Origin of the sequence: Pseudoalteromonas sp. MMG005, assembly GCF_018101015.1 — a bacterium.
Lineage (GTDB): Bacteria > Pseudomonadota > Gammaproteobacteria > Enterobacterales > Alteromonadaceae > Pseudoalteromonas > Pseudoalteromonas aurantia.
Window position 1 is genome coordinate 1 of sequence record NZ_JAGJEK010000007.1, and the last position, 57671, is coordinate 57671.

A 57671-nucleotide genomic window follows, 5' to 3' on the forward strand; every position below is an offset into this window, starting at 1 on the left:
CCAGTTGTATCAGTTGAAGGCTGTTGCATCCGTTAAAAATTTACACTCCTCTATACTCTTTTTAGAACTCAGTACCTTCACCTTTCTGAATGCATTCAAGGCTTAACGTCTTCGTCTATCTGAATTCAGGGCTAACATCTTTGCCTCCCTGACTTCATTTCAGAGCTTAAGATTTCGTCTCCCTGAATTTATTTCAGGGTCCATGTTTGAATACACGAAACGTAAATGGATCCTGACCTGCGTCAGGAAGACTGATTTGGTGGAAGACTGATTTGGTGGAAGACTGAATAGGAAGACGGCGCATAAGTTAACGGCAGGTGCATCAGTAGAAGGCTGTTGCATCCGTTAAAAACTTACACTTCTCTATACTCTTTTTAGAGCTCAGTACCTTCACCTTTCTGAATGCATTCAAGGCTTAACGTCTTCGTCTATCTGAATTCAGGGCTAACACCTTTGTCTCCCTGACTTCATTTTAGGGCTAACATCTTCGCTTCATTTTAGAGCGTAAGATTTCGTCTCCCTGAATTTATTTCAGGGTCCATGTTTGAATACACGAAACGTAAATGGATCCTGACCTGCGTCAGGAAGACTGATTTGGTGGAACACTGATTAGGAAGAAGGCGTGTAAGTTAACTGCTCATATTTTCTACCGTTCCCCTTGCACCTCAAATTCATCGTATATTAAAACTGCTTTTCCGTTTTTTTGAACTTGCCAATGCTCTTTATGTACAACTCCATACGCTTTGTTCATTTGCCAGTGTGAAGTCAGTAAATAACCATCGGTACCTTCCGGTTGCCAAATGACATCGCTATATTCAACACTATGAAAACCTTGATCAATAATTTGCTGCCATAAAGCTTGTATTTGCTCAGTGCCTTTAAACGTCCCAAATGGTTTTGCAACCATCGTACATTCAGGGTGGTACTGGGCAGCACACCCAGCCGCATCTTGGTTATTAAATGCGGTTTGCCATTGTAAAATACCTGTTTTACAAGCTTCAAATACGGTTTGTGGTGCCATGTTCTATTATCTCTATTGTTTACTTGCGACCAAGTTTAGCGCTATGCTTTGTAAAGAAAAACAAGACTAATAGAAAATACTGTTTAATCTGGTGAAACAATATGAATAAACTACGCCATATGAATTTATTTATGCGCATTGTGGAGGCTGGGTCGATAACTAAAGCTGCTGAGAAGCTAGGGCTCTCTAAATCGGTATTGAGTCAACACTTAAAACAATTAGAAGGTGAGTTAGCAACTACACTGTTAAAGCGCACTACACGTCGGCAATCGTTAACGCCTAGCGGTGAACGATTTTATGCCCACTGTGTGAAAATGCATCAAATTTCAGAACAAGCTTGGGATGAAGTGATGGCGCAACAAATCGAGCCAGCTGGCAAACTCACGATTACCGCCCCACATGCGTTAATGGACTCCCTGGTAGTACCTGCATTAACCAAGACATTTTTAGCGCATCCAAAAGTACGTTTGTCATTGATTTGCCAAGATGAACAGTTGGATCTGATGCATCATGATATTGATTTAGCGATTCGTGTGGGTAGGAGTCAAGACAGTCGCTATAAGCAACGGCTTATTGGCCAATTTTATGATGTGTTATGCAAAGCTAAACATCATACTCCTGATTTAAGTGCTGAGACTTATATTGCGAATCATTGGCAAGGTACTCAGATAAATCATACATTTTATAAAGCTGGTGGGTCATCACAGAAGCTGCAGTTTATGGCAACACATATTACAGACAACATATACCAAACAATATCGCTTATTAGCGCTGGATTTGGCATCGGGATTGTGCCGAATATACTACTACCTCAATATACCCAGTTAGCACCGGTCTACACTGACCAGCACTTAATGGCAACAGATGTGTATACGGTGCATCCATACACAAGTGCCGTGCCTACCACAGTCAAACTTGCTCAAACAGCCATTAAAACTGCTTTTGATGACTTAATGTTCAATATAACGTAATAGTTTGAGATGAAAAATGTGCGAAACATCATAGTTAGAATATACGTATTTGATGTGAGCATTGACAAATAGATACGCGTATTTACGTTTCAAATATAGATACTCTGCTATAATGAACGCAGTTTTTAAAGGAATGATAGAGTTTTATGGTTGTGAGTAAGTGTCATGGATTGTTGCTTTTTTTTATATTAATGTTGTTGAGTGAGAATTGTGAAGCCATTGATACGGTGAGATACAACGTGTCTCATAAATTTGTTGATCCAAAGCAAAGCTATTATGTTGACTTATTACGGTTGGCACTCGAAAAAAGTACGCCTGAATATGGACCATATCAATTAATTGAAAACCCCCTTGAAGATACCCCACAGGCGAGAACATTAGATCTGCTTGCTAAAGCTGATTTAATTGATGTGCATTGGAGCATGACCTCGATTAAACGAGAGCAAAAATTAGGTACCGTTTATATCCCATTGCTAAAGGGCATGATGGGGGCGCGTATTTTTATTATTCATAAAGACTTACAATCAAGGCTAAAGAAACATCAATATGCAACTGCATTGTTGGATTATCGATTCGGCAGTGGTAATGATTGGCCTGACTCAAAGATTTATGCATTTAATAGTTTGACTGTTGAAACCGCTGGGGCGCAGAATTTATTGAAAATGTTAGAACAAAAGCGCTTTGATTTGTTTCCCAGAGCTCTGCATGAGCCTTGGTCTGAAGTGGTTGGCCACCCTAAGCTACAGATCGATAGCCGCTTTGGTTTGTGTTACCCCTCTGCGATGTATTTTTTTGTGAATAAAAATAATCATAGGCTACGCAAGCGCTTAACTGATGGGCTGCACAGGGCAATAAATGACGGCAGTTTCGATCAGCTATTTAGTCATCACCCAATCACAAAAGATGCCCTCAAAAACGGTTATTTCGAAAAACGAAAAGTGTTAAAGCTACGCAACCCAAATATGAGTATTAGAACGCGCGACACTTTACACTCGGGGCGTTATACGTGGCAACCATTAGCCGAATGTGTCAAGCCCTCATTATAAGCATAACGTACATCCCTCTTGTCTTTGTGCTGCTATGACATCAGATAACAGTGTCTTTGTTAAGTAAAGTTCATATTATTACTCTTTGTTTTTAATGGGATCTATTGTTTAATGGTTGATTGTTGTACACCATTAATTATTAAGGGCTTATTATGGAAGATATTAAGTTATATGGACATCCGCTATCTGGGCATACTCATAAAGTGTCATTGTTTTTATCAATACTTCAGCTGGAATATGAATTTGAAATCGTTGACTTAAAGGCTAAGCAGCATCAATCAGACGCATTTTTGAAGTTAAACGCATTTGGCCAAGTACCGGTTTTGAAACATGCAGAACGCGTTATTTGTGATTCTAGCGCTATCTTAGTTTATTTGGCTAAAGTATTTGATAACTCTGGAATTTGGTACCCATCTTCTCCTGTGAAACAAGCGATGATACACAGGTTATTAGCGGTTTCATCTGGTCCGTTAGTGATGGGACCCGCTATGCTAAGGGGCATTAAACAACTGAATAAACCCGGCGATTATGAGCAAGCGGTTGTAGTAACAACGCAGTTATATCAGGGCTTAGAGCGTTTACTTCACTCTCATGATTGGCTGGCTTGCAGTACGCCCACTATTGCAGATATTGCATTGTATAGTTATATTAAATTGGCTGAAGGCGCCTCTGATATTAATGGAAAATTCCCAAGCATACTTAATTGGCAGTCGAAAGTTGAATCTCTCCCTGGCTTTATGGCAGTCCCTTAACTCCTTATTTTAGTTCATCGTTTGCATCAATGAATCATATACCAATCAAAAGCCAACGCTGCGCACGTTAGTTGGCTTTGTTTCGGTAAACAGGTTGGCTGGTGTTTGTTTAAAGCCTGATACAAACTGCACAACTGCATATTATTGTCGCCGTGTTACGTTAACTGACGTTGCCTTTGAAATTCGCAAATTTTGGGATCTTTGCTATACATTGAGTATTACCAATCTGTACGATAAATCATATGAATTTAACTGTTACGTGGCGAATATTTGGTGGCTTCGCGATCGTATTGCTTTTGTCTGTTATTTTGTTTTCTGTATCTATAATGGGCATATCCAATATTGGTAAGGGAATACAAAAAGTATCGACTAAAAGTGTCCCAACTTTAATATCTGGTGCTGCACTGTCAGAAAGTGTTTTGGCAACCGAGCTGAGCTTAATACAGCTATTTGCGACAGAGCGTCGTAGTGTAGCAAATACCATTAAAGCTGATTTCGACAAACGATACGATGAAAACCAAACCAATTTACAAGCACTTGCATTACAGTTAGATAGCCTACCTGAGTTTGCAGAAATACTCTCTAAATTAGAGAAAACCAATGCAGCGCTTTACACCACGTCAATCACCAGCATCACTGACTATTTGGCCATTTTGACCCAAATTGAAAAAACCAATGGGTTGGCACAAGAATTCGGTGATATGGGCGATGAAAGCTTAAGTTTTGCATACGATTTAGAAGGAATGGCAGAGCAAGAGGCGACCATTGACCTCTTAGCGACCTTTGTATCACTTATTGAAAGCACGGTAGATAGTGCCAACTCAGTGCTACGCTCACAGATTGTGTTTGAGGTGCTTGGTGTACAGTCTGAATTACAAGGCAGTGTTAGCGAAATTGATGAGTTATTTAATAAAATACAAATGGCAAGTGAGCTGCAAGGAAGTGATGAACTGGCATCAATGCATCAAAACCTAACGAGCTTTAAAAATGCATTAGTGGGCAGCGATAGCGCTATTAGCTCAAAAGTAAGTGTATTGAAACAACTTGGCAAAGTTAAAAAAGATTTCGATGTTATTAAACAACATGCTAAGGAAACCAGAGAATTAATCGCTGAGCTCAAGAAACAAATAATGACTTATACTGGCTCGATTCAATCACAGGCTGAAAGTACAGTGTCTGATAATCAATTTGTGATCACAATGTTGGCTGGGTTGATCATTGTGTTGTCTATTGCAGTGTCATTTGTAGTGACTCGCTCAATCAAAGTACCGTTAGCTATGTCAATACAACAAATTAAAACCGCAGCAACGGGCGACATGACTGTTCAGTTTGTAAAAGAGCAAGAAGATGAGTTGGGGGAGATGGCGCAAAGCATGCAGCAACTCGTAAATAGTTTGCGTGATACGTTAAATGAAATATCGGATAACTCGCAGTTGTTGGCCAGTACAGCAGAACAAACCAGTGTGATAGCTGATCAAAGCTTTAATAGTGCCAATGAACAAAGTTCACAAATGCACGCAATGAGTACGTCGATCAACGAAATGACAGAAACAGTCGCCTCTGTTGCTGCAAGTGTGCACAGCACGTTAGAAGAAGTTGAAAAAGCCAGTACTGAAGCTGAACAAGGGGAAACCGTGTTACTGAAGAACGTAGAGAGTATTTCAGCGTTGGGTAAAACCATAGAAGGCTCGGCAAACGTGATTCAGCAGCTAAATAACGATACGGTCAGTATTAGTTCGGTATTGGCTGAAATAAAAGGCATTGCAGAACAGACCAATTTATTGGCACTCAATGCTGCAATAGAAGCGGCTAGAGCCGGAGAGCAAGGACGTGGGTTTGCAGTGGTGGCTGATGAGGTGAGGTCATTGGCCAGCCGTACTCAAGAGTCAACACAAGAGATTCAGTCAGCCATTGAAAACTTGATCAGTGGTGCACAGCAGGCCGTTGAGAGTATGACCAGTTCTCAGCAAGCCTCAAGAGAATGCGTCGACGGGATCAATAGCGTGAAGAATATGTTGCAGTCTATTGTGCAAAGTATTCAAACTATCCGTGACATGAGCCAACAAATTGCAGCGGCTTCAGAGCAGCAAACAGTCGCCGCAAACACCCAGTTAGAGAGTGTAAATAGTATACGAGATATTACCAATACAACCACTGAGCAAGCCAAAGATAACCAACAAGCAAGTCTACAGTTAGCCCAAATGGCTGAAACCCAGCGTACTTTATTGACCAGATTTAAAACCTAGTAGCTGAGCAATTAGTTACTTTAATTCGGCTTATTTATTGAGAGGACCGTTATATGAAATTTAAAATTGCGAGTTTATTTATTGCGTTTTTTGCTTATTTTTTTATGGAAGTTGCGATCGCTGGGACGTGTGAAATTCAGTACACAAGAACGTCATGCCCTGGAAAGGAAAAAATAAGTTATAAAAAGTGTAAAGGTAAGCAAAGTTGCTCTAAGTTTAAAGAAGCGGCGAGTGCTGCAGAGTGTGGTGCTATGGCTGTAAAATCATGTAAAAACAAAAGACTAACGATCACTAAAAGTAAAGTGATCAATGCTATTTTTGACGGTGTAAAAATTACAGCAACGAATGGTAACGATGACTTTTGTACCGTGTATGCCAAAGCCAGTGAAGAGTTCAATAAATGTGGTGGCTAAGGTGAACTAATTTTTACGAATTCATAAATGGCCATTGATGTTGCGCTCAATGGCCATTTTTTATGAATGATATAAAGCGGAAGCCGAATTGTGCGGTTTAAAATTGCGGTAAAAAGCGTATTTTGATTCAGGTAATATGGTTTTTTAGGAAAGCGCAACCTTGGTCAAGTATCACTTCTGTTGTTTTGCGATACTTCCCACAGTTTAGGATCAGTTATTGAGTGTACAAAGTGAAGAATAGGGTAGCACCGCACCGAAGTATTCAGCGTGTTTGTGATTATATTGCACAAAACTTAGATATACCTATGAGTATTGAGCACTTAAGTGATGTAGCCGCGTTGTCGAAATATCATTTTCATCGTTTGTTTGTTGCCAACATGCATATTACAGTGAGTAAATATATTCTGTTGGCGAGATTAAAACGTGCCTCGTTTGAGTTGGCATTCGAAACAGATAAGAAAATCCTCGATATCGCGATTAAAGCAGGTTTTGATAGTGCTGAAGCGTTTACAAGGGCCTTTAAACGCACATTCAATCAAACCCCTTCGGGGTTTAGGTGTACACCGCAATGGCCACATTGGCATGGCGTATTTGAGTGTAATATTACGAGTATGCCTGTGGAACAGCTTGATGTTACCGTTGACGTTTTTCCGAAAACGATGATTGCTTTTATTGAGCATAAAGGTGCTGCTGAACGGGTATATGAAACGGCTGGGCAATTTGTGAATTGGAGAAAAACGACTGGGTTATCGCCTATTCGCAGCAGCAAAACATTTGGGATCCCAAATGGAGACCCAAGCACGATGGCGTCTGAAGCATTTCGATTTAAAATATGTGGCACGGTGCTTGAGCCGGTGCCAAATAATGCGTTTGCAGTAAAAAACGCGGAGATCCCCAAAATGCGCTGTGCTAGAGTGCGCCATATTGGCAGCCATGAGACATTAGACAATACAATTAATGCCTTTTATCAGCAGTGGTTTATTGATAGAGATGAGCAGCCAGCTGAACACCCATGCTTTTTTCAATATATCAACTTGATCCATGAAGTGGATGAATGCGATTTGTTGACCGATATTTTTTTACCACTGCGCTAAATGCATAATGGGTGCAGTGGTAAAATGGGACGACTGAAGTTAGGCGTTACAATTTTATTAGTTAACCTTAGGTTTGGGTAAGGGTTTTGGAATAGAAAATATTGTTGTAAACAAACTTACGTACAACCCAATGATGATATTTTGTTCAATATCAGGCGCTTTTATGCAGTAATAGCGGGTTATTACAAATGAAAGCAACGCCGAGAGTGAGAAAAATAGCGTTATTGGACCAATTCGCTTATCCAGAGCTGGGGTTAGGGGCTGTTGATCTTTCAGGTTCGTTTTTGCAGCAGTTTGATTGGCTTTTATACAAGGCAGAGGCTGCGTAGCATGGTTATTCCATGTGAGTCAGCTGATAACACCGTAGAAAAGCCAATCAAGCGCTGCCTACCGGTTCTTTTGAGCACCCCTTTCTCTTTGTTGCTTAATATTCGCTTAGATTACTAGGCCACATATTAAGCGCCGCGATAAAAGCATGCTCAAAGAGAACAAAAATAGAACAGCAAAGATCAACAGCCCCTAGTTACCATCGACTAAAAGGTATGTAAAACCCCTTTACAAAATGGCATAGCATGAATGTGCTTGTAGTATGCGATGACGTTAGGGAACTCAGCCAGTAAGTTTAAATGTGCAGGTAAATGCATATGGTAATCTAACATAGGCAGCGCTATCGCATCCGCTAGTGAGAACTGATTGGCAACTAAATAATGATTATTAGCCAATTGTTTATTGATATTGTGCAAAGTTTGCAAAGCGGCAGGTTGTGCAGCGGTTAATTTAGTCATATCAATTTGGTTATTTGTACCACTGGGGTATTTTATTTCAATAATGTAGTCACTAATAAGTGCACGGAAAGCGTAAATAGATAACATACTGGACCACGCATCTATTTGCCCATAAACCTGAGGGTTACTATGAAAGATACTGGGCCCGCCAAAATGCTCAAGGTAACGTGCAATTGCGTTAGATTCAGGCAAGATATAATCCTCATCGATTAAGATTGGCACTTTTTTATAAGGGTGTAGCTTTGTTAGGGAATCGCTACTGACTTCTAATGCTTTTCCTTCATGCTCAAGACTAAGTTGGTAATCTAATCCTTTGTATTTGCAAATTAACTCAATGCTTTTAACAAAAGTCGAAAACTCCGGGCCAATAATAGTGAGTGTATTCATGGTATTTCCTTTAATGGACTTGATGGTTGACCTCATAATAAAAAGCATGGCAATATGTTCAAGAACATATTCTTAAACTTTTGAGAAAAACATGCCTTGGGATATAAATCATAAACAGAAATCTCGTCAGCGTATTTTAGAAGCTGCCGCCAAATTATTTGTCGAGCAGGGGTTTGATGGTGTTGGCATTGATGAAGTGATGGAAAAAGCCAATATGACCCGAGGTGCTTTTTATAGCCATTTTAAATCTAAATCGCAGTTGTATCATGAAGCGATTCCTGTTGCAGGTTTAGTGGCAAAACAACAGTTAGAAGTTGGTTGCCAAAATTCATTTAAGGCGCTCAAACATAATTATTTATACCAAAGTAATGATGCGCAAAAAACGCAACTGTGCCCCATTGCTTTACTCATTTCTGATATTCGTCATAGAGACCCCGAGATTCGCAAAACATATGAAAAGGTATTTTCTGGTTTTGTCGATTATATAGACAGCCATATGGATGACCGAAAAGGAGCGCTTGTTCAAGCGGCGACTATGATTGGTGCAGTGGCTTTAGCGCAAACATTAACAGATGAAAACTTAAAAGAAGAGCTGTTATCGGCATGTGAATCAGCGGCTCACAATGATATGTAACATGCTCCTTATTGTTTTTCTGAGCTCGCTTCAAGATCGAGCGAAGGCGAATAGTGAGGGTGAATAGTAACAGCTGACAGGGGTTAATTTTATTGTCTTCCTGAACTTGATTCAGGATCTAGTGAGAATGAATAGCAACAGCTGACAGGGATTAATTTTATTGTCTTCCTGAACTTGATTCAGGATCTAGTGAGAATGAATAGCAACAGCTGACAGGAATTAATTTTATTGTTTTCCTGAACTTGATTCAGGATCTAGTGAGGGTGAATAATAACAGCTGACAGGAATTAATTTTATTGTCTTCCTGAACTTGATTCGGGATCTAGTGAGGGTGAATAGTAACAGCTGACAGGAATTAATTTTATTGTCTTCCTGAACTTGATTCAGGATCTACAATATCGAATATGTTTCAACATGGGCCCTGAAACCAGTTCAGGGCGACGAAGGTGGGTGGTTCAGTATATTTACTATCGCACGGCAGCACAGGCAGCTTAGGTGATAAGGGGGCGAAACGCTTTCGTTTCATAGAAGATGCAGCACTTCGATGTGAGGTCATACACCCCGTCTTCCTGACGTAGGTCAGGATCCACAATATCGTATATGTTTCAATATGGACCCTGAAACCAGTTCAGGGCGACGAAGGTGGGTTATGTTTGTGCACTGTAGCAAAGGTAGTTTGATGTGTTTGGGTAAGTTGCAGTTCGTTAGAGGGATAAATACCCTTTAAAAACCCTTTATTTTTCGCTCTTTAAAAAGTAACTATAAAACAGTAAGTTACAATTAGTCGTTTTTTATATGGTTAAAATGGTATTTTGGCCGTAACGACTTGTTGTAACTTATTTTTATGATGATATTCTATTGTTCACTGCCGCACAGGCAGCTTAGAAATTTATACAAAGGTATCCATTGGTATAATTCCGGTTCACTGCCGCACAGGCAGCTTAGAAAGATGGCCGCCGATGGGCTTGGGGATATTGTGGGTTCACTGCCGCACAGGCAGCTTAGAAAAGTACGAGTGCTATATATGTACGGGGGATCTAGTTCACTGCCGCACAGGCAGCTTAGAAATACATCAGCCATGCAACTAATTCACCATATCGGTTCACTGCCGCACAGGCAGCTTAGAAAAATAAGGGTGTGTTTTAGCACGAGCCAATAAGGTTCACTGCCGCACAGGCAGCTTAGAAACCTTAGAGGCCTTTAACTATGTGCGCCAGCAAGTTCACTGCCGCACAGGCAGCTTAGAAAAACGGGCGTGGCACATTAACCATGCCTGGTTCGTTCACTGCCGCACAGGCAGCTTAGAAATTACGACGGTTTTTCATCGTCTGAAGACTTACGTTCACTGCCGCACAGGCAGCTTAGAAAGTAAACCGCAGACGGCTGGATTTCACTTTGTCGTTCACTGCCGCACAGGCAGCTTAGAAAATTTTGTCAATATACATCTCCACAATTAACTAGTTCACTGCCGCACAGGCAGCTTAGAAAATTGTCGAGTGATCTTAAAGCGCTTTACCAGCGTTCACTGCCGCACAGGCAGCTTAGAAAATTGGTGCTGGGTGAAGACTTTGAAGTTAACTGTTCACTGCCGTACAGGCAGCTTAGAAAAGTGGGGCCGACATATGACCGCATACACTTTAGTTCACTGCCGCACAGGCAGCTTAGAAAGATCGGCGCTTGCAACAAAGCAAGCGCTACAGGTTCACTGCCGCACAGGCAGCTTAGAAATAACGAGAAACCAATAGCGGGTGAACATTGCCGTTCACTGCCGCACAGGCAGCTTAGAAAAGCATTGAGGATTGGTAAAGCAAAAGGTGTGTGTTCACTGCCGCACAGGCAGCTTAGAAATGAATTTAACGACCCGTCAGGTGCATTAGTAAGTTCACTGCCGCACAGGCAGCTTAGAAATGACAGGTCCGTCAACGTGATTATAATTTGGTGTTCACTGCCGCACAGGCAGCTTAGGTGATGAGGGGGCGAAACGCTTTCGCAGCACGAAGAAGTGAGGTCATGGATGACCGATGTGACCCAGCTCCATGGATGGATTGTTTACCTTAAGTGGCAACTTTATGGACCCTGAAACCAGTTCAGGGCGACGAAGGTGGGTATTTACTATCGCACTGCCGCATAGGTGATAAGGGGCCGAAACGCTTTCGTTTCATAGAAGGTGCAGCACTTTGATGTAAGATCATACACACCCCGTCTTCCTGACGCAGGTCAGGATCCACAATATCGAATATGTTTCAACATGGACCCTGAAACCAGTTCAGGGCGACGAAGGTGGGTATTTACTATCGCACTGCCGCATAGGCAATAAGGGGACGAAACGCTTTCGTTTCATAGGTGACGCAGCACTTCGATGTGAGGTGATACACATCCTGTCTTCCTGACGCAGGTCAGGATCTACAATATCGAATATGTTTCAACATGGGCCCTGAAACCAGTTCAGGGCGACGAAGTTGGGGGATTCGGTATATTTACTATCGCACTGCCGCACAGACAGCTTAGGTGATAAGGGGGCGAAACGCTTTCGTTTCATAGGTGGCACAGCACTTTGATGTAAGATCATACACACCCCGTCTTCCTGACGCAGGTCAGGATCTACAATATCGAATATGTTTCAACATGGGCCCTGAAACCAGTTCAGGGCGACGAAGGTGGGGGAAGGGCGACAGGGTTGTGGAATGTTGCACCGGCAACTTTGTCTAAGCTCGTTGCTGATAAAAAATGACGGCAGCTCGATAAACCGCAATTGCACAATTACAAGATGACCAAGGCACTTTGTGGCAAAGCAAGCTAGATACACGACAGCAAAAACATAAAGCCAATTTAAAGGCAAAGTTTGAAAAACTTAAGAACGCGGTTTACTTCGTGGAAGACACAAAACCTCAAGAAGTGAAGTTAGCTGAGGCTGAGCTGAAAATCGTATTGCAAACACTAAAGTTGTTTAGCGACAGAGTGCAATTCAATTTAGCGTTGTTACACAATGCAGATGTCGATTTGCAAGACGATAAAGCGCTATTAAAAATATATGCTCATCTACATGATGCGATCCCTGAATCACTGTAGTGCAGTTGCTTTTAACTTGCTTTAAATTTGAGTACTTCCTTGAGTTAGCGAGGAAGTACTCGGACTGTATGTTACTGAAAAAATCTTATTATGTGTCGCTGATTTTCAACTTATGCTTTAACGGTCGCAGGTTTAAGAAAATAATGTATTTTGTCGTAAATCAATGTCCCTCTACTTTTATTCTGATACATTAACTTAACAATAATTTCACCAAAGTGATTTATGCAGGCTAAGGAAGAGCAGTATTTTAGGTATATTGAGGCGGTTTTGTTTTGGCACGGGGAAATTCAAACCGGTGTATTTCAAGATAAATTTAAACTTTCAAGACCGAGTGCTAGAAGGTATTTAAATGACTTCATTGAACGCCACGATATTGCTGCGCGTTATGATGAATCAGAAAAAGCCTATGTATTGGCAACCCCCTTTACACCGAATTATATTTCTCAAGACTTTTCTGAATATGTGCATTTGATTGGTGAGCAGTATGTGCACCAACTCAGTGCCTCACCGATCAGCGCTCTGGCTTTACCTCATCGCAAACTTAACCCCACCATTATACGGCCCATTTTAAATGCTTGCCGTCGGCAAAGTGTGCTCGATATCCGCTATCAATCTATAAAAGAGGGCGGAGAAACTGAGCGGATTATACGCCCACACACACTGGTAAATTCGGGCCTGCGTTATCACTTAAGAGCCTATTGTGAAGACGCAAAAGGGTTTAGAGATTTTTCACTGTCTCGCATCTTAGCTGCGTGCCCTGAATTTAAATGCAAGGCACAAAAATACAAACAGGACGATGATGCTTGGCAACGCGAAGTTATATTGACCATTATGCCAGACCCTCGGCTCAGTGATTACGCACAACAGGTGGTAGCGCACGACTTTGATATGCAAAATCATAAAAAACGCCTTACGAGCAACGCGGCACTTATTAATTATTTGATCAGTATTTTACGTTTAGATGTTCAACACCCAAACCCTGAAGCACAGCAAATTGTGATGGAGCCCACCTGTTATAGCGAGTTAAGAGCACTAGGATTGTTATGGAATTAACGAACCTATAAAAAAATTAACTGGTCAAAAGAGCAGCATTGTGGGTGCAGCGTTGTGCCTGTAAATTAGTGAAAAGCCCAAAGGAGAGGGAAAGTAATGGACGATTTTAGCCCGTCAGATTTAAAAACTATTTTGCATTCGAAGCGCGCCAACATGTATTACCTCGAATATTGCCGAGTAATGCAAAAAGACGGCCGAGTGCTGTATTTAACGGAATCACTTTCAAGTAAAGGGAATGAAAATCAGTATTTTAATATTCCCATTGCTAACACCACAGTAGTGCTGCTAGGTAATGGCACATCCATCACCCAAGCGGCAATGCGCATGCTTGCTCAAGCAGGGGTATTAGTCGGGTTTAGTGGCGGTGGTGGTACACCCTTACATATGGCCTGTGAAGTTGAGTGGTTTACGCCACAAAGTGAATATCGGCCCACAGAATACTTACATGGTTGGATGCAGTTTTGGTTTGATGATGATAAGCGCTTAGCGACTGCAAAGCAGTTTCAACAAGCGCGCATTACGTATTTACAAACCGTATGGCAAAAAGATCGAGATTTAAAAGGCGAGGGGTTCGATTTTAACAGCGCACAAATACAAACCGCCCTCGACACGTTTCATACCAGAACCGATGCCGCTAAAAAGCAATCTGATTTATTGCTTACAGAAGCCCAGTTAACCAAAGTGCTTTATAAATACGCGGCGAATAATACCCATGCACAGGGGTTTACCCGTCAACATCAACCTGGCAATAACAGCACCAGTAAAGCCAATGACTTTCTAAATCATGGTAATTACTTGGCTTATGGCCTAGCGGCAAGTTGCTTGTGGGTGCTCGGTATACCGCATGGCTTTGCGGTTATGCATGGAAAAACCCGCAGGGGAGCTTTGGTATTCGATGTAGCTGACTTAATTAAAGATGCTGTCGTTTTACCTTGGGCTTTTGTATGTGCTAAAGAAAACGCCACAGAGCAAGAATTTCGCCAGCAAGTATTGCAAGCATTTACCGATCATAAATCGTTAGATTTTATGTTTGATACCGTTAAGCAAGTTGCACTACAAACATACACCACAGAACACATTGAGGCCAACCAATTATGATGGTGACGTTTGTATCACAGTGTGAAAAAAACGCGTTAAAAAAGACCCGACGCGTGCTCGACGCATTCGCTAACCGAATTGGTGACAACACATGGCAAACCTTGATCACAGAAGACGGTCTCTTAACGGTTAAAAAAATGCTGCGCAAAACAGCCAGCCGCAGCACTGCGGTGAGCTGTCATTGGCTAAGGTCTCGTTCGAGAAGCCAGTTGCTGTGGGTGGTGGGGAACAGGTCTAAATTTAATTTAGAAGGTGTGGTGCCGGTTAATTATACTCATGCTGATACCTCTGATTATTATGATTCTCATTATTGGAAAACATTTACTGAGATTAAACACGCAGCAGCAATAGCAGGTTTATTTCATGATTTTGGTAAAGCCAATGTGCTGTTTCAAAACAAACTAAAAGGAAAGTCGAAGCTTTCTCATGAGCCATTTCGCCACGAGTGGGTTTCACTAAGAATGTTTCAAGCGTTTGTCGGCGAGAAAAAAGATATTCAGTGGATAAATGCCTTAGTTCAACCAAATAAAAGGGATTTTGAAAGTTTTATTAGAGACGGCATTGATAAAGACAAAGAGCATAGTAACCCTTTAATGGAGTTATCTGGTTTTGCTCGATTAGTTGGCTGGTTGATCCTTTCTCACCATAAGTTACCTATCTCTATAAAAAACGCTCCATTTTCGGAAACCGATTACTGGCAAGAAAAGAACTTTTCCGCTTTATGGAACTCGCCTAAGTCAGCCAATGATGATGAGCAAGAAAGGTGGCAAGATAATTGGGCTTTAACAGAACATGGTAGCCCTGTTAATAGTTTCCATTGGTGTTCTAAAGCCTGTTTCGTAGCATCAGCAGCTAAAGCGCAATTAAATTTCAATCAAGATAAAAATTGGCTAAATGATGATGCTTTTACTACCCACCTAGCTCGGCTTTGTTTAATGCTGGCTGATCATACTTATTCTGCCAAACCTGTTGATGATATACGTCTGGATTGGCGTAGTGAAAATTATCCTGTTATTGCCAATACGGAAAAAAACAAGCAGGGAGAAAAAGTAACTAAGCAACAACTTGATGAGCATTTGATTGGCGTTGCCCATTATGCTGCAAAAATCGCAGATGGCTTATTAAAACTAAACAGTGATTTACCACAATTAGAGCAGAGTAACGCATTAACGTCGAAAGTTGATGAAGAGTATAAAGAGAACTTTGGTTGGCAAGATGATGCCAGAAAACTGGCTAAATCTTTAGGAAAAGAGACTAAAAAACATGGTTTTTTCGGCATTAATATGGCATCAACAGGCAAAGGTAAAACGTTAGCCAATGCCAAAATAATGTTTGCCGTAGGTCAAGGAAGTGGCCGAACGCGCTTTAATGTTGCTTTAGGTTTAAGATCGTTAACATTACAAACGGGTAAAGAGTATCGAAAAGAGCTAGAACTAACGGATGAAGAATTAGCAATCTTGGTTGGTGGTTCGGCGGTAAGTCAACTGTTCGAAATGAACGAAAAGGACGAAAGTAAGGTCACCATCAAGGAGCAACCAGATCTTGAAGGTAAAGGTAGTGAGTCAGAACAAGATTTATTAGATAAAGACTTACATATCGATTATAAATATGCGGGCCAACATCATAGCTTATCACGGTGGACAAAGCATAATGATAAGATAGAAAAGCTACTTAATGCGCCGCTGCTTGTCTGCACTATAGATCATCTAATGCCGGCATGTGAGGGTATTAGAGGTGGCCAACAAATCCCAGCCAGCTTAAGGTTATTAACCTCTGATTTAATACTTGATGAACCTGATGATTTTGGCCTAAAAGACTTACCTGCATTAACTCGGCTTGTATATTGGAGTGGTATGTTAGGTAGTCGTGTACTGCTTTCTACAGCGACTATGCCACAAGCATTAGCTAATGCATTGTTTCGAGCCTATAAAAAAGGTTGGCAGCAATTTGCTAACGCTAATATTGATAACTTTAATGGTGAAATAAGTTGTGCTTGGTTTGATGAGTTTAAAGTTAAAAGTGAGCTAATAGCTGATGATAGTAACTTTAGGCAAGCGCATAGCAAGTTTGTATCAAAGCGCATTCAATTATTAGCTAAGGAAATACAGCCTAATCGTCTTGGCTATATTTTGGATGTCATCAAGCAAGAGAACCAAGACTGTATTTATCAACGCTACGCAAAAACAATTCATCAAGGTGTTTTAAAGTTACATGATGAACATGCTAATGATTATCATGGAATAAGCTTTTCTATTGGTTTAGTGCGCATGGCTAATATTAACCCTCAGATAGCGGTTGCCAAAGCATTATTAGAACTTACTAGCCCTAGCAATATCTGTATCCATTATTGTGTTTATCATTCTGCTTATCCTCTTGCTATTCGTTCTCACTTAGAGCTACAGCTTGATGTTTGCCTTAAACGCAATGCTAAAGACAGGTCATGGCCACCAAAGGAGCTAACTGATAAGTTAAAGCAATACCCAAACAAACATCATATTTTTGTGGTGCTTGCATCTCCGGTAGCAGAAGTAGGGCGAGATCATGACTATGACTGGGCAATAGTTGAACCAAGCTCGATGCGCTCGATTGTACAATTAGCTGGTCGCATTTTGAGGCATCGAAGCCTGCTACCATCTAAGCCTAATATTTTTCTCTTAAGTCATAATATCAAAGCATTAAAACAAGAGAAAATTTGCTTTGAAAAGCCAGGTTATGAATCTGAAAAAATTAGTCTTATTAGTCATGACCTTAATAGCGTACTGAGTGGAGACCAGTATGAAAAAGTCGATGCAACTCACAGTATTTCACTAAAAACGCCTTATAAAAGAGACAGAAGTGGCAAATTTTTCAATTTAGTTGAATTGGAATATGCAGCGCTGCAATACCAGTTGTTTGAATTGAAGGATAAGCAAGATAAAAACCAAAAAGCCGCATCGGCTTGGTGGGACTATTCACCTCATTGGTGTGGCGAGATACAAAAACAACAACGATTTAGGCAATCACAAAAAGATGAGGCTTATTACTTATTTGTTGATGAAGCTGGTGAACACCGCTGGCAATGGAAAAATGAAGACGCTTACCCAAATGAGTTTACGCCAGAGCTAAACGCTATAGACATAGATAAGATTGAAAATCTGACAATCACCAATGGCAATCAATTTTGGTTTGATTTAAAGCCATATCCAATTTATCAACAGTTAGCTGACTATTTTCAAATAGATTTAGAGCAAGCCACTAAGCGTTTTGCTGAGCTTAGAGTGGTTCTGTATCAATTTAATCCAGCGAAGACCTACCAATATCATTATCACGAAAATTTAGGCTTACACCAATTACCGAATAAAAAAACAAGAGACCGTTAATATGAATGAAAACGAACAAAGCAGGCCATGGTCTGCATTGATAAAAGAGTATATAGATAGCACGGGAGAACAAAATAAGCTGGCGGAGTACCGGCAATTACTGCTTGCTGATTTTTATAAATCACAATTACTCACCGCCAAAGCGCCAGTGGAGCAAGATTTAAAAGCGTTTAACAAGGCTTATAAGGCGGTTGAGAAAATCAAAATTACAGCCAAAGAGTGTGATAAATTATCGTTAAGTTATACCGATTTTATTAGTAAGACTTGGATAAAAGGAAGTGCAGAGCAATTAGCGAAATTACAAGAAAAATCTTGCTTTTATAATATTTGGATTTGTAAAGTATTAATGCAAGGTGATGGTGTATTTCCTGCCACTCATATTGCCAAATTAACTCATTCAAGCAGTTGCGCATCATCAATATTTGATCGTATTTCTGTACGAGATGATAGCTATCTTACCACCTCGTCATTGCAGTCGCCTGTTATTGATGGCGCTTACCCTAATGGTGCACTTTCAAAAAATGTGAAGTTTTTAATGCTCGACAATAGTGGCTTACTAAGTGAAGAAATTTACCAAGGTAATAGTGAGCCATTATCGTCTTTTGCCGATGATGAGCAAGAGTTAGCGTCGTGGATGGCTGGTTTTAATGCCATTTTCAATGTTCCCCTTAAAAGTGATAGTTTAGCCAAACAAGTTTATTTTCCTGTTGATGACGGTTATCACTTACTGACTCTGCTCACATCGTCAGCCACTTGCCAAGCTATTTATGACAGGTGTTTTTCGAAAGATGTAAAAAAGCAGCAGGAAAAAGACGGCAAAGCAGTCAAGGCGCAAACTTATAGTGACCATACTTATGTACGAACATCGAATACGGCGAAAATTGCTACGGTAGCTAGTCAGCCTCAAAATGTATCGGTACTAAATGGCAAACGAGCAGGAAAAGTTCATTTATTTTCTTCACAGCCCCCTGTGTGGCAGTCACAGTTAAAAGCACCATTAACTAAAACCTCGTATTTTGATGATTTATACCCCTCTAGAGCAAGTCAGGTAAATATTGAATTTATCAGAGACTTTATAATTAGATTTAATGACTTATCACTGAGTATTAAAGATCCAAAACGTAAACAATGGTTAGAAAAGTGGGTGCAAAGTGTTTTTGACGAAATACTTGATCGCGTTTCTTATCTTCATGCTTTACCTGCTGGTTGGTCGGCAAAAAGTGAGTTAACCGATGAATACCAGTGTTTTTTAGATCCTTATAGACAAGATCAAGCCTTTCAAGCAAAGCGAAAAACCATCGATTGGCAAACTGTAGTGCGCAGAGATTTCGCTAGGTGGTTAAACCGCTGGTTAGTAGGCAAAGACAAAACCTTTACTGCCACAACTGCTCATAGAAAACTTTGGCAATCTTTTGTTGAACAAAAATTAAGAAAGTTTGAATCACAGGTTCAAGTTACTCAAGCGCAGATAGCTCAAAACATGGCGGAGGAGGCATTACGATGACGCAATATATATTACTCAATCATATTCAAGTGCAAAACGCCAATGCCGTTGCTGGTTTTACATGGGGGTTTCCTGCGATCACTCACTTTTTGGGCTTTACCCATAACTTATCGAGAAAGCTTGCTAACAACACTGGTTTTGATGATATCTCATTAGGTGGCTGCGCGATAATCGCTCATCAACACCAAGTGCATACTTATCAAGCTTCAAGAGACATCGAGTTTTTGCAAAGTAAAAACCCACCTTATATGCATGGCACCGCTGCGGCAAAACTAGGTGATGCGCCGCCTATTATTGAAGAAGGTAAAATGAACCTGACCGTTTCTTTACTGATAGCCTATGATGGCAATGTCGGAAACAGAGAAACTAGCTTTACCAATTGGCTAAAAGCGATTTGTTGCCGGCAGCGCCTTGCTGGTGGTTCGATCGTAAGTATAAAAGATATTTCATTAAAGACTGTTGAAAGTGAGCAAGATGTTATAAGGCTTAATCACCTATTACTACCGGGTTTTATATTATTCGATAAAAGTGAGTATTTAGCTGAGTACCATAGCGAGTTATTAACTCAAAATACTGACTCAGAACTGCTTGATGCTTGGTTAGATTTTTCTCGATTAAAGCAGCGCGCACGGCCTAAATCGAACTTGATTGGTAAACACCTGTTGGATTTATTGCATCAAGACTCAAGTAACGAAATTGTCAATCAGCTGTTTGAAGTTTGGCAAGAGCATCTTAAACAAGACGTTTTTAGCTCAGAGCATATTCCACAGCAATTAATCGAATACTTTGCAGGTTTACCTGTGGGTAAACATAACAAAAAGTTGTTACAGCAATGGCAACACTATTGTGAGCCAAGTAATAAAACCCCCGCAGATTGGAACTACGTAAAACGTAAACATACTGGGTACTTAGTACCAATTATGACTGGCTACAAGGCTATTTCAGCCAAGCAAGAAAATAATCAAGTCGCTAACACGCGCGACAGTGAAACTGATGTTTGTTTTGTCGAAGCTACACATGGCATAGGGCTGTGGTGCGGTATACATAAAGTCAATTCGCCAGAAGTGTTAGAAAAGAGCTTATGGCAATACAGCTATGACGAGGGTAACCCTCACTGGTACTTGTGCAAACAAGGGTTAGAGACAGACACGCCTATCGAATTCGAAGATTTTTAAATTATCACTATTATTTTTAGGAACCATTATGTCAATAGAAACCAAAATAGAACTACCAAGCCTACTTTCATTTGAACGTAAATTAGAAGTATCGGATGCATTAATGTTTTCAGGCACTTGGCAAGGAAACTTTAATGAGGTCTCAGCTGAGTGGCCGAAAATTGCAATATCACAAAGGCAAAACCGTTCAACCCAAAGTGCGCATGGCATTAGTGATGATGATAAAACTAAGCCAAATCCTGCTTCATCAGATAGTGATGATGCTAATTTACCTTTAAATGCGGATACATTAAAAGTCAGCTTTTCACTTCGAGTGGTGGGTGATTTAGGTAAGCCGTTTGCTTGTAATGCGCCTGAATTTGAATCATCCATTTTTAATAAAGTTGATGAGTTTAAATCCAGCGATGGTTTGAATGCACTGGCTTTTCGTTATGCCTACAATATTGCCAATGGTCGCTTTTTATGGCGAAACCGTGTAGGAGCCGAAGCAATATCAATTCATGTGGAAATCGCAGAGTTTGATCAAGCACTTATATTTGATGCTTATGATTTTTCATTAAAAAACTTTGAAAAAGAAGCTAATAATCAAGCATTAGCGACATTAACCGAAGCGATAGCAAAAGGGTTAGCAGGCGATGATGAAAGCTTTGCTCTGATTAAAGTAAATGCCTACGTCAAATTAGGTAATGGTCAGCATGTTTTTCCATCACAAGAAATGAATATGAACGAAAAACGTAAAGTATTGTTTAAGCTAGATGATTGCGCAGCCATTCATAATGTAAAAGTTGGTAATGCACTACGTACTATTGATAACTGGTATGGCAAAAGCAATCAGCCAATAGCTATTGAGCCTTTTGGCTCAGTTACCCAACGCGGTGAAGCATACAGGAAAAGTAAAATTGATTTGTACACATTAATGGTTAAATGGGTACGTGATGAAAACTTAACCTTAGATGAGCAAGCTTACGTTACAGCTAATTTAATTCGTGGTGGTGTATTTAGCCGCTCAAGTAAATAGGTGGGCTATGAAATATTACCTCGATATTACTTTATTGCCAGATGCTGAAACTAACCTTGGTTTTTTGTGGCACAAGGTTTATCAACAAATACATATCATGTTGGTTGAACATAAAATCAGTGATAAAGATTCTGAGATTGCTTTGTCATTTCCAAAATACCGCCATTTAGGCTCATCAGATAAAGGTAGTAAAGTATTTCCATTAGGAAATAAGCTGAGAATGTTCGCACAAACATATGAGAAATTAGATGGCCTAAAGATAGCACAGTGGTTAAATCGTTTAGATGATTATGTCCATATCAAGGCTATAAAAGAAGTACCTAATGATGTAATAGAGTATGCCTACTTTAAGCGTAAGAACTTTAAGTCACCGGCAAAACTAATGAAAGAAATAGATTCGCGAGCAGCAAAAATTGCCGCCAAGAATGGTTTTGATTTGGTAAAAGTTAAAGAACGTTTAATGGTATCTATAGCAAAGCTTGAAGAGCGTTCAACTTTACCTTATATCAACTTACGTAGTCTTTCATCTGATAAATTACTCAGTGCAGAAGATCGAAAAAAGTTTTTGTTGTTTATTGAATGCGAAATTGTCACACAACCACTTAATCAAATAGGTTTATTTACATGTCATGGCTTAAGCCGCCGTTCTGAAGAGGAGCAATCGGCAGTGCCTTGGTTTGAAGGGTAATAATACCCTTTAAAAACCCTTTATTTTTCGCCCTTTAAAAAGTAATTATAAAACAGTAAGTTACAGTTGAGCGTTTTTTATATGGTTAAAATGGTATTTTGGCCGTAACGACTTGTTGTAACTTATTTTTATGATGATATTCTATTGTTCACTGCCGCACAGGCAGCTTAGAAATATCTGTTAAGTAATGACAAAATCCTACATTTGTTCACTGCCGCACAGGCAGCTTAGAAATTTGCCATGACTCGCCACTTTTACGCGCGTGAGTTCACTGCCGCACAGGCAGCTTAGAAACCTAAGATACAGCCAATAACAAAAGCTAAAGGGTTCACTGCCGCACAGGCAGCTTAGAAATAATGTTGACGCTTCTGGGTTGATCGCACTCAGTTCACTGCCGCACAGGCAGCTTAGAAAACGTATAACGAAGATGACTTAACCATACTTGCGTTCACTGCCGCACAGGCAGCTTAGAAATCATTTGGATAGTTGCCTACCAGCACTTGAGTGTTCACTGCCGCACAGGCAGCTTAGAAAATATCATATTCGATAGCAGCATCGATAAGTATGTTCACTGCCGCACAGGCAGCTTAGAAATTGATTCAGCTCTGTATTCATCACAACAGAGCGTTCACTGCCGCACAGGCAGCTTAGAAAATGGCAAGGCAGCGGGCACACAGGCGTTTCGAGTTCACTGCCGCACAGGCAGCTTAGAAAAATGACTGAGGTGGATGCTACTTGTATTGGGCGTTCACTGCCGCACAGGCAGCTTAGAAACAAACAAATTAAGCGCCGACTCAGCTGCAAGAGTTCACTGCCGCACAGGCAGCTTAGAAACTTCTGAATTAGGAATGACTGTCGGTGAAATAGTTCACTGCCGCACAGGCAGCTTAGAAATTCCGAAAGTTGAAAGTTCTCGGGGCATTGCAGTTCACTGCCGCACAGGCAGCTTAGAAAGTCTCAGAAACGGATTAGAAGGTCGTATGGAAGTTCACTGCCGCACAGGCAGCTTAGAAATATTGAGAATAAACATTCATTGACCGTTGATATGTTCACTGCCGCACAGGCAGCTTAGAAAATCGCTACTCACATACTGCAACCCATCTTTAAGTTCACTGCCGCACAGGCAGCTTAGAAACAAACCAATGAGCTGCCGCTTAGCAAAGTATCGTTCACTGCCGCACAGGCAGCTTAGGTGATGAGTGACCGAAACGCTTTCGTTTTCATAGGTGGCGCAGCACTTCGATGTGAGGTCATGGCAGATTTTTTGTTCCAGACAAAACCTAAGTACCTGCATCCATGCAGGCAACGACCGATGTGACCCAGCTCCATGGATGGATTGTTTACACTTAAGTGTCAATTTCATGGACCCTGAAACAAGTTCAGGGCGACGAAGGTGGGTGAGTTTATCCGTTCACTGTCGCAGCGCTTCGATGTGAGGTCATGGAAGACCGATGTAGCCCAGCTCCATGGACGGATTATTCACGCTTAAGTGTCAATTTCATGGACCCTGAAACAAGTTCAGGGCGACGAAGGTGGGTGAGTTTATCCGTTCACAGCCGCACAGGTAGCTGAGGTGATGAGTAACCGAAGCACTTTCGTTTCATAGGTGGCGCAACACTTCGATGTGAGGTCATACACCCCCCGTCTTCCTGACGCAGGTCAGGATCCACAATATCGAATATGTTTTTCAGCATGGACCCTGAAACCAGTTCAGGGCGACGAAGGTGGGGGAGGGGCGATGAAGTTGGGTGGTTCGGTATATTTACTATCGCACAGCCGCACAGGTAGCTGAGGTGATGAGTAACCGAAGCACTTTCTTTTCATAGGTGGCGCAACACTTCGATGTGAGGTCATACACACCCCCGTCTTCCTGACGCAGGTCAGGATCCACAATATCGAATATGTTTCAACATGGGCCCTGAAGCAAGTTCAGGGCGACGAAGGTGGGGCAAGGGCGACGAAGATGGGGGATCGGTCACAGGCAGTTTAGAAATTGCGCGTATGTCTCAATCACCCCGTTCTTGTGTTCACTGCCACGCAGGCAGCTTAGGTGATGAGTGACCGAAACGTAGTTTCGCAGCACGAAGAAGTGAGGTCATGGATGACCGATGTGACCCAGCTCCATGGATGGATTGTTTACACTTAAGTGGCAACTTTATGGACCCTGAAACCAGTTCAGGGCGACGAAGGTGGGGGAAAGGCGATGAAGCGGTTGAGTCGACGTATTTATTACGCATTTAAAGAGGTCGACTCACTGCTATGCACATCACCTCGGTTAAGCGCCTGGAGAGAAAGTCAGTGAAGATAACTTCATATAGTGAAGTAGGCATGTGTTTTGCTTACAAGTTATACAACTTGTTAACAATGGATGTGTAAAATGAAAATAGCTAACCAAGCTTATGAATATACTCAAAATCAAGTTTCAAAAGTTAATAATAATCAAGCTGAAAAAGTCGGCAAAAACTCGCCGCCTACCGACAATCTGAGCAGCACCACTGAACAGCAAAAATTTGATTTTTCTAATATGACTTTGCAAGATTTATCCACGGCCTCTAAAGCTCTATATGACGAGGGAACACTTTCTCTAGGTCAGCATGCTGCACTTTCATTAAACTATGGTGCGACTAAAAATGGTTTGAATCAAGCCAGTGGCGAGGTGTCGTTATCAGCTTTACAGGCGGCTGAAAATAATAAAATTGATGTGATAGCGATGCAAAAAGAGCGATTAAAAGAGGCTGTACAAAATGGTGCTACACCCTCTCAAGTTCAGTTTTCTAAATCATTGATAAATACATTAGAAAGTTATCAATATGGTGGCGGTGGCCGTTTTCATACAAGTGCTTGATCAGCGTATGTATAAACGGTCATCTTCTAAGTTATTCGGAAAATTGATTGAGCGAGCACTTGCGGTCGCGCTGCCTGAAGTAAAGTTAGTATGGGGGTATTTCCAAATAACCAAATAACCCACAACTAAATTTCCTGATGTTACAGGTTGTGTATCAATGATTGATAAATTAGAACCGTTAATTTTTGCAAGGCGAGATGCTGGATTTGCGTATCCTACTTCCCTAGTGACGATGTATAACTCATTGCCGCCGTGATTTTGACTGGTTGAAAAAGCCGATTCTGTAACAAACTCCCACTGAGGGTATTGTGTTGAAATTGCACCTCTAATTTCGAATGAACTTAACGGGGCAGCCGGTGCCATAGTATGTACTTGGCCTGACTCTTTAATATATGTTTGATAACTATTATGAGTATCAATGATCTCTTGTTTTAGCTGCGCTTGATACTGTTGAAATTCCCAACTTTGCATTGCATTATTTAATAACTCCGTGCTATTTGCGGTAGCACATGTGCTGGCAACAACCGCTGCCATGAGTAATTTTTTTAGCGTATTCATTTCAATATCCTTCTTGGTTGGTTTGCGTTTGCGTATCTCGATTGTAAATTATAGGTTAATTTATGTGTGTCGAGTTGTTTGTTTTTTGTTCTCTTAATAGATGTGTGTATTAGCGTTATTGTTAGAAGAAAACACATTTATTGTCAGACAATGTACAACGTTAACGGTTGTTTTCGCTGGTAGAGTAGGTGGGTACTCACATACCCCAAATGAATTGAACCTGATATCATTCGATGAAAGCGTATTTCTTTTAAAAGTAACCGTACCTATAAGGTGATATTTGAGTACCGATTTAGGCGAGGTTTTAGTTATAACTTAAGGTAATAGCGCCTTGAATCTTGAAATAAATTCATGAAGATGAATAGATATGAGCTGTGATTAGTTACTCTAAAACCCTTTATTTTTCGCTCTTTAAAAAGTAACTATAAAACAGTAAGTTACAATTGGTCGTATTTTATATGGTTAAAATGGTATTTTAGCGGTAACGACTTGTTGTAACTTATTTTTATGATGATAGTCTATTGTTCACTGCCGCACAGGCAGCTTAGAAACAGATCGCAAGATGTAAAAAACCATGAATCAAGTTCACTGCCGCACAGGCAGCTTAGAAAGCTCGAGTATAGTTGAATTCATCTATGCAAGGGTTCACTGCCGCACAGGCAGCTTAGAAACACAAAGACAGCCCCCGTTTTTTCTGCTCTATGTTCACTGCCGCACAGGCAGCTTAGAAACGATGGATATAGGGCTACCAGAAAACGAGATAGTTCACTGCCGCACAGGCAGCTTAGAAAAGATACGTGTCCAGTTGATAAGCTGGACTATTGTTCACTGCCGCACAGGCAGCTTAGAAATGTAATGAGTCATTAAACGCCCTACCCACAATGTTCACTGCCGCACAGGCAGCTTAGAAATTAGCTCGAACCATAGCGATAAAACACAGGGCGTTCACTGCCGCACAGGCAGCTTAGAAAGTTCTCCCTGAAATTCCATAAATCATATTAAGGTTCACTGCCGCACAGGCAGCTTAGAAATTGGGTTGTCTGTTTGCAATATCAAATGACCCGTTCACTGCCGCACAGGCAGCTTAGAAATTACGGCAAAGGTGCTCCGGTATACGTAAACAGTTCACTGCCGCACAGGCAGCTTAGAAAATGCTCGCTCTAGCTGCATTTCTTTGCCTTTTGTTCACTGCCGCACAGGCAGCTTAGAAAAAATATGAAAGCCCGCATCGACTTTACCCCGCGTTCACTGCCGCACAGGCAGCTTAGAAACATAGATGTGCTGCCAGTAGCGAGTCGTTAATGTTCACTGCCGCACAGGCAGCTTAGAAATCGATAGATACGCAGCAAGATCGCTTTGATTAGTTCACTGCCGCACAGGCAGCTTAGAAAGCACCAAGGGATGTACTGGATGACATAGGCGCGTTCACTGCCGCACAGGCAGCTTAGAAATCTTGCAGTAATGCTTGAGCTTACGCTTGCAAGTTCACTGCCGCACAGGCAGCTTAGAAAAGTTGAATGTGATGTGCACATTACATGGCACAGTTCACTGCCGCACAGGCAGCTTAGAAATCTATGTTTTCACCAAGATAAGCATCATCATAGTTCACTGCCGCACAGGCAGCTTAGAAATTCGCGAGCTGCTAACCAAGTGTTTAGTTCAGGTTCACTGCCGCACAGGCAGCTTAGAAAAATTGTTACGCAGCAAAAACGAAAAGTCGTGAGTTCACTGCCGCACAGGCAGCTTAGAAAAGAGAGACTGCATACCTACCTCTGGCTCTAGCGTTCACTGCTGCACAGGCAGCTTAGAAACATATCACTTCGCGGGCCGAGTGTTTGAACTGGTTCACTGCCGCACAGGCAGCTTAGAAAGCGCAGTACAACAAAGATTAGATAACTTATTTGTTTACTGCCGCACAGGCAGCTTAGGTGATGAGTGACCGAAACGCAGTTTCGCAGCACTTCGATGTGAGGTCATGGATGACCGATGTGACCCAGCTCCATGGATGGATTGTTTACGCTTAAGTGGCAACTTTATGGACCCTGAAACCAGTTCAGGGCGACGAAGGTGGAGGAAGGACGACGAAGGTGGAGGAAGGGCGACGAAGGTGGGGGAGGGGCGATGAAGTTGGGTGGTTCGGTATATTTACTATCGCACAGCCGCACAGGTAGCTGAGGTGATGAGTAACCGAAACACTTTCGTTTCATAGGTGGCGCAGCACTTCGATGTGAGGTCATACACACCCCCGTCTTCCTGACGCAGGTCAGGATCCACAATATCGAATATGTTTTTCAACATGGACCCTGAAACCAGTTCAGGGCGACGAAGGTAGGGAAGGTAGGGCAAGGGCGATAAAAAGGTGAGGGTCAGTATATTCAATGTTGCACAGGCGGCACAGGCAGCTTAGGCGATGAGTGACCGAAACGTAGTTTCGCAGCACGAAGAAGTGAGGTCATACACACCCCCGTCTTCCTGACGCAGGTCAGGATCCACAATATCGAATATGTTTTTTAGCATGGACCCTGAAACCAGTTCAGGGCGACGAAGGTGGCGCAGCAATTCGATGTGAGATTATACACCTCGTCTTCCTGACGCAGGTCAGGATCCACAATACCGTATATGTTTCAACATGGACCCTGAAGCAAGTTCAGGGCGACGAAGGTGGCGCAACACTTCGATGTGAGGTCATACACATCCCGTCTTCCTGACGCAGGTCAGGATCCACAATATCGAATATGTTTTTCAACATGGACCCTGAAACCAGTTCAGAGCGACGAAGGTGGGGCAAGGGCGATGAAGTTGGGTGGTTCGGTATATTTACTATCGCACAGCCGCACAGCCGCACAGGTAGCTGAGGTGATGAGTAACCGAAGCACTTTCGTTTCATAGGTGGCGCAACACTTCGATGTGAGTTCATACACACCTCGTCTTCCTGACGCAGGTCAGGATCCACAATATCGAATATGTTTTTCAACATGGACCCTGAAGTAAGTTCAGGGCGACGAAGTTGGGTGCTGCACTTCGATGTGAGGTCGTACACACTCGGTCTTCCTGACGCAGGTCAGGATCCACAATATCGTATATGTTTCAACATGGACCCTGAAGCAAGTTCAGGGCGACGAAGGTGGCGCAGCACTTCGGTGTAGGTCATACACACTCCGTCTTCCTGACGCAGGTCAGGATCCACAATACCGAATATGTTTCAATATGGACCCTGAAGCAAGTTCAGGGCGACGAAGGTGGGGGAAAGGCGACGAAGGTGGTGCACACTTCGATGGGGGAAAGGCGACGAAGGTAGGGCAAGGGCAGAAGGTTTAGTTTAAGATGAAGGATAGGGGCACAGAGCGTTTTTTATGGCTTAGTGTTGAAGTAACAGTAGCAACTAAAAATATCGTTGTAAGTTGGGCTTATTATGCTGACTCAGGCGCTTTAGATATCGCTTTCTCAGGTTTATCCTTGTTATTTTGAATTTGGGCTGCGTGTTGCTGTGAATACATAAAAAACCATATGTGCCTTCTTCGCTGTGTCATTTTTTTCATAGTGCAAACCCTTTGCATGACTTATTTCACTTTCCCCGAAGGGGGTTCTATTTGGTACTTCACAGTGTACCATGCGCCTATTTAATAGCACATATGCAATAAGGTGTCACAGTTTTGCTTATGAAATATTTTCTGGTGTTATGCCTATTTATTGACTAGGTTTCAGGTTTGTTTAAAAGCGTGTTAGCGGGCAATGCGACTTCGACCAATGTACCTTGGTTTAGTTCACTGAAGCATTTTATGGTGCCGTTGAAATGTTGATGAATAATGTTGTACGCAATGCTTAAACCTAATCCAACTGCGCCATCTTGTATGGACGTGGTATAAAAAGGGTCGAAAATTTTGTCAATGAGCTCAGGGGCGATGCCTTGCCCATTATCTTGACAGCGAATAATGAGGCGTTGCTCAATAAGATGGTAACTCAAGCGAACTTCTTTAGAGGCTTGTTCGGTAAATGCATGCTGTAACGCGTTATGTATTAATATTAGTAACACTTGGTTAAGTGAATTTGAACTGGCGAAAATATGGAGGGAGTCTTGAGAGTCTAAGTACAAACTGATGTTTTTGGTTTGGGCTTGTGTTGCGGCTACTGCGATAACTTGTTTGCATAGTGTATGTAAGTCAATTTTACCGATTTGTGTATCACTGCTATTGGCTGCTACTTGTTTAAATTGTTGAATTAATTCGGCGGTTCTGTGCAGGTTTGGGGTCATTAAGTCATGGGCTTGTTGGTAGCGCTCAATAAATACTTCTAAAGTTTGGCGTTTAAGTTGGTTGCTGGTGAAGTCGAGCTCTAGTTTTTTGAAGTCTTCATCTAATGTTGAAAGCGCTGTCATGGCAATGCCTAATGGGGTATTTACTTGATGAGCAACTCCCGCGACCAGATGTCCAAGACTGGCCATTTTCTCTTGCATAACCAGCTTTTCTTGGGTGGTTTTTAACTGCTCTACACTGAATTTTAGTTGATCATGTACCTCAATTAAATTTTGATGTGACTTGGCATTAGCAAGTGCAATCGCGGCATATGATGCGAGTGTTTCGAGTATGGTAATATCATTTTTAGAGTAGCTGTTTTCTCTAAAACTTTGCATACCAATTACACCAATGACTTGTTTTTGAATGCTCATTGGGACATAAATCATAGAGACCGCTTGTGCGCCGGTTTTGCCATTGCTGAGCGTGTGAATAGTTGAGTCTGGGTTTGGGTGATACAACTCAAATTGCTGGTCATAATTATTGATTAAAATACTTTGGTTATTAATGGCGCAATGCACCGCAAGCTGGCCAAGGTTATTCAAAGAGCGCTTGTATGTTTCAAACCGTATACCTTGCTCTGTTGCAAACTCAAAGACCAAATGTTCTCTGTCTTGATCAATTAAGCCAATACCAAAGGTGTCAGCACACGCTATTCCGGCCATGTGCTCATAAATATCATGAAACACTTCATCTAACGTTAAATGACTGGTGAATTGCCGACCTATTTTGTTAATTGCAGCGAGCTCTTGGGTACGCTGATCAACTAATACTTCCAAATATTTTGCCCGAGCTTTAACAATATCAATGCGCCATTTAAACAACCCACTGATAATTAAGGTAACACTCATGGCAATCAGTAACTTAAACCACTGGGTTTGCCAAAATGCCGGCATAACATTGATAGGCAGCTTTAGGGGTTTAACTTGTCCAGCAACGTTATTGTATTGTGCACGTACTTCTAATTGGTAATGTCCAGGGGTTAAATTTGTGTAACTGATCCATCGACTATTTTCATCTAAAGGCAGCCAGTGCTCGTCTAAACCAATAAGCCGATATTCGTAGGTAATGTGTTTCGCGTACACTAGATCAATAGCAGCGATTTGGGCACTGAATGTGCGCCCATTAGGGTCTAACGTCGGCACTGTATTGGTGGGTACGGCATAAGTCTTTCCTCCTTGTCGCCATTTACGTATCACAATCTCGCTGTTATGGGTTGGGGCATTGTAGCCGTCAGGTTCAACGATGAGCACGCCTCGGGTTCCGCCAAACAACATGGCACTGCTGGTCTTTTGCGTATAAGAACCGAGCCAAGTTGTACCAATACTGGCCCCTTCGTCTGCGCCGTATTGATGTAACTGACTTTTATCAAACTCTAAAATTGTGGCGCCGCTCCATAAGCGACCATTACTGTCTATTAATGCATTGCCACCAGGCTTATAAGAGCCTAGCCCCATCGCGTTTTGTTTATCAAAAAATTGGGGCGTATCTGCATTAGCATTGGGAATTTCATCAAACCCGGTTGATGTGACCACGTATAACCCATCTGCTTTATTGGTGATCAGCCCCAGTACGTAATTGTTACTAATATCACTGTTATGGGCGCTATATTGTTCAAATAACGTGGCATTAGGTCTTAATCTAAACAATCCTAAATGGCACGCAACCCAGAGGTTTCCAAACTTATCTTCGTATAGGTTGGTAATACTATCGAGTAAAGGTTGGTTATCAGGTTTATTAATAAAATCGCAGCGGGAGAATGCATCATTTATGATACATGCCCCTCTGTTCGTGCCAACTGCAACTCGACCATCGCTCAACCCCAATAATCGAAAAATGGAGACAGACTGTAACCCTGCTATTTTTTGTGCAACGGCCTTTTGGTTGGGAATATCAAGTCGCATAATACCCTGTGCATGTGTGCCAGCCCACACTGTGCCTGAGTCGTCTTGCGTTAAAGCGATAACGCTGGTGAGTTGTTCGCCGCTCACAGTTTTAGAAATATGGGCAATTTTACCTTTATAAGGGTTAAATATGTCGACCCCCCCATTTTTACTGCCAAACACCCAATGGCCGTTATTGAGTATGGTTACGGCGCGGATATTTCCATTGCTTAATCCGGTGTTGGTCATTAATGAGTGGCGAATGTGTGCGAAATGTCCGGTGCTGTTTAGGTCTAAGCGTTGCAGCCCCCCGCCCCAACTGCCGATCCACAATGAATTATCAGGACCTTTAATTATTTTGCCTAAATCGTTAAAGGTGAGGCTAGATATGTTTGATGGGTCGTGCACGAACTGGCGTAAGAAAGTCTGTGATTGAACGTCAAACAACCAAATACCTTCACCGTAATTTGACGCCCAAATATACCCATCATCTGATAATACGGCATTTCTAAAATAAGACTTCTGCGCCGTGCTAGGCATGTTCTTTGGCGCTGATACATGGTTTTTACCATCCCAAATCCACAGTCCTCTGTGGGTGCTAATCCAGTAGCTACCGTGTTGGTCGGCAATAATGTCTCTTACATTTAAATGTGATACGGCAGCAATAGTTTGTACTGAATCATTTTTTATTTCTACCACACCATAGGTGCCTGCGATCCAAATAACATTGGGACTGGGCTCAAAAATACGATAGGTAATGCCGGTTATATTATGAGGTAAGGCATATAATTGACTCACTTTACCTGTTTTATCTAGTTTATTAACACCTTTGTCGTGCCCTACCCATATAGACTGCTGTGAGTCAACGAATACACTGCGTAAAGAGTTACTGGCCAATTTTGCAGGAACAGTTGTGGTGTTATAGCGGGTTACTTTGGCATTTTTAGGGTTTAGACTGGCCAGTCCGTTACTGCGAGTGGCAAGCCAAATAAGGCCTGACGCTTGCTCTGCGATGCTAAAAATATAGGAGCCCGGTAAGCTGTTGATATCGTCTTTTTTATGCTTATATCGATTGAAGTGATAGCCATCATATTCGACTAGGCCGCTTTGAGTCGTCAACCACAATACGCCATTATTGCTGACCAACCCTGAGGTAACAACCCCATTAATGATTTGCTCTTCATCATCAATGTTTTGAAAAGCGGGCTGGCTAAATGGGAAGTTAACGAGTGGGCTGGCATTGGCGTAGCCAAATGCCCCAATGAGCAGAGTAAACTTGACCATTGCTGATAAAATACTATTTCCATAGCGGTTTTTCATCCATGCAACAGAGCAAATACGCACTGGTTTTCTTTTCATAGTTGTTACCCTGTTCGGGATGATCAAAGTATACGCTATCAGTATTAAATGCCAATTATTGCAGCATTAAAAACGATATGAGACAAATGAGGGAGAATTATGAATACCCACTTCTATTTCGTTTTTTAATGATGATGGGTGGTATTGCGTGTGTACATTATACCCATTTTTCGAATTACCTTATTAAAAGTAGGTACAACCGAGCACATATCAATAACGAATAAAGTGTAAGCCCCCACCATGTTACAACAATATCTAATAGGGTATAAGTATGGCACTTACAGCGTGACCTGCGCAGGTTTATATACATTAAATCTATGGAAAATCAGTGTGGCGTACAACAAGTAACAATAATAAGCACAGTGCTGGTGACAAAAAACACCAACACTGTGCTTATATTTAGAAGGTTTGGTTGCATTCACATGTCATGATTATAAATTGAGCGTGTGGTCAATGTTTACATGAGCAATAAAAGCAGGGTCATGACTGACGAGTAATATGGCACCTTGATAGTGTCTGAGTGCGCTGGCGAGTTGGTGTTTTGCGTCAGCATCTAAGTGATTATCCGGCTCGTCGAGTAATAATATAGGTTGATTGGGTTGATGACTCACAATGAGCATAGCTAATTTCATTTTTTGCCCTCCACTTATATGCATTGTAATGCTGTAAACATGGTCTTTTTTGAAGCCAATACCTGCCAGTAAGGTACGCGCTTCACTTATACTAAGAGTTGGGCAAAGCGAAGTTAAATTGTCTAATACGCTGTGATTGAGCTTGAGCAACTGATAGTTTTGATCTAAACAAACGGTCGTTGAGTTGAGCTGCAATGTGCCCGACGTAGCTGGTATTTTTTGTTGTAACACATTCAATAAGGTTGATTTTCCTGCGCCATTGTTGGCACTAATATGCCATTTCTCACCCTCACGTACGACAAGATCAACGGTGGATTGTGTGCCATAGGGGAGTTGTAGTTGTAGCGCTCTTATTAAGGTTTTTCTTTTGCGGGTTACGTGCGACTGTAATGCAAAATGGGTAAGTACAGTGTTGGTCTGTTTAGCAAAGAGTAGATTGGCTTTGTGTGTTAGTTTAGCATGTTGTTGCATGGCCGTGATTTTTTGGCGCTTTGTATTGGCTGAGGCGTGGTCTTTTTTGGCATCCAATAATACTTTTGCTTGGCTACCTTGCTTACGTAAGGCATTACCTTGTGCTGCGCGTTGTTGGGCTTTTTCATGACTTGTTTGCGTAGCCAATTGTAACTTACGTTGTTCGCGTTTTATGTGATCAATTTGCTGATTTAAAGCCTGCTCAAGGCGTCCTTTGTGACCTAAAAAATCGTGATAATTACCTGAAAATGCCGTTAAACCATGGGGAGTAAGTTCATAAATTTCCGTCATTTCCTGCAGGAGTAGTGGGTCATGACTAACAATTAATATTGCGCCATTAAATGATAGCAATTGCTCAATCAACCATCGTTTCCCCTGGAGATCTAAATGGTTGGAAGGTTCATCGAGGATGAGGGCCTGATGGTTGGCGTTAAACAACTGCCATAATTTTAATCGTGCAAGTTGACCACCACTTAGGCTACGGCAGTGCTGCCAGTAATCAGTACTAATATTAAGCGCATTAAGTTGTGTTTTGAGCTGCTCAGCCAATAACCAGTTATCACCAACAGTGGCAAAGTCTTTAGGGTCGCAACTCCCCATGGAGATAGCATCTAAGGCATGTAAACTCGCTGAAAGCCCTAAAAATTCGGCAATGGTCAATGTTGACGTGGGCGATTTTTCTTCGTGATGCTGGGTAAAATAGCCAATATTTGTATGACAAACCACGTCACCTTGAGTTGGGGGGATCTCACCTCGAATTACTTTAATTAATAAGGATTTACCTATGCCATTACGACCAACAAGTGCTGCACGCGATGCCGTTAAGTTCCAAGATAAATTGTGAAAAAGGGCGTCTCCACCTGAGAGCTGCAAACTGAGATTATGAATTTTAAAAATGGGCACAATGAGCCTCCTGATAAAAACAGGCGCAGTGAGGTAGTCAATATGCGAGATGTTGCGACACTGTCGCGAACTTATTTAATAGGTATAGAGCTACGCCCACTAACCCTGTAGATCCAAAAAAAGAATGAGAATTCGGATAACAGGACTTAGTTGTTCATGACGGCGTACACTCCACAATAGAAAGAGGCACCCAGTGTAATGGATTTATCAATAAAAATTCAAGCGCTTACTGATGTTTAATAGCTGGCTCTATAGGCTTTTGGTCAGCTCAGCAAAGAGTCAAGAGCGTTTTTTGTAATAGAGCATCAAAATTACGAACGTTCAGTTATTATCGTAAAAGGTGACGTTTTCGTTATTCATGATGGTGATAAGCAATTGCAATGGTGAGGCCGTTGGCTATGGTAGCCAGAGTACTCTGGCTACGCTTAGCGCTAAGGTCATATTAAGCTAGCAACCCGAGGTGTAATCCCAGCATTTCCATGCACCAGTACATAACCGTGTATCGTCGCATTGCCGCATTGTATCGCAAAACGCTGAATTTGGGCCACCTCCAGCTATTTTTGGTGTTTGCGCATGACCTAAGCCTTTACCTTCTTGGTATAAACATTTTAAGTGAGTCTTAGTCAGTTTTAGTTTCATAAGTATTTCCTTCTATTCTGATGTTAAATTACTACCTAACATAAATTGCATACAATATATTGTCAATGTGTTTTCAATTCATTTACAGTGCACCGCTGTCGGCTTGCGTCATATTATTATGCGTTTCATTACTGTGATGTGAAGAAGCTTGGTCAAGCTCTTACGCGTTATGTAAAAGTGGCGCTCGATGATTGACTGTTAAGGTTTTTAACTAACCTCAGGTTTGGCTAAGGGTTTTGGCATAGAAAATGTTTTGCAAACAAACTTACGTACAATCCCATGATGATATTTTTTTCAATATCAAGGCGCTTTTATGCAGTCATAGCGGGCTATTACAAATGAAAGCAACGCCGAGAGTGAGAAAAATAGCTTTATTTGGCAAATTCGCTTATCCAGAGCTGAGGTTAACTAACGAGTTGCATGTTTACACAACACGGTGGATAAGCAATAAGCGTTGGGATTACATCGCTTCGCAATTTATTTATGACACTGAATACACGCTAGTGGTGATAGGTACAAATAGGGAGGTATCGTAGATATAACAAAATGTGATTTCTCGTGTTAAGTTATTAATACGTGAACGGCAAAGGTATTACACTGTGTGGCAACAGCAGCTTGCATTACTCTATAAATCTCAATATCGTAAAATTATTGCGGTGCTCGTCAAGCTCTTTGGTATTCATAATATTCAGCTTGCTGAAGATGTAGCTCAAGATGCTTTTAATAAGGCATTATTGAAATGGCCAAATGAAATGCCTGATAACCCTGTGCTTGGTTGCTCACTGTAGCTAAGAATCAAGCCTATGATGTACTACGAAAACAACAAACCCACGACCAATATAGCATGCAAACCATAGCTTGGCAGGCCAGTAACACTCCCCTAGCACGTTCATTGGATGATGCCTTTGCTGAATCACAAATTCAAGATGATCAACTCCGTCTCATTTTTTGTGTATGTCAGTGTGATATCAATATTGAGAATCGCATTGGGTTTGCTCTAAATGTGTTATGTGGACTATCAAGCGCAGCGATCGCAAGAGCATTGTTACTTAAAGAAGAAACAGTAAAAAAAAGACTTTACCGCACAAAAAAACGCTTAGCACAAAGTCAGTTTGAACTGCCAGAAAACCATAAACTTAATGCGTCATTAGAGGCCGTTCACACCATTTTATATCTATTGTTTAATGAAGGGTATTTAAGCTCGAGTGAACGAGAGCCATTTAATGAAATGCTCTGTGCTGATGCCATTGGCATGACTAAACTATTGTTACTTAATGATGATACCTTTAATGGCGAGACCTTAGCGCTATTGGCATTGATGCAGTTTCACTTTGCACGTTTTAACGCTAGAAAAGATAGCCAAGGAAAAGTTGTCTCACTTGATTTACAGCAACGTTCGTTGTGGTGCAAAAATCTTATCGGTGAAGGGCAAGAGTTATTAGTTTTGTCTTTAGCATATCAACCAAAAATGCTTGGGCGGTTTTTAATTGAAGCACAAATAGCGCAATTACATTGTATGACAGCTGATTTTAAACACACCCCATGGAGTATGATAATTCGTTTGTATTCTATGCTGTATCAAGTAACGGGATCTGCACATGCATTGCTGAATAAAGCGATAGCACTTGGTTATGCAGGGCAATGTGGTGAAGCGATTGGGTCATTGGAAAACCTGACTAACAACAGTGAGTTTCAACAAAGCCATGCGCTTGATGCTACTTTAGCACACTTATATGCGCTAAAAGGCGATAGAAATATGGCGTTAATTCATGCTGAGTTGGCAAAAAAAAGAGGTGGGACTATATTGGAGCATCAAATTATCCGGCAACAGTTGCAACGCTTGTTGGATGATTTACATTAATTTAAATATATATGTGCAGTTTAATTAATTTTTATTAGTAAATTAGCAATAAATTGGTTGTGGTTTTTTTTTAGAATTTAATTTGTTTTTTATTTTATTTACATAATGTGAATTATGATGTTCTTATTTTTTATTTGTACCACTAAAGTCTAGCTATTAAGTATTAATTTATTTATATACTTTGTAATTGAGTCAGGAAGGCTCAAATTGATATTATTAAATTATAAGGTAATAAAATGAAAAATACACTGGTAGCAATTGCAGCATTAATGTCTTTCAATACACTTTCTGCGGATTTAACCTTTCAAAACACAAATGAAATGAGCTATGCAGAAATTAACGATGTAAGAAATAAACTTTCTGATTCTGAATTATTAAAATTTGATAATGCTGTCAACATGCAAATGAGAATGGCTGTAGTATATAATGATATGAACTACAGATCTCAGTATCGAGTTATTGTTGAAGATACGCCAGATTTCCGAGTTATTGGTTTTAATGACAATACCACGGCAATTAAAGTTTATAATGCGATTGGCGTGACTGTTTATCAAAAAGCGAATTATGGTGGTCAATATAGAACGATCATAGGTGATTTAGCCGACTTTAGATTAATTGGTTTTAATGATGATACGAGTTCTATGAAGTTCTTTTAACGGGCATAGCCAATAATGAAGTCGACCTTGTTTGAGGCACTTCATTATTGGGTGAGGTTTGCTTATTGGTTTAAATCACCAGAAATACGGCCTTTGATATTATCGATACTCACGCTACCAGATCCTGCATCTGAAATATGTAAACTGCCAGCGTGGTTTACTTCTATGTCTCCCGAGCCGTCTTCAATCGTGACTTTACCCGCAATTTTTGCCACTGAAATACTGCCACTGTCATCTTCTATTTCAACATTCTTTTGTGCTCGGTACACATTTAAATCACCACTGCCATCATTGATGGAAATATTACCTTGCGCGTTTTTGATATTGAGGCTGCCTGAGCCATCTTTAATGTATATTTCACCCACTGTGTCGTGAACTTTCATATCACCTGAGCCATCCACGATATGAATATCGCCTTGTGCGTGACTAATATCGAGGCTCCCAGAGCCATCCTTAATATCGATTGCATAGCCACCATTGATATTAATATCACCTGATCCGTCATCAATATTAATATTGTGACCGCCGTTGATACTGATTCCACCGGAATTATCTTCAATGTTGATATGGCTTGTTATTCCCTGAATATGGATGTCGCCAGAGCCATCATCAATATCCAACGCCATAGTCTCTGGTACATAGACGACTAAATCAATACGGGGGCTTTGGTTACCGACGACCCAGACATTACCACTGCGAGAACTGGTTTCCGCAATTAACTTGGCTGTGCTGCCAGAGGTGTCTAATGTAAAAGTGTACCCTGACCCGTCGTAAGTATAAATATCGGCATCAACTTTGATTTCAGACAGGTTTGGCGCGCCTATTACTTTTAAAGAGCCAGCACCAAGGTTGGCATCAAGAGATGTCAGTCCTGCAGTGCTTACTGCCAATTGTTGTGTTTCATGCTTGTCTGCTTTTGCCGCGGCACCGCCAACGTGAACAATACAGCCACTTAAGACTAAAGCTGCACATATTGGAGTAAGAATCTTGATCATCATTTTGTTCCTTTGAAGGAGTTTGCTTTTATGTTGAAGAAGCAATCATAATGCCAACAGTTAACTTATTGATAATTAATGTATTGTGGTTTTTTTATAACGTCCGATACGGACATCGGACGTCCGTTTAACCAAAAAATCGCCTTTTTGACGAATTAATATTTAGCTGTTGTCGGTACACATGATTTGTCGAATTTCGACTTCAACACCAGGATAATCAAATATTGGGCACGATTTAGCCAATGTGGTTGCATCATTTATATTGTTTGCTCGAATAATTGAGTACCCTGAAACCAATTCTTTGAATTCAGCTGCAGCAATATCAGTTTCAACTTTATCATTTGAAAGTCGCTTACCTGAATAATCAAGTGGTGAACCGCCACTGACGAGTTGTTGAGTCGCTTCTAATTGCGCCATCCATTGCCCCCATTTTTCCATACTTTTGGCCATGTCTTGTTCTGTTGTATTTGCCATCCAATCTGGATCGCCGCCTTTATAAATCAACATAAATTCATTCATGATATATCCTCGTTTTATTAAATAAAGTGTAAGTGTTCTATAAGTAGACGTTGTGAGTGTGTTATCGAGGACAATGCACAGACATAAATTTATTTTTTTATAGGCACTCAGTATTATGTTTTGACAGTAAAGCGTCCCAGTGGTGTTTGACCACAGTGGTAGGCCTGTTTTTACGCTTTATAGTTTGTGTTTCGGTTTTTTATTGAGTTGAACTATCACAACCTTCATATACTCGTTGATTGCCTTTATGCTATTTGGCTAATTTTTTATTAGCTTTAATAAGAGCCTGGCTAATTTTCCGGCTCTGTAAATGGGGACGACTGATGGACGGTAAGTCTTGTTTTAAATGAGTATTGAGGTGAATTGTTATCAAGGTACTGTTTCTCTTGAGTTTCATAGTGCTGGCGCTTCATACTTGATTCATATTGTTTTGATATATTTATAACTAAGCTACATATAAGGGGTTTTCGTGATTAAGTCGATATTTTTAAGCGCTATTTTTGGTGCTTGCATGATCAGTGGGCCGCTTGCAGCGAATGAGTTGTATGATGTAAAAAAAGCCATTCCCTCAGTGTATTTTGATATTCGGTACTTCGGCAGCAATAACTTTGTTGGTACTCAGATTGATGGATATTCCGCCCCTAATTGTTTGTTATCTATTCCTGCTATCGCAGCGTTAAAAGTAGCGCAAACATCGGCTAAACAATTTGGCTTGAGCTTAAAAGTGTTTGATTGTTACCGACCCCAGCGTGCAGTAGATCATTTCGTAAAGTGGGCAAAAGATTTAACTGATAATAAAAATAAAGCGATTTTTTACCCTCAAGTAGAGAAAGCGCAACTTTTTGAGTTGGGATATATTGCGGCAAAGTCGGGTCACTCTCGTGGCAGTACATTAGATATCACACTGGTTGATAACCGCTCAGGCGCTGAACTTGACATGGGAACCGGTTGGGATTTTTTTTCTACGTTATCATGGCCTTCTTCTATGGAAGTCACCACACAGCAAAGAGCAAACCGCATGTTGCTAGCGAGCATTATGGCTAATTCAGGTTTTAAGGGCTTAAAAGAAGAGTGGTGGCACTTTACCTTGAAAAATGAGCCTTTTAAAAATCGTTATTTTGATGATGAAATAGCCGATAACTAAGCGATAATGTATCGTATTATTGCGTGATTGTTATTGGCGGTAATTTGACGCTAAGACAGAAAATATCGATTATTTGAGTTTTTTTGATGTGCATTTGATGAAAAATAGCACGTGTAGGCAATTAAATTGTAATGCCAAACTTAAAGTGACATCTGGTGGTTTTCGGTATTTTAGCGTGCATCTAGATGTGTTTTCATTGAAGTGGGCGGCCTCTTTGTTTGTTGTTAAATTTGCATTTATTTTGTGATTTATGTAAAAAATTTACATCTAACCCTTTCAATATCTAATACTAAATCATGTTTCAAAACAAGGTGGTATAAACAGCGAGTCATCACTTCTTTGAAAGTTAATCTATATACTTTAATTTCATAACCTTAAATAATAGGGCCATTTTTATGAGGCTTTTATTGTACGCTGTAATCCTATGTAATTGATATACTATACCGCCTATATATAATCTTCCCAGCACGATCATTACTATTTCTTGAATTATTGTCAGTATTCCTTTGTTATGTAATTTTAGCGTTAATGCTTGGTATGTAAAATGCTAAATAAATATTTTCACATAATTTTTTATTCTACGTCATTCCTCCGATATTTAATTATAAATTGGAGAAGTGATGTTGGTTTCAAAGGATTATTCTTGCGCGGATATTCGCGCGTTTCGAGGACACAGTGATTTTTGGGTTTTATGGAGTGAACACGAAGAACGACTTGTGCGGTGTTGTTATAAATGGTTGCACAATGATATAGATAAAATAGAAGATGCGGTGGCGCAAGCGTGTGAAAAAGCATATAAAGCTTATACAGCACGTGAGGACGATATTGAGAACGCTTTTGCGTGGTTGTGTCGTATTGTACACAACACGTGCATGGACGTACACAGAGCGAATACCAAACAACAAGAGCTCGTAAATCAAGTCTCAGAGCTTCCACAGGAGTTTTTTTTTGCTGATAGCTATTCTAAAACATTAGAATCAGAACTTATTCAATCCAATATTTACCATCGACTTATGCAACAAATCTCCTATTTACCTGCTGAATTACGTCAGGTTGTCGAGTATAAATTTATGCATGATTTAGAGTATCCAGAAATTGCAAGTAAAATGAAGTTAAGTCAAGAGAATGTACGTAAACGGGTGCAGCTGGCACGGAAGAAACTGTCAGGTCTTAGGGAGGAGTATCGCGCTGGATAATATTAACTAACCTCAGCTCTGGATAAGCGAATTTGCCCAATAAAGCTATTTTTCTCACTCTCGGCGTTGCTTTCATTTGTAATAGCCCGCTATTACTGCATAAAAGCGCCTTGATATTAAAAAAAATATCATCATTGGAATGTACGTAAGTTTGTTTTAAAAATATTTCCTATTCCAAAACCCTTATCCAAACCTGAGGTTAACTATTCGTTTTTCGCAAGATGTTACCAGTATTTTGCGCGAAGGTTTATTATCGAATCATTTTATTTTTAACCACATCAAAAAATTAATTTCCTGATTTTTAAGTTTATAAAAAATATAGTTACTCTCCTAATAATCAATATTTATTTCACAACACTGCAAGTTCTCCGTTAGTTTCATAACAGAAGTTGATTCTGGTAAAAAACTCAGCAAATAGCGTGTATTTGTTGTACTAACAAAATTGTTTCATATTACTTCATAACGGGAGTGATGTGGCGGAGCTTACCTGGACCTTTGATATGACGACAGAAAGACAATGGTATGTGGTGTATACCAAACCAAATACAGAGAAAAAATTTGCAGAGCAGGTTGAGCGCTTACAAAGTGACTGCGAAGTATTTCTGCCTTTAATAACCCAAACGCGTAAATGGAGTGACCGAAATAAAACTATCAGCACAGTATTGTTTAAATCATATGTATTCGTGTATTTAGATGGTAATGAATTTCAGCATATAAAGAGAATGGCGGGCTTTGTAAATTATGTCAGATTTAATAATCGGCCAGCGACAATTGCCTATGAACAAATTACCTTAATTAAACGTTCACTAAATACTGGATACGATATTTCAGTATTAGCGAACCGCTTAATTAAAGGCGCACGAGTAGAGATCATTGCAGGAAGCCTGCAAGGCTATGAAGGAACATTGATGGAGCTAAATAGCAAGCATGTTGTGGCGGTTGAAGTACATGGTCTTGAGCAAAGTATGCTCGTGAGTGTGCCCATCGAACTAATAAAAATTGTAGGAGAAGCGCATTATGGCTGAACTATCTCAACATGGGCTCTATGCATTAAAAGCACAGCTGATCTGTCACGAAGGCTTAGTGTGTAAGCCTTACAAATGTACTGCTGGTAAGCTTACCATCGGTGTCGGGCGTAATTTGCAAGAGCGGGGAATTACTGAGCAAGAAGCGGAATACTTACTCGATAACGATATTACTATGGTACTTGGACAAGTAAGTAAGCAGCTTCCAGTATTTAATCAACTGTCAGAAGTACGCAAGTTAGTGCTGTTAAATATGGCATTTAATTTAGGTATACAAGGCTTAAAGCGGTTTAAAAAAATGCTCGCAGCGTTATGTGTCGAAGAGTTTAATCTGGCAGCTCAAGAAATGTTGGATTCTAAGTGGGCTGAGCAGGTTGGGTATCGTGCCAAAGAGCTGGCCGATATGATGGCAAAAGGATAATGTGCTATGGCATCAATACAGGAAGAGCACAACGCTACCGTTGCCGCTGAGCGCCACTTGGCGCAATGTTTTTATGCATTTGGACTCGCTTTAAAAGAGGCGAATGAAGATCTAGAATCAGCTGCAACACAACTTCATAATGCCACGACTACGCTTGCCAAAACCACTCGTTTTTTAGGAGTAAAAGCGTGGTTTGATTTAACTGACTCTGAAGTTACGTTACTCGCTTTGGTGTATATTCAAACTCTGGACCCCGACTGTGTAGCGCCATTTATAGGTCTGAGTTGGTTTGAGCAAGGGCCGACTTTAAGCCTCGACAAGTTGTTAACACTAAATGATAAGTATCTGAGTAAACGTACATTATTGGCAGAAAATATTGGTTCATCTCGCTTATTTACATTAGGCTTATTGAATCAATCGAGTCACTATATGAGTTTATCTTGTGCAGTTCAGATATCGCCATTGTTACAGCAATATTTACAAAGCGGCTGTGTATCGAGCTCGGATGGCGCATTATTTAGTGTAATAAAGAAGTATGACATTGACCCTGTTTTTAGCTGCAGTTTTGCCAAAGAACAACATAAAATAATCGCAAAGTATACGCTTTTGAATCATGACAATGCCGAGCAGGCACTCTGGTATGGTATGCAATTAGCCGCTCATTCAACACTTTCAGTGAGTCAGTTCATTGGCGAAGCAGAAGAAGGAAAGCAGTACGATAGTCAAATACTGCTGGTGGAATTAGCTGAGTTACTGCTTAAGAATAAAGGCCAATCGGTTGTAATATATTGGCCTAATTGGGTGAACTATTTACACATAGCCTATCAAAATTTGCGAGCCATTATACAGCACTTGCCGCAGGTATATATTGTCACTATGGCTGAACCGCAACAGAGAAAACATGACATTGAGCATGTTGATGAGCGTGTAATTGTGATGCCAACTCAAGAAAAAGTCGCAAGCAGCTGGTTGGCATTGGCACCAGAATCTCAGGCTAGGCTCGAAGCACGTGCTTGGCAATTGGCAACGCATTACCCCATCGCTCTTGAACGTATGAACACACTATCACAACATGCCATTCAATTAATGCATACGCCAGAAGATTATTGGAGCACATTACAAGCACAATGTTTACAAACACAGAGTTTAGGGGGGGATGAATTGGCAAAGCTCAGTCAGTCGCGTTTTACTTTGCAAGATATGGTACTTGCCAATAGCATGGCACAACCATTAAAAGAGCTCGTGGCACGGGTGCGTTATCAAGCTGAATTAAAAGCGCGATTGCCTCGACTAAATCGTGGCTGTAAAGCGCTTTTTTGGGGCAAGCCCGGCACTGGAAAGTCGATGGCGGCAGAAGCAATAGCGGGAGAGTTACAGCTGCCTTTATATCTGGTTAACCTAGCAAATATTGCCAGTAAATGGATTGGTGAAACAGAAAAGCACTTAGCCAAGCTATTCGATTCAGCAGAGCGCCATAATGCGGTGTTGATGTTTGATGAGGCTGATGCCATTTTCGCCAAACGCAGTGAGGTAGAGTCAAGCCATGATAAAAATGCCAATATGGGAGTAAGTTATTTACTCCAGCGTATGGAGCATTACAGTGGTTTACTGTTACTGAGTACCAACTTTAAAGCAAATTTGGATGAAGCGTTTTTACGCCGATTTCATAATGTGGTTGAGTTTACTTTTCCCACCGAAACAGAGCGAATGACCTTGTGGCTGCATAGTTTAGGCGGTAATGCGGACGACGATTTACTCGGCGCGATAACGCCTCTAGCTCATCAGTTTGAGCTCAGCGCTGCACAGATAATAAATATTACCGAAACAGCGCTATTACAAAGTTTAATGGCGGGTAGAGCATTAATAGTTCGCTCAGATATTGCTTGTGCGTTAAAACGAGAACTGGCAAAACATCACGCCGGGTTTATGGCCCAACAAGACATTTTAAAGTGGTTACAAGGAGGGCATCATGGACCCAACGCTATTGTATAAATTACAGCAAGCATTACACGCGTTTATTACCGAACGAATATTGGCGATAGATCCGACTCAACAAGCGCTTTCGCAATCAGAACAAGGGGTTCAACTGAGCTTTAAAGCCCCTGATAAAGCATTTTTTGATAAAGTAGTCAGTGATATTCCTATGGTGAATTGTTATTTGATTGGCGTAAGTGAAGATGTTGCTCGTCGGCAAAGTGAAATTCCGAGAATGGAAGTGAATGATACGCAGTCAGGCAGTGTTTATTATAAAGAACCTAAATTTGTGACACTTACCTATATGCTGACCATCTGGAGTAAAGATGAAGAAAAAAGTGCTGAAATAGAGCACTTAATTTTAAGTTATTTACTCTGTGGTTTAGGACGTTACGACTTTTTACCTGCAGAAATATTAAACGCGCATGATATTCAACTAAACCCCTATGGCATACGCGCCCAGTTATTTGGTAATGAGCAAAGTGACAAGGTCAGTGGTCAGGTTTGGCAGGCATTGGGTTCATCACCGAAACCAACATTACTATTTTCACTGTCATTACCTATTCCGGTATTTGAACCTGTTGAGTTACCAATTGTACGTGAAATAAATAATGTATTAGATAAAAAATAACAGTTACGCGCATTTCACAGTTAACTTCTCGAACAAGACCAAACTTTTTACTTATCCGTATTAGGCAATCTAACTAATGCCCAGCAGCTCGTGTCTGAGCGAAAAAACCAAAGGGACCAACATGAAACATTCAGCACTGAATACTGAACTCAGAGACTACTTTTCACGCGGAGATATACCGACACAGGAACAGTTTTATCAGCTCATTGATGCAGCAACAGATAATCAAGCGACGTTTAGCTTAATAGCACATTTATTTGGTATGACCGTTGATTGTGTGGTGACTGAGCAGCTAACGACGTTGGACGGCAATTTATATGAAGAACCAAAGCTAAAAAATTATAATTTGGTAACGGGTGAAACTGTGTTGATTTACTTGCAAGATGACCCAGCTGTAAACGGGGTTTACACGGTATCGATTGCTGACGATGTGGCAACGCTAACATTGCAACAGCAAAGTGCTGATTTTACGCATGGGTTATTATTAAAAGCGAATCGTTCACAAGGAAGTAGTGCGAGTTTTTATGAATATAGATTCAATGCAGTTGATGCTATCGATGAGTGGGTATCGTTAAAAAGCTTAGATATACCTGAATATATGACTACACATTTATTGAATGCTCGTTTACCTGCTCACGTTGATTTAACCCAAAACGGCGCAAACTCAAAAGTCAAAGCTACGTTGTTCGATGGTAAATTTGACGGCCAATTTGACGGTGATGGGAGTGCCATTAGTGCACTAAATGCAACCGAGCTCACATCAGGAAAGGTAAAGCCGGAACGGTTCAATTTTGCAATGGTAGAGGACATTCATAAAGGGGTTGATGCAAAAGTACTGAGCTCTGAGAGCGGTCGCTGGCTTAATCATAAGTTAGAAGCATTGGCCTGCCCACAATTGCTGAATATTCAGGTACGTTGTGCAGAAACCACCGAGTCTATTGATGTGTTGCAACCGCCCACAGACATCGACCAAATCATATTAAATCATAGTGATTATGTCTTGCTTACGGCGCAAAATACGCCGAGCCAAAATGGCGTATGGCAACTCGATACACAAATGAGTCCGGCGCAACTCATTCGGGTAAATACCGCAGAGCTATCCTCTCTTTCGACGGGGAGTGCGATTGCTGTAAAGGAAGGAAGTCAGCATCAAGGTCAGGTATTTGTAGTGGCGGCACAATACAGTTACGGTCAAGCCGCTGAGTATTATTGGCAGCCCTCTTCGGCAATCGCAATGGCAGGTATAGGTTTAAAAAATCAAAATAGCCAAATCAGCGTAGATTTTGCCTCAGTACAAGATGTACAAAGTGCGACGGCTGAAAAAGTGGTAGATGCAAGTGTATTAGCGGCGCAGCTTGCCACGACCTCAATGGAGCTTACTGATGACTATACAGAACGAGTCAACACGCAAAAGCTCAGAGTCGACAGTATTTTGTCAGCCAGTGATGCTGATAAAGACTCTTTTGCCGAAATTGTTACTTTAATTAACTCGGTAGACACAGAGTCAGATACAGCATTTGCTAATTACGCGCAAACGAATGATGCGCGCAGTACGTCGCTGGAAAATAATTTAGCAACAGAGTCGCAATCACGTATTACACAAAATAGCGCATTAGAGACGGCAATTCAGAATGAATCTCAAGTCCGTCAAGAGCAAAATACAGTGCTCACTGAGGCGCTACAAAATGAAGTGACAACACGAATATCTCAAGGAAATGAGCGTTATACCAAAACAGAGTCGGATACTCGATATATTCAAAAAACCGGCGATACACTCAGTGGTCACTTTAATATAGAGACTGCCAATTTAGTCGGAAATTTGAATGTTGAGGGGGCCATTGTTGCAACTCACGATGTGACTGCCTTTTCAGATCAAAGATTGAAAAGTAACGTGATGCATATTGAAAATGCACTTGAACGCATTACACAGTTGCAAGGTGTGACCTTTACTCGCACGGATTTATCTGAAGAACGTCGATTTTCAGGACTGATAGCGCAACAAGTAGCCAATGTGCTGCCGGAAGTTGTGCATCAAGAAGGTGAGTACCTCAGTGTAGCCTATGGAAATATGGTGGGGTTATTGGTTGAGGGGATCAAAGCGCTCAATAAAAAAGTGGCTCATTTAGAAACCCAGTTTGAAAAAAATGATTGTTAATATGTGCTGCTACAGTGAGGAAAGAGTATGTCATTGCAAAATATAGGGGCTATTTCATTAGCAGATATCGGGCAAGAATATAGCACGCAGCCGCCATATACGCTAAGCGTGTACAGCGAACATATTAATAAAATACCAGGGCAAAGTATTGCTGTTAGTGAGTTTTATGGCGCATCTGCAAATACCATTTTTTTGCTTGATAAAGTATTTGATGTGTATAGCAATCGAACGGCCACGATACCTATTGCCAATATTCTAGCAGGTAGTTTTGATGAGTATAGTGATGGTCAAGAGGCCATAAGGCTCGTGAATGTGTTAAATGCCCAATATGGCAGTGTGCGCATAGATGGTGTGAATGTGGTATTCACTTCAAGCAGTGGTGTTAACAGTGCAGCTCGGTTTGACTTTGTGGTAGAGAACAGCATAGGAGTTAGGAAGACCCATTTTGTCAGTATGCGTGTGTTGGCTATTCCACCGCTCATATGCAACCCTGATACCTTTAGCTTGCAGCAAGGGGAAACGTTATATGTGAGCGCGTCTCAACTGATTGTAAACGATGAAGACAGCTCTAATTCAGGCATTACTTTGGTGTCGGTTAGCGGCCCTATTGGTGGGAGTGTTAACCTCGTGGGGGATAATATCACCTTTATTTCCACAGGCTTGGCAGAGCAGCCAGCACAATTTACTTATCATATAAAAAATGGCTTAGATGAGACGCAAATAGGGACTGTGTTTATAAACGTTACCCCCTTACCAGAGCTAGAAGCGTTTGTTTATCGCACCCAAGCTGAAGTATCTACTGCAATTGCCAGTTATAGCCCACCAACAATGGAAGATGTATTCAATAGTTGGGCACGATTTGCTGGAGCAACTTATTTCCCTGATGCAAGTACAGCAACTGGGGAGGCCGCCGATTGGCAATTTTTACGAAGTCCAGATAGGGTGTCTATGCCGACCAATACTAGCAGTGGTTGTGGTTTTATATCACCGGATAAATTGGATAATTTCTCTTTTGAAGCAACGCTTACTTCACCAGCGGCAGACGATGATACTATCGGACTGATTGTTGCCTTTGTACGAGAAGGCGGTGTTAATAAATTTTTGGCGTTAGTCAGAACAAAAGGCGGGATGGGGCCAAATCAAGGGTATGGGCTGATTTATAGTGAAAATGGACCTTGGCCACCGACTTGGGTGATTAATGATATAAATATTGATGGCGTAGCAGGTCATTTTGATGGTGCGAAAACCCGAGTAAAAATACAGCGCCAAGGTGATGTCATTACATGCTATACCACCAACTGGAATGACGTTGATAATTACCAGGCAGGTTCAAAAATAACCCTTGATTTAAATAGTGACAATCGCCTCAATATTTTTAAAGGACCGCAGCAATATGGTTACTATACCCATTCACAAGCAGGCTCTACTTATCTAGACATTGATTTTAATGGTGGCTTAGATGCCAGTAAAATATACGATGCGCAAAACAATCAGTGCTGGGAATACACGGGTGGCAGTTGGCAATTGGTACAAGGTACAATACAAAGCCATTTGGGGTATATTCGCAAGGTATTTAACCCTGAAACATTAGAACGCTTTTTGATATCGAGTACTGTCATTACTCATTTGGGCTACTTAGTGGACGAAGCACAATGGATGAAAGAAAAGCTCATTGATCAGCGGCAGTATGTGCTTACTAGGCAAAGTACTGGGCAAAATGGTGCTGTAAGTGGTGTACGCGTACTGGCTATATATGCGCTGGATCAAGAACAAACTAATGTATTGTTCACTAAACCAGAGCTGCTAACAATATCAGAGCATGTGCATCATGATAGCGCTTCAGGGTTCAATAATGTTGCTGTCAAAAACTGGTTTGAATCGCAGAGTATAGACTTAGTTGGTACTCAATTTATTGGTGGAACGGTGGTGCTCGAAGGCGGAATAGTTGGGCGTATCACGGACATTGGTAACGATAATGGCACCAGCGCTTATATATCTTATGACACTGTTACTTATCAATTATTTGATTTAACAAGCTCGTAATAACGTTTTAATTATGCTTGTGTTTATACCCATGGTATTTAAATCATAGTCAGTAATGCGACAAGCACAGGGTGAAGTGATGGCGGAAAAAACTTCACGATATCGTACTTCCTTACGTCATATTTTATCCAGTTAAAGCGTCAACGCGTATTTTTGAATACTCAATACTTTTATGAAATCGGTTTTACACACTGTCACTTATCTGCATAGCAGTACATCTTTATGTTTATGAGCCAAGCCAACATGGCATGCCATGAACATAATCAACAGTGCATTATCATTTATACAGACGATGCACTCCCCATATTAGGAGGCCATTTATGGCGAATACACTATCACTATCAGCACGATTAGCATCTTTACAGGGCAATGTTCCTGGGCGAGAAGATAAAATTATAGATAATACCGAACGCGCAAATTCATTTTATCGGTATTTGGGAATTATTCAGCAGGTTGAGACTGTTGAAGAAGTTGAGACGCCACTGTTAGCCTATGCAAACCCACTGGTTGAGGTTGGTCAATATGTATTACTAGTAGGTCAATCAGTCGGATTAAACAATGGTATTTATAAGCTTGAAGTAAGCGGTGATTTAGCCAAAGTTGAGCGTCCTTATGATGTAGGCAACATGGTTGATGACTTAAATCATAATAACGACGAGCAAACGGTATTATGGCGATTAACCAGTAAGGATGATGTATTAGGACAAGTTTGGAGCAAAGAAATTTACCACGATACACCCCCTGTGGCTGTGTAGCACATATAGAGCAGCTCAATATAATTATGAGCTATTGATGAGTGTGCAGAGGCGTAATAATTCGTCTCTGTACATACTTTTATATACCTTCTATGTGCCATCAGCGATGGAGTAGGGTAATAAGACGTGTGCATACACTGGAGCGATTATGCCTATAGACTATTTCAATCTTAACGATATGTTTGCAAGCCTCACCAGAAAAGCACAGCACTTAGAGCGATATATAGGTGTTAAACAGGAAGTGGATGTTATTCATAATGACAACGTCGATATTAACCAAATCGCTTCGCCAAAACATTGGCAAACCGTGCATTTATTAACTCAGCAAACTGATGTGGCCCAAAATGGCGTGTATCTCATTCGTGAGACAGGGCAATGGCAGGCGCTATGTGGCGATTTAGAAGTTGGCAATTTGGTGACCAGTAAACACCCCGATGAATTTGGGCAATACACTTATTATGAGCTGGTGGCAAAACAAGGCGAAGTATACACTTGGCAGCCGTTTACATTGACCGACCTTAAATCGAACTGATGATGTGAATTACCCTATATTATGCAATTTTTGCCTTTGCAGTCCAGCTTATTTCGACGGAGCAATGCCTCGTCATGTTACCCCTTTAGTCAGAGTAATACAGTATGATCGATACCGTGAGAACCAAACTTAAACGCTTTTTTTCAGCGGGTGCCAAACCGACCGGAGCGCAATTTGCTGAGCTGATTGATCATTGTATGATTGCAGAAGATGATGGTATTCGAATCGACGAGCATGGCAATGCTGAACTAACCGACAACCTAACAGTGCGAGGAGACTTAAGAGTCGATGGTACGGTTTGGCTTGCGAGTAGATCAAGTAATACCGCACCGAGCGCAGCAAGTCACAGCAATAGCAATGCACATAGCCTGCCTGTAGGGGCCATTATATTATGGTTTGGTGAAGGCCTTCCTGATGGGTATGCGCTTTGCGATGGCTTGCAAGGTCGGCCCACAATGTTATACGAAAATTCAGTTATAAATAATGTGCTTATGGATAATATACGTATGAATCGTGTACAGGTGGACAAGCGGAGCAGCGCTATGGAAACCCCAACCAAAACAACGGCACTCACTGATGTGAAGTATATTATCAAAATTCGTTAAAGCAGTATTTTTCATTACTTACGCTTATTGTGTAAGTGATTTTCTCATTTCTATCAAGGAACCTTTATGTATCAGTCACGTAATCATGAACAGCACGAGCAGGATGTATTTCCCATACAGCGCCAAAGCATGAGCCGAGAAGCGCGTTTAAAAAGCAACGTAGGCAGCATGATGGGCGTTGATTTAAGTCATGTTACGGTGCACACCAATTCATCAAAGCCAGCGCAACTTAACGCCCACGCGTATGCACAAGGCAGCGAAGTACACATACATGATCTAGGAATGTAGGAAGCGGGCAGGTGATAAACACACCAGACAACGGGTTTAACGCAAACAGAGAGGAAACACTATGTACGCACCACAGCAAGAAAAGGTTGAAGAGAAAGAAGAGACGGTTCAGATGAGGACGTATTCACGAGCAGGCCGATATGTGCCGGGGCAAAGTGGGTATAAGCCGAATTCTGAAAGCGTCAATGGTATCTCTAATCGTTGGTCTGCCGCTTGTGAGCAAGCCACGGGGTATAATCCCCAAAGCCTTGGTTACAGCATGAATATTACATCCCCGAATGACTCTTACTTGACCAGTATTGGGGCTCGTTCTGCAATTCAAGGCAGCAGCATTACAATTGGTCACACCGCGGATATTCCTCATGAACTGGGGCACATCCCAGACCGAGTAGAGGGTAAAGTCAAAGCCGATACGGTGATCGCAGGGCAAGCGGTGTGCACAGACCAAACACTGGAAGCCCGCGCCGATTCCTACGGAGACGCCATTAAATCCGCCTATGATCGATTAGGGTAATGGTTTTTAGGTTTTAAGGATTTAACAGCGAGAGCTTAAGTACTTAGCAGGCTGTGCGACTTAAGACTGTAAGAATAGGCTTATTTGTTTCACAAAAATATGGATGTTAAGTATTAGTTTATTGCTGGATACTTTTTGACCCTCTTTATCGTGATAAGTCCAGACCGTGTGTCGTTACTGTCTAAGAAGTGTTTATTTTTGTTGCGGGAATATTATCGTCTCTATCGTCCTAAAGGATACTTGTTTGAAGGTTCAAATGGGGGCAAATATTCTACAACGAGTTTACGTAAAATTTTCTATCGAGCATTACAGGGTTCTAAAATTCAGAAGAAAGCATCGCTGCATACTTTGCGTCATTCATTCGCTACGCATCTGTTAGAGAGGGGAACTGACTTGAGATATATACAAGCATTGCTTGGTCATTCTAGTTCTAAGACGACCGAGATTTATACGCATGTGACGACAAAAGGTTTTGGTAACATTCGTTCACCACTAGATGAGAACGATGATTTGTAAAGGGACATGGGTAGTGGCTCATTATCAGTCAATATAGCGGTTAATGAGCCACTCATGATAATGAGATAGTAGGAATAAACACCACTGTTTGAGAAGGCGATTGTTATAGGCAATGAAAGACAGCCTATAACAACCACTAGAAACTAAAAACAAATTAAAAGGTTTGAGATATGTATGAACAAATGGAAAAGTCAAAAGAGAATAAAAGGATATTTGTTGCTAATTCTGTTGTGCAAAAGAAACGTATCGATAAGAAAGATAGAAAGTGTAATGGTATACAGCAATCATCGGGTGTGGCAATGATGAGCAATAGGTATGCACTTGACAGTACGGATACGGTAATAATTCAACGTGCGCTTAGGGTCGGTTTTGTACCTGCAACCCCAGGGAATTTTAGAGGCGCGCATACCACAATATTTGGTATAGCGGGTACGGCCTATGATGGTGGGAAAGGATTTACAAACAAAAACGCAGTTATTAACAACAATAGTCAAGCAGGTACATTGACTGTAAGTAATACTGATAATGCATATAATATTTCTGATGCGAGTAACACTGCCCTTTTTAATCCTACAACTGCGAGGGATGTAGCACCTGAAGTGGACCATATTGTTGAGAAAAGTGAAGGGGGTGCAAATGACCTTTCGAACGCAAGAGTTGTGAGTAAAGGTGAAAATACAGATAACACCCCACTTCGTCCAACAAATGCCCAAAAGCGCTTAGCATTATATGAAGACTTAAATGTTGACGTACTAGCTACATCAACAAGAATGGATGCGGGAACAACATATAATTTCAATTCGTATGATCGACTCTCTGTTGCGGACATAAACATGTTGCGAGCACATAAAGGTCTTGGAACCGTTGCAAATCAAGCGGCAGTAACCAAAACGGTTTATAACAAAATGAGAGGTATTACTAAAAATGTTACCAAAAATGATATCCGAGTGTATTAGAGGGAGATGGGCGAATTGTTTCATGATAATTCTTTAACACCACGACATTAGTCATTGTGAGTCCCCCGATAATCAAGCCCATAACAAAACCTAAAAGCCATTGAAAACGTCTTTTAGCCAAATTGTTATAGGCAATGAAGAAAAAGCCTATAACAATTACTGAACAAAATTAAAAAGGTTGAGATATGTATGAGCGAGTAGAGAAATCAAAAGAGAAAAAAAGCAGAGCTGCTGCTAATTCTGTTGCTCAAAATAAAAGTAAGGGAAAGCTAGGTTTTGGGTTTGTGGATAATCGACCTGTAGCCATTGTGCAAAGAAAATTAAATGATGCATTAATGAAATCTAATAAGGACAAAGTATATCAGAGAACAATTTTAACCGAAGCAACGAACTTTGAGGGCGAGGATATACTTACAATGGAGGGAGGGCGGGAGAAAGCAGCCGAATTAGAAGTAAGTAATGCCACGAAAAAAATTAAGAAAATAACAGGGATGGGAGTGGGAAAATTAACAAGTGGAAATAAAGTGAACGAGAGTGAAAAAGTTATAATAATTGCTCACAGAGAGAAGAGTTCATTCACACGATGGCCACCAGAATATTTAGTGCAGATTCTAATTGACCAACACGGAGTAAAAGATGGAATGAATATTGAACTACTTGGTTGTCATACCGCAGGGGAAAAGGTGGCTGACGCAATTAAGCTGGAGTTTGAAAAAAAAGGGTATAACAATATGAATATTGTTGGTTATCAGGATATCATGGTTGTCGGCGAGGAGGGACCAGTTCCGATCGAGCATTCAGTCGCTACTGAATGGTGGAAAATGAAGGCGGTGGTCGTAAAGAAATTTGAGGAAAAAATAGGCCGTCGAATCTTCGAAGAATTATCTAAATATTTGGATTCTCTGAACGAAGAAGATATAAAATCATATGCTGAGTTTTTGAGTGATGGAGCCAAAAAGCCAATCAAAACAAGTGGGAAATATATAAACTTAAAAACTATGAAAGTAGAGATACTTAGAAGGGCTAAAGATGGACTCCTCAAGGGTGATATAATCAAAAATGCTCAAAGTTATCTTTGGGATTTGCAAGGGGCACTTACGGAAATGAATCCAATATTCATTGATAGCATAACCCAATTCTTAAAAGTACATACGCAAGGCATTAGTGAAATCCAACAAAAGTACGAAGATGCCATCACAAAAGGCATGCCTGTATTAGAAAAAACGATTGAACCAAATATTGAATTGTAATTGTGTGACTAGTTAAAAAATCTGGAGTGTTACGAGAAAATTAATTTTTAGCACTAAAAAACGAAGACACTACCGTTTTTAACAAAACCTAAAAGCCATTGAAAAGGCTTTTCGACAAATTAACAAAGTCTTTGGGGTCAGGTCTTGCTTTTTGCCTTTTTATTCCTTTCTCATCACATCAACTATACTCAATACTCCAACCATCTATGTTCATGGAAGAACAATGGCAAGACCACTACGATTGGAGTTTGCAGGGGCGTTATATCACGTAACGTCGCGCGGTAATGAGAGAAAGCCGATTTATCTTGAACCGGCGGATTTTGACTTATTTTTAGCGCAGCTAGAACGAGTATGTGAACGGTTTAATTGGTGCATTCACGCTTATTGTTTAATGACCAATCACTATCATTTGCTTGTTGAAACACTGGAAGCCAACTTAAGTGCAGGTATGCGGCAGCTTAATGGGGTTTATACCCAGTCTTTTAATCGCGTTCATTGCCGAGTAGGGCATTTATTTCAAGGTAGATTTAAGTCTATATTGGTGGATAAAGATGCATACCTACTCGAATTAAATCGTTACATTGTACTTAATCCTATCAGAGCAAATATGGTTGAAACACTGGAGCAATGGCCTTGGAGTAGCTGGCATTGCGTGATGGGTTTAAGTGATGCGCCCAACTGGCTCGATGTTGATAGCCTTTTAAGACATTTTTCGACCAACCGCCAGTTGGCTCGTTCACGCTTTGCTGAGTTTGTTGCAAATGGGATAGGGATAAATTTGTGGCAAAACATTACTAACCAAGTATTTTTAGGCAGTGATGCTTTTGTTCAGCGTTTTTTATTAAATGAAGAGGTACTGAAGGCTGATTTATCAGAAGTTCCTAAAAAGCAAGTTCGGGCGAAAGCATTAACCTTACGACATTATGAGCAAACCAGCCGAAATCGCAATGAAGCAATACAACGAGCCTACTTATCAGGGCACTATAGCCAAAAAGAGTTAGGAGAGTTCTTTAATCTTCATTATTCTCGGATCAGTCGAATAATAGCAAAAGGCAAGACCTGACGCCAAAGTTTATAGCAAAAGGCAAGACCTGACCCCAAAGTTTCTAGCAAAAGGCAAGACCTGACCCCAAAGTTTCAATTCGGGCGAAAGCATTAACCTTACGACAATATGAGCAAACCAGCCGAAATCGCAATGAAGCAATACAACAAGCCTACTCATCAGGGCACTATAGCCAAAAAGAGTTAGGAGAGTTCTTTAATCTTCATTATTCTCGGATCAGTCGAATAATAGCAAAAGGCAAGACCTGACCCCAAAGTTTCCTCTTATGTATAAGCACAAACCAATATTGAAACCAGAGCCAATGGCTGAAATACCGACAAAGCGAGAGTCATATATAAACACAGCGCCAGTACAGCGAGCTCTTATGAAAGGCAAAGAGTCGGTAAGTTATGGTGAATTTATCGCAAATTTAAATATAGTGCGCAGAGCTGGTGGTATTAACCCGCACAACTTAGCGATTGATAATATGTTTGCTCAATATGTATATCAATTTTTTAATGTTATAAAAGGGCGAGAAAACATCGCTATAGGCACTGCGTTGCGAGGGTACTGGCGGGCAATGACAGAGGGGCATGACTATCTGCAAAGTAGTGCCGTGTCACAAGCCGCACTTGAGTTGGCTTACACTGGCAGTGAAAACCAACAGCGTTTGAGTGAAATATTGTCGGGGTCAAGTG

The 57671-nt window shown here is 41.0% G+C and carries 51 protein-coding genes and 3 CRISPR repeat arrays (1 of these 54 running past the window's edge); of the genes, 43 read left to right on the top strand and 8 right to left on the bottom strand.

Annotation, left to right across the window (positions count from 1 at the left end; translation table 11 throughout):
* Window positions 1-646 precede the first annotated feature (646 nt).
* A complete protein-coding gene (locus J8M01_RS06850) occupies window positions 647-1021 on the bottom strand; it encodes a nuclear transport factor 2 family protein (RefSeq protein WP_192509408.1) in 375 nt (124 codons plus the stop codon).
* Between the two features lie 101 nt (window positions 1022-1122).
* On the opposite strand from J8M01_RS06850, the gene J8M01_RS06855 reads away from it, so the two are divergent.
* From J8M01_RS06855 to J8M01_RS06885, 7 genes are all read left to right on the top strand, one after another.
* Window positions 1123-1992 carry a LysR family transcriptional regulator gene (locus J8M01_RS06855; RefSeq protein WP_211057477.1) on the top strand — a complete coding sequence of 290 codons (870 nt, stop codon included), beginning with the start codon at window positions 1123-1125 and terminating at the stop codon, window positions 1990-1992.
* Between the two features lie 239 nt (window positions 1993-2231).
* Entirely contained in the window at window positions 2232-3038 is an 807-nt protein-coding gene (locus J8M01_RS06860; RefSeq protein ID WP_348772723.1) for a hypothetical protein, read from the top strand.
* A gap of 152 nt (window positions 3039-3190) precedes the next feature.
* Complete coding sequence (locus J8M01_RS06865) at window positions 3191-3790, top strand: glutathione S-transferase family protein (RefSeq protein WP_210998559.1); 600 nt, start codon at window positions 3191-3193, stop codon at window positions 3788-3790.
* Between the two features lie 242 nt (window positions 3791-4032).
* The gene (locus J8M01_RS06870) at window positions 4033-6036 is read left to right on the top strand and encodes a methyl-accepting chemotaxis protein (protein WP_211057478.1); all 2004 of its coding nucleotides are present in this window, start codon (window positions 4033-4035) and stop codon (window positions 6034-6036) included.
* A 53-nt stretch (window positions 6037-6089) separates the two neighbouring features.
* Complete coding sequence (locus J8M01_RS06875) at window positions 6090-6449, top strand: hypothetical protein (protein WP_211057479.1); 360 nt, start codon at window positions 6090-6092, stop codon at window positions 6447-6449.
* 230 nt (window positions 6450-6679) lie between these two features.
* Entirely contained in the window at window positions 6680-7543 is an 864-nt protein-coding gene (locus J8M01_RS06880; RefSeq protein WP_348772724.1) for a GyrI-like domain-containing protein, read from the top strand.
* A 188-nt stretch (window positions 7544-7731) separates the two neighbouring features.
* The gene (locus J8M01_RS06885; RefSeq protein ID WP_211057480.1) at window positions 7732-7872 is read left to right on the top strand and encodes a hypothetical protein; all 141 of its coding nucleotides are present in this window, start codon (window positions 7732-7734) and stop codon (window positions 7870-7872) included.
* A gap of 204 nt (window positions 7873-8076) precedes the next feature.
* Here J8M01_RS06885 and J8M01_RS06890 read toward each other — a convergent pair whose 3' ends face one another.
* A complete protein-coding gene (locus J8M01_RS06890; protein ID WP_211057481.1) occupies window positions 8077-8715 on the bottom strand; it encodes a glutathione S-transferase family protein in 639 nt (212 codons plus the stop codon).
* 91 nt (window positions 8716-8806) lie between these two features.
* On the opposite strand from J8M01_RS06890, the gene J8M01_RS06895 reads away from it, so the two are divergent.
* The 12 genes from J8M01_RS06895 (at window position 8807) to J8M01_RS06950 (ending at window position 25158) form a co-directional block, all read left to right on the top strand.
* Complete coding sequence (locus J8M01_RS06895) at window positions 8807-9349, top strand: TetR/AcrR family transcriptional regulator (protein WP_211057482.1); 543 nt, start codon at window positions 8807-8809, stop codon at window positions 9347-9349.
* A gap of 860 nt (window positions 9350-10209) precedes the next feature.
* Window positions 10210-11317: a CRISPR direct-repeat array (repeat unit 28 nt; unit sequence GTTCACTGCCGCACAGGCAGCTTAGAAA).
* A gap of 813 nt (window positions 11318-12130) precedes the next feature.
* The gene (locus J8M01_RS06900; RefSeq protein WP_211057483.1) at window positions 12131-12418 is read left to right on the top strand and encodes a hypothetical protein; all 288 of its coding nucleotides are present in this window, start codon (window positions 12131-12133) and stop codon (window positions 12416-12418) included.
* A 222-nt stretch (window positions 12419-12640) separates the two neighbouring features.
* The gene (locus J8M01_RS06905; RefSeq protein WP_211057484.1) at window positions 12641-13471 is read left to right on the top strand and encodes a WYL domain-containing protein; all 831 of its coding nucleotides are present in this window, start codon (window positions 12641-12643) and stop codon (window positions 13469-13471) included.
* A 96-nt stretch (window positions 13472-13567) separates the two neighbouring features.
* A complete protein-coding gene (gene cas1f / locus J8M01_RS06910; RefSeq protein ID WP_211057485.1) occupies window positions 13568-14569 on the top strand; it encodes a type I-F CRISPR-associated endonuclease Cas1f in 1002 nt (333 codons plus the stop codon).
* Complete coding sequence (cas3f, locus tag J8M01_RS06915) at window positions 14566-17928, top strand: type I-F CRISPR-associated helicase Cas3f (RefSeq protein ID WP_211057486.1); 3363 nt, start codon at window positions 14566-14568, stop codon at window positions 17926-17928. The genes cas1f and cas3f overlap by 4 nt, the downstream gene beginning before the upstream one ends.
* Window position 17929: 1 nt before the next feature.
* The gene (gene csy1, locus J8M01_RS06920; protein ID WP_211057487.1) at window positions 17930-19432 is read left to right on the top strand and encodes a type I-F CRISPR-associated protein Csy1; all 1503 of its coding nucleotides are present in this window, start codon (window positions 17930-17932) and stop codon (window positions 19430-19432) included.
* Window positions 19429-20607 (top strand): type I-F CRISPR-associated protein Csy2, encoded by a 1179-nt coding sequence (gene csy2, locus J8M01_RS06925; protein ID WP_211057488.1) that lies wholly within the window; start codon window positions 19429-19431, stop codon window positions 20605-20607. The genes csy1 and csy2 overlap by 4 nt, the downstream gene beginning before the upstream one ends.
* A gap of 28 nt (window positions 20608-20635) precedes the next feature.
* On the top strand, window positions 20636-21625 hold the full coding sequence (csy3, locus tag J8M01_RS06930) for a type I-F CRISPR-associated protein Csy3 (protein ID WP_211057489.1): 990 nt from the start codon (window positions 20636-20638) through the stop codon (window positions 21623-21625).
* Between the two features lie 7 nt (window positions 21626-21632).
* A complete protein-coding gene (gene cas6f, locus J8M01_RS06935; protein ID WP_211057490.1) occupies window positions 21633-22313 on the top strand; it encodes a type I-F CRISPR-associated endoribonuclease Cas6/Csy4 in 681 nt (226 codons plus the stop codon).
* A gap of 146 nt (window positions 22314-22459) precedes the next feature.
* A CRISPR array of direct repeats spans window positions 22460-23508; the repeat unit is 28 nt; unit sequence GTTCACTGCCGCACAGGCAGCTTAGAAA.
* Window positions 23509-24224: 716 nt separating this feature from the next.
* Window positions 24225-24374, top strand: a complete 150-nt coding sequence (locus J8M01_RS06940; protein ID WP_211057491.1) for a hypothetical protein — start codon at window positions 24225-24227, stop codon at window positions 24372-24374.
* Window positions 24375-24410: 36 nt separating this feature from the next.
* Entirely contained in the window at window positions 24411-24554 is a 144-nt protein-coding gene (locus J8M01_RS06945; protein ID WP_211057492.1) for a hypothetical protein, read from the top strand.
* A gap of 136 nt (window positions 24555-24690) precedes the next feature.
* Window positions 24691-25158, top strand: a complete 468-nt coding sequence (locus J8M01_RS06950) for a hypothetical protein (RefSeq protein ID WP_211057493.1) — start codon at window positions 24691-24693, stop codon at window positions 25156-25158.
* Here the strand turns inward: J8M01_RS06950 and J8M01_RS06955 are convergent, their stop codons facing one another.
* Window positions 25159-25716 carry a DUF4879 domain-containing protein gene (locus tag J8M01_RS06955; RefSeq protein ID WP_211057494.1) on the bottom strand — a complete coding sequence of 186 codons (558 nt, stop codon included), beginning with the start codon at window positions 25714-25716 and terminating at the stop codon, window positions 25159-25161.
* Window positions 25717-26239: 523 nt separating this feature from the next.
* A CRISPR array of direct repeats spans window positions 26240-27647; the repeat unit is 28 nt; unit sequence GTTCACTGCCGCACAGGCAGCTTAGAAA.
* A 1044-nt stretch (window positions 27648-28691) separates the two neighbouring features.
* On the opposite strand from J8M01_RS06955, the gene J8M01_RS06960 reads away from it, so the two are divergent.
* Together J8M01_RS06960 and J8M01_RS06965 are read left to right on the top strand one after the other, a co-directional pair.
* Window positions 28692-28862, top strand: a complete 171-nt coding sequence (locus J8M01_RS06960; protein WP_211057495.1) for a hypothetical protein — start codon at window positions 28692-28694, stop codon at window positions 28860-28862.
* Window positions 28863-29040: 178 nt separating this feature from the next.
* A complete protein-coding gene (locus J8M01_RS06965; RefSeq protein ID WP_211057496.1) occupies window positions 29041-29184 on the top strand; it encodes a hypothetical protein in 144 nt (47 codons plus the stop codon).
* Between the two features lie 226 nt (window positions 29185-29410).
* On the opposite strand, the gene J8M01_RS06970 is transcribed toward J8M01_RS06965, so the two are convergent.
* From J8M01_RS06970 to J8M01_RS06980, 3 genes are all read right to left on the bottom strand, one after another.
* Window positions 29411-33250 (bottom strand): ATP-binding protein, encoded by a 3840-nt coding sequence (locus J8M01_RS06970; protein WP_211057497.1) that lies wholly within the window; start codon window positions 33248-33250, stop codon window positions 29411-29413.
* 431 nt (window positions 33251-33681) lie between these two features.
* Window positions 33682-35256, bottom strand: a complete 1575-nt coding sequence (locus tag J8M01_RS06975) for an ATP-binding cassette domain-containing protein (RefSeq protein ID WP_211057498.1) — start codon at window positions 35254-35256, stop codon at window positions 33682-33684.
* 447 nt (window positions 35257-35703) lie between these two features.
* Window positions 35704-35895, bottom strand: coding sequence for a hypothetical protein (locus tag J8M01_RS06980; RefSeq protein ID WP_211052786.1), 192 nt, complete (start codon window positions 35893-35895; stop codon window positions 35704-35706).
* Between the two features lie 338 nt (window positions 35896-36233).
* Here J8M01_RS06980 and J8M01_RS06985 point away from each other — a divergent pair, with 338 nt between their 5' ends.
* The 4 genes from J8M01_RS06985 (at window position 36234) to J8M01_RS07000 (ending at window position 38412) form a co-directional block, all read left to right on the top strand.
* Window positions 36234-36431, top strand: a complete 198-nt coding sequence (locus J8M01_RS06985) for a hypothetical protein (RefSeq protein ID WP_211057499.1) — start codon at window positions 36234-36236, stop codon at window positions 36429-36431.
* Window positions 36432-36494: 63 nt separating this feature from the next.
* Window positions 36495-36683, top strand: coding sequence for a hypothetical protein (locus J8M01_RS06990; RefSeq protein ID WP_211057500.1), 189 nt, complete (start codon window positions 36495-36497; stop codon window positions 36681-36683).
* A complete protein-coding gene (locus J8M01_RS06995; protein ID WP_211057501.1) occupies window positions 36671-37756 on the top strand; it encodes a DUF6596 domain-containing protein in 1086 nt (361 codons plus the stop codon). The genes J8M01_RS06990 and J8M01_RS06995 overlap by 13 nt, the downstream gene beginning before the upstream one ends.
* A 236-nt stretch (window positions 37757-37992) precedes the next feature.
* A complete protein-coding gene (locus J8M01_RS07000; protein ID WP_192509429.1) occupies window positions 37993-38412 on the top strand; it encodes a hypothetical protein in 420 nt (139 codons plus the stop codon).
* A gap of 62 nt (window positions 38413-38474) precedes the next feature.
* Here J8M01_RS07000 and J8M01_RS07005 read toward each other — a convergent pair whose 3' ends face one another.
* The gene (locus J8M01_RS07005) at window positions 38475-39410 is read right to left on the bottom strand and encodes a hypothetical protein (protein WP_211057502.1); all 936 of its coding nucleotides are present in this window, start codon (window positions 39408-39410) and stop codon (window positions 38475-38477) included.
* A gap of 159 nt (window positions 39411-39569) precedes the next feature.
* A complete protein-coding gene (locus J8M01_RS07010; protein WP_210997468.1) occupies window positions 39570-39926 on the bottom strand; it encodes a YciI family protein in 357 nt (118 codons plus the stop codon).
* A gap of 469 nt (window positions 39927-40395) precedes the next feature.
* Here J8M01_RS07010 and J8M01_RS07015 point away from each other — a divergent pair, with 469 nt between their 5' ends.
* The 18 genes from J8M01_RS07015 to J8M01_RS07100 form a co-directional block, all read left to right on the top strand.
* Window positions 40396-41070 carry a M15 family metallopeptidase gene (locus J8M01_RS07015; RefSeq protein WP_348772725.1) on the top strand — a complete coding sequence of 225 codons (675 nt, stop codon included), beginning with the start codon at window positions 40396-40398 and terminating at the stop codon, window positions 41068-41070.
* A gap of 620 nt (window positions 41071-41690) precedes the next feature.
* On the top strand, window positions 41691-42266 hold the full coding sequence (locus tag J8M01_RS07020; protein ID WP_211052094.1) for a sigma-70 family RNA polymerase sigma factor: 576 nt from the start codon (window positions 41691-41693) through the stop codon (window positions 42264-42266).
* Window positions 42267-42739: 473 nt separating this feature from the next.
* Complete coding sequence (locus tag J8M01_RS07025; protein WP_318782641.1) at window positions 42740-43291, top strand: UpxY family transcription antiterminator; 552 nt, start codon at window positions 42740-42742, stop codon at window positions 43289-43291.
* Complete coding sequence (locus J8M01_RS07030; RefSeq protein WP_192509433.1) at window positions 43284-43712, top strand: glycoside hydrolase family protein; 429 nt, start codon at window positions 43284-43286, stop codon at window positions 43710-43712. Before J8M01_RS07025 ends, J8M01_RS07030 begins: the two co-directional genes overlap by 8 nt.
* 6 nt (window positions 43713-43718) lie before the next feature.
* On the top strand, window positions 43719-45704 hold the full coding sequence (locus tag J8M01_RS07035) for an ATP-binding protein (RefSeq protein WP_211057503.1): 1986 nt from the start codon (window positions 43719-43721) through the stop codon (window positions 45702-45704).
* On the top strand, window positions 45682-46317 hold the full coding sequence (locus J8M01_RS07040; RefSeq protein WP_210997470.1) for a Pvc16 family protein: 636 nt from the start codon (window positions 45682-45684) through the stop codon (window positions 46315-46317). Before J8M01_RS07035 ends, J8M01_RS07040 begins: the two co-directional genes overlap by 23 nt.
* A gap of 121 nt (window positions 46318-46438) precedes the next feature.
* Entirely contained in the window at window positions 46439-48472 is a 2034-nt protein-coding gene (locus tag J8M01_RS07045) for a tail fiber domain-containing protein (protein WP_211057504.1), read from the top strand.
* Window positions 48473-48499: 27 nt separating this feature from the next.
* Window positions 48500-50515: a hypothetical protein gene (locus tag J8M01_RS07050; RefSeq protein WP_211057505.1), complete on the top strand. Its 2016-nt coding sequence runs from the start codon at window positions 48500-48502 to the stop codon at window positions 50513-50515.
* Window positions 50516-50835: 320 nt separating this feature from the next.
* Window positions 50836-51270: a hypothetical protein gene (locus J8M01_RS07055; RefSeq protein WP_211057506.1), complete on the top strand. Its 435-nt coding sequence runs from the start codon at window positions 50836-50838 to the stop codon at window positions 51268-51270.
* A gap of 148 nt (window positions 51271-51418) precedes the next feature.
* On the top strand, window positions 51419-51802 hold the full coding sequence (locus J8M01_RS07060) for a hypothetical protein (RefSeq protein ID WP_211057507.1): 384 nt from the start codon (window positions 51419-51421) through the stop codon (window positions 51800-51802).
* Window positions 51803-51906: 104 nt separating this feature from the next.
* Window positions 51907-52407: a hypothetical protein gene (locus tag J8M01_RS07065; protein WP_211057508.1), complete on the top strand. Its 501-nt coding sequence runs from the start codon at window positions 51907-51909 to the stop codon at window positions 52405-52407.
* Window positions 52408-52473: 66 nt separating this feature from the next.
* Entirely contained in the window at window positions 52474-52695 is a 222-nt protein-coding gene (locus tag J8M01_RS07070) for a DUF4157 domain-containing protein (protein WP_211057509.1), read from the top strand.
* Between the two features lie 61 nt (window positions 52696-52756).
* Complete coding sequence (locus J8M01_RS07075) at window positions 52757-53209, top strand: hypothetical protein (protein WP_211057510.1); 453 nt, start codon at window positions 52757-52759, stop codon at window positions 53207-53209.
* 168 nt (window positions 53210-53377) lie between these two features.
* On the top strand, window positions 53378-53725 hold the full coding sequence (locus J8M01_RS07080; protein ID WP_348772727.1) for a tyrosine-type recombinase/integrase: 348 nt from the start codon (window positions 53378-53380) through the stop codon (window positions 53723-53725).
* A 170-nt stretch (window positions 53726-53895) separates the two neighbouring features.
* Window positions 53896-54681, top strand: a complete 786-nt coding sequence (locus tag J8M01_RS07085) for an HNH endonuclease (RefSeq protein WP_211057512.1) — start codon at window positions 53896-53898, stop codon at window positions 54679-54681.
* A 185-nt stretch (window positions 54682-54866) separates the two neighbouring features.
* A complete protein-coding gene (locus J8M01_RS07090; protein ID WP_211057513.1) occupies window positions 54867-55931 on the top strand; it encodes a hypothetical protein in 1065 nt (354 codons plus the stop codon).
* A 223-nt stretch (window positions 55932-56154) separates the two neighbouring features.
* Window positions 56155-56994, top strand: a complete 840-nt coding sequence (locus tag J8M01_RS07095; protein WP_247671040.1) for a transposase — start codon at window positions 56155-56157, stop codon at window positions 56992-56994.
* Between the two features lie 265 nt (window positions 56995-57259).
* Window positions 57260-57671, top strand: the beginning of a protein-coding gene (locus J8M01_RS07100) for a hypothetical protein (protein ID WP_211057514.1). The gene runs 500 nt beyond the window's last position; only the first 412 of its 912 coding nucleotides appear in the window; it begins with the start codon at window positions 57260-57262; the stop codon falls past the right edge of the window.

Bases quoted from the DNA above. Each gene is read 5' to 3' on its own strand.
- cas3f (WP_211057486.1), top strand. From the start codon at position 14,566: ATGATGGTGACGTTTGTATCACAGTGTGAAAAAAACGCGTTAAAAAAG.
- J8M01_RS06905 (WP_211057484.1), top strand. From the start codon at position 12,641: ATGCAGGCTAAGGAAGAGCAGTATTTTAGGTATATTGAGGCGGTTTTG.
- J8M01_RS07035 (WP_211057503.1), top strand. From the start codon at position 43,719: ATGGCATCAATACAGGAAGAGCACAACGCTACCGTTGCCGCTGAGCGC.
- J8M01_RS06865 (WP_210998559.1), top strand. From the start codon at position 3,191: ATGGAAGATATTAAGTTATATGGACATCCGCTATCTGGGCATACTCAT.
- J8M01_RS07070 (WP_211057509.1), top strand. From the start codon at position 52,474: ATGTATCAGTCACGTAATCATGAACAGCACGAGCAGGATGTATTTCCC.
- J8M01_RS07065 (WP_211057508.1), top strand. From the start codon at position 51,907: ATGATCGATACCGTGAGAACCAAACTTAAACGCTTTTTTTCAGCGGGT.
- J8M01_RS07085 (WP_211057512.1), top strand. From the start codon at position 53,896: ATGTATGAACAAATGGAAAAGTCAAAAGAGAATAAAAGGATATTTGTT.
- csy2 (WP_211057488.1), top strand. From the start codon at position 19,429: ATGACGCAATATATATTACTCAATCATATTCAAGTGCAAAACGCCAAT.
- J8M01_RS06980 (WP_211052786.1), bottom strand. From the start codon at position 35,895: ATGAAACTAAAACTGACTAAGACTCACTTAAAATGTTTATACCAAGAA.
- J8M01_RS06955 (WP_211057494.1), bottom strand. From the start codon at position 25,716: ATGAATACGCTAAAAAAATTACTCATGGCAGCGGTTGTTGCCAGCACA.
- J8M01_RS07040 (WP_210997470.1), top strand. From the start codon at position 45,682: ATGGACCCAACGCTATTGTATAAATTACAGCAAGCATTACACGCGTTT.
- J8M01_RS06895 (WP_211057482.1), top strand. From the start codon at position 8,807: ATGCCTTGGGATATAAATCATAAACAGAAATCTCGTCAGCGTATTTTA.
- J8M01_RS07055 (WP_211057506.1), top strand. From the start codon at position 50,836: ATGGCGAATACACTATCACTATCAGCACGATTAGCATCTTTACAGGGC.
- csy3 (WP_211057489.1), top strand. From the start codon at position 20,636: ATGTCAATAGAAACCAAAATAGAACTACCAAGCCTACTTTCATTTGAA.
- J8M01_RS06870 (WP_211057478.1), top strand. From the start codon at position 4,033: ATGAATTTAACTGTTACGTGGCGAATATTTGGTGGCTTCGCGATCGTA.
- J8M01_RS07075 (WP_211057510.1), top strand. From the start codon at position 52,757: ATGTACGCACCACAGCAAGAAAAGGTTGAAGAGAAAGAAGAGACGGTT.
- J8M01_RS07090 (WP_211057513.1), top strand. From the start codon at position 54,867: ATGTATGAGCGAGTAGAGAAATCAAAAGAGAAAAAAAGCAGAGCTGCT.
- J8M01_RS06850 (WP_192509408.1), bottom strand. From the start codon at position 1,021: ATGGCACCACAAACCGTATTTGAAGCTTGTAAAACAGGTATTTTACAA.
- J8M01_RS07045 (WP_211057504.1), top strand. From the start codon at position 46,439: ATGAAACATTCAGCACTGAATACTGAACTCAGAGACTACTTTTCACGC.
- J8M01_RS07020 (WP_211052094.1), top strand. From the start codon at position 41,691: ATGTTGGTTTCAAAGGATTATTCTTGCGCGGATATTCGCGCGTTTCGA.
- J8M01_RS06855 (WP_211057477.1), top strand. From the start codon at position 1,123: ATGAATAAACTACGCCATATGAATTTATTTATGCGCATTGTGGAGGCT.
- J8M01_RS07060 (WP_211057507.1), top strand. From the start codon at position 51,419: ATGCCTATAGACTATTTCAATCTTAACGATATGTTTGCAAGCCTCACC.
- J8M01_RS06875 (WP_211057479.1), top strand. From the start codon at position 6,090: ATGAAATTTAAAATTGCGAGTTTATTTATTGCGTTTTTTGCTTATTTT.
- J8M01_RS06885 (WP_211057480.1), top strand. From the start codon at position 7,732: ATGAAAGCAACGCCGAGAGTGAGAAAAATAGCGTTATTGGACCAATTC.
- J8M01_RS07030 (WP_192509433.1), top strand. From the start codon at position 43,284: ATGGCTGAACTATCTCAACATGGGCTCTATGCATTAAAAGCACAGCTG.
- csy1 (WP_211057487.1), top strand. From the start codon at position 17,930: ATGAATGAAAACGAACAAAGCAGGCCATGGTCTGCATTGATAAAAGAG.
- J8M01_RS07010 (WP_210997468.1), bottom strand. From the start codon at position 39,926: ATGAATGAATTTATGTTGATTTATAAAGGCGGCGATCCAGATTGGATG.
- J8M01_RS07005 (WP_211057502.1), bottom strand. From the start codon at position 39,410: ATGATGATCAAGATTCTTACTCCAATATGTGCAGCTTTAGTCTTAAGT.
- J8M01_RS06970 (WP_211057497.1), bottom strand. From the start codon at position 33,250: ATGAAAAGAAAACCAGTGCGTATTTGCTCTGTTGCATGGATGAAAAAC.
- J8M01_RS07000 (WP_192509429.1), top strand. From the start codon at position 37,993: ATGAAAAATACACTGGTAGCAATTGCAGCATTAATGTCTTTCAATACA.
- J8M01_RS06890 (WP_211057481.1), bottom strand. From the start codon at position 8,715: ATGAATACACTCACTATTATTGGCCCGGAGTTTTCGACTTTTGTTAAA.
- J8M01_RS07095 (WP_247671040.1), top strand. From the start codon at position 56,155: ATGGCAAGACCACTACGATTGGAGTTTGCAGGGGCGTTATATCACGTA.
- J8M01_RS06985 (WP_211057499.1), top strand. From the start codon at position 36,234: ATGAAAGCAACGCCGAGAGTGAGAAAAATAGCTTTATTTGGCAAATTC.
- J8M01_RS06960 (WP_211057495.1), top strand. From the start codon at position 28,692: ATGGACCCTGAAGTAAGTTCAGGGCGACGAAGTTGGGTGCTGCACTTC.
- J8M01_RS06940 (WP_211057491.1), top strand. From the start codon at position 24,225: ATGGGCCCTGAAGCAAGTTCAGGGCGACGAAGGTGGGGCAAGGGCGAC.
- J8M01_RS06945 (WP_211057492.1), top strand. From the start codon at position 24,411: ATGGATGACCGATGTGACCCAGCTCCATGGATGGATTGTTTACACTTA.
- cas1f (WP_211057485.1), top strand. From the start codon at position 13,568: ATGGACGATTTTAGCCCGTCAGATTTAAAAACTATTTTGCATTCGAAG.
- J8M01_RS06950 (WP_211057493.1), top strand. From the start codon at position 24,691: ATGAAAATAGCTAACCAAGCTTATGAATATACTCAAAATCAAGTTTCA.
- J8M01_RS06965 (WP_211057496.1), top strand. From the start codon at position 29,041: ATGAAGGATAGGGGCACAGAGCGTTTTTTATGGCTTAGTGTTGAAGTA.
- cas6f (WP_211057490.1), top strand. From the start codon at position 21,633: ATGAAATATTACCTCGATATTACTTTATTGCCAGATGCTGAAACTAAC.
- J8M01_RS07050 (WP_211057505.1), top strand. From the start codon at position 48,500: ATGTCATTGCAAAATATAGGGGCTATTTCATTAGCAGATATCGGGCAA.